Consider the following 57,671-nt stretch of genomic DNA (forward strand, 5'->3'; position numbering starts at 1 on the left):
ACATCCGCTGGTACAACCACGAGCGCATCAAACGGTCGCTTGGTTGGATGAGTCCTGTACAATACCGTCAAAGCCAGGGAATGGCTGCGTGACCATCTCCAAGAAAATGTCCGCAGCCCCCAATCGGATGCGGATACATCCAAGGATATTATTTCTACCCTCCACTGCCGGTGAAACGGATGGAAACGCTGTTGGCCGAGCGTGCCGACAGTCGGCACTATTGGGATATGCCGTGCGATTACCTGCATCGCGATCATGTGACCGTTAACGGCCGGGTGCTGTTGGGCGCCTCCGCGTTGGTGGCCGACGCCTTTGAAATCCTGGCTGATGGTCTGGCGGAAATATCCCGGTTGAATGTGGCGACAGGCGAATACCGTGCCATCAAACGAGATGGGGTGATTCCCGATCCGGAAGTCGACGAATTCGGCGCCTACATGCGTGCGGTGGCCACCAACCGGGTGGTGCATCCTGACGATGCCGGACGGTTCTTCGACGATCTGAATCTGCCTTCACTCCGGGAACGGCTATACAGGCAGGAAACCATGCTGGGGATATACCGTAGCGAGGTATTGGCCAAAACCGGCGTAGTCACATTCGCGGTGATTCCCACTCACGCATGCTCCCCATCCAACCCTTGGGCTGTGGTGCTGGTCGGACAGAATCTGCCCACCGGACTATTGGCATGCGGCGATGCCGATAATTACCGCAGGGACTCGCTTACGGGGCTGCTCAACCGCAATGCCTACGATGACGACTTGGAGTACATCCAGGCCACGCATGACCAGCCGTTGACGGTGGTGTACGTCGACATGATCGGACTGCATGAAATCAACAACCATTTGGGGCATGCCAAGGGCGATTCGGCGTTGTGCGGACTTGCGGATGCGATGCGTGCCTGCTTCGGTGACGACAGGATCTACCGCATCGGAGGCGATGAGTTCGTGATCGTCAGCTGCAACCATACGGTGAGCCAAAGTATGCGTCGGATGGCGCGTATGCGTCGGGATTTTCTGGAAGGTGATTGGGATATATCCGTAGGCATGGCCGAATCCGATGATGGAGGGGATCTTCCAGACCTCATCAATCAGGCGGAAATCCGTATGCGCCAGGACAAGAAACAGTATTACGTCAATGGTGGAGGCAAACGCCAGCTCCGCATGCTCAACAACCGGCTTGAGAATATTTTGGTGCGCAATGATGATATGAAAATGCTGCTTGAATATCTGAATGTACGTTATCCGGTGTTATTTATAGTCAATCTGAATACCGATACGCAGCGTTCGATCATGGTGCCCGATTTCTTTCAGCGTATGCTTGATGATCATGGCGGTTCCTTCCGCGAAGCATTACGTGAGTTTTGCGATGTGAGGATTGCTCCCGAATATCAAGAAGGTCTCCTGCGACTGCTTGACTACGATGTCGTCCGTAGCCGGCTCAAGTCGGAAGGTGCAGTGCAATGCGGTTACGTGAAGAACGACGGTGAGCGGTTCATGTTGACGATTCTCGCCGACAACAGATCCACGGACAAGACCATGTGGGTGTTCGAACGTAAGGACCTGCCGTACGGAAGGGCAGGTTATTCGATGGATGATGGCACCCCCCCCCTACCGATTCTTAGGATGACAGAGATTATAAAAACTTATAAAAGAATATAAAGGGCGATTGCCGCGTTTGCCTGCGTGCGGTCTGGCTTGTTTTGTGCTGATCTTGGCTGAGAGCGAACCCCTCAGTCAGCCTGCAACCGATAACTCCCCTCACCAAGGGGAGCTGTCGTTTTTTACTCTGCATATGTGGATATCGTTGGTCGTTCCACCATAACTAGTGCGGAACAAGGGTTCGACTCGCACATTTCTTGTACGTAAAATGTGTTTTACTCGCACATTTTCTGTAGGAGATTGGGATTGGTCATGGATCGTGCGGCTATGAAGCAGCTTGAGGCTTGGAAGACGTCTCGAAATAGAAAGCCGCTCATTATCCGAGGCGCCCGTCAGACGGGCAAAACGTGGCTGTCGGAGGAGTTCGGGCGTACACGATATGAGGCAGTGGCGCGTATCGACCTCATGAACAATGAGCGTGCGAGGAGTTTCTTTGACGGCGATCTAGATGTGAGCAGGATATTGCGTAACATCAGCCTCGAAACAGGTGTTCCTATCACGACAGATACCTTGGTGCTCCTTGATGAGATTCAAGAATGTCCGCGTGCATTGACTGCGCTGAAGTATTTCTGCGAAGGTGCTCGTGAATATCACGTTATTGCGACTGGCTCCTACATGGGTATTGCCCGACATGCAGGCACTTCGTACCCGGTCGGCAAAGTCGATACGTTGACATTGCGTCCAATGGATTTCATGGAGTACCTTCGCGCCATCGGCCAAGGAATGATGGCCGATGCTATAAGCGACGGCACAGGTATTGCAGATTTGGATTCTGCAAAAAGGGACCTCCGGCGCGAAGCGGGCACTACCTTATTGGATATGGCAGTAGGGGTGTCTCTTTGCCCCTTTCACCATCTTGCAATAATTCTTTCATGTAAGAACTCTCTGTTAACATGTAAGAATTATTGCAAGATGGTGAAAGGGGATGCTCATGTTGCCGGCTAAAGAAAGTTTGACAGTTGAGTTCAAGAGCGAGCAGAAGCGCCCTCAATCGCATGATGAAATTGTTGACAACGTAGTGGCTCTAGCCAATACCGAAGGCGGCACACTGTATCTCGGTATTGAAGACGATGGCACTGTGACCGGCGTATGTGACGAGCATCGCAATATCAATGGACTTGCGGCACTAATTTTCAATAAGACTGTTCCGCAGCTTCCCGCTCGCGTGGCGCTCTTGTATGAGAACGAGGTGCCGATAGTCAGTATTGAGGTGGGTAACAGTCAGCAAATCGTGTCTACTAGTCAGGGGAAGACACTACAGCGCCGGCTGAAAGCAGACGGCTCACCTGAGGTCGTTCCGCTGTTTGTTTCCCAATTCATTAGCCGTTTATCTCAGCAACGGTTCTACGATTTCAGTGCGCAACCTGCCCCAGAGGCTCGGTTGGACGATTTGAATCCAGACTCACGGAACAAGTTGAGAAGCCATATTCGCAGTGCCAATGCGCAAAACTCGTTGTTGTCTTTTACGGATGAGGATTTCGATCGGGCACTTGAGCTGGTTGTTGATGGCCCGTATGGATTGCAGCCATCTGTTGCTGGTCTGCTCACCATTGGTTCGGTTGATGCTATTCATCGATCGATTCCAGCCGCATCGGCTGTTTTTCAAGTGATGAAAGGCATGTCTCCAAAGGTCAATATGGATCCGTTCGTGTTGCCCTTGGTGGATATGTTTGATCGTGTAGGCGAGCTGATGGAGCCGTGGAATCCCAGCCACGAAGTCATGAGCGGCTTGATTCGTGTCGATCTGCCAGACTTCGATCGAGGGGCATTCCGTGAGGCAATGATTAACGCTTTCTGCCATCGCGATTATGCACGAATGGGTTCGGTGAGGTTCCTGGTTGATGATGATGGGTTGACCATAGCTAATCCCGGAGGATTCATAGAGGGTGTCTCCGAAGATAACCTGCTTACTGCACAACCGCGTTCCCGTAATCCGCAGCTTGCTCTGATTTTGAAAGCTGCCGGATATGTTGAACGTACCGGGCGAGGTGTGGATACCATCTATGCCGGGTCGATTGCGGCAGGCGGTTCTTTCCCGGATTACTCGCAGTCCAGTGCCGAAGAAGTCATTCTGTTCCTCCGCCGTGTGGTGCCTGACGAGGCATTCGTGACCATGATTGGAGATGAGGAGCGTCGACGAGGAGCACCGTTGCCAGTCTGGTCGCTGATTGTGCTCTCACTACTGCGCGAGCATCGTAGGCTTACTGTGGTCCAGTTGTGTGATTTCTCCCATTTGGAGCATCGACGCATCGTGTCTGCTGTTGAGAATTTGGTGGAAGCTGGTTTGGTAGAGGGGGTCGGCAGTGGGAGCTCTCGCTCGTATATGCTGAGTGCCCAAGTGTACAAACGTTCAGAGGGGTTGGCGTCTTACGTGCGTCAGCGTGACATCGATGCCACCCGGCGCAGTGGCCTTGTTCTGGAGTTCGCCGAAAAAAATGATGGTGTCGTCACTACGGCGGATGTCATGGATCTATTCGGCCTGAGCTATATCAGTGCATACCGGTTGTTGAAGAAGCTCGAAGATGTGGGCAAGTTGCGCCGCGAGGGGAATGGGCCGTCATCCCGATACGTGTTGGGATGATTGGCGCGCGTGAAAGTAAGTTCTTTCATCACCTTGCAATAATTCTTTCATGTAAGAACTCTCTGTTTACATGTAAGAATTATTGCAAGATGATGAAAGATGCACGCAAAAACGGGGAAGCCCCGCTCACATCGAGCGGGGCTTCCTCATATGCGCTGGTGTGTAGATCAGCCCGTGTTCTGCAGGCCGGCAGCAACGCCTGAAACGGTGCAGAGGATCAGATAGATGAATCCTGCCTGCTGGCTTTGCGAGAGCTCTTCCTTGTCCACCTTCTTGCGCAGCGACTTGAGCGCCAGCACCTGGGTGACGGACAGCGCGTCCACATACGGCGAACGAATGCGGATGGCCTGGCCGAGCACGTGGCGGTGCTGCAGCGGCCACTTGTCACCCACGATGTCCAGAACCCACTTGCGGGTGAGCTCCATCTCCTCGAGCACCTTCTTGTTGAGGTCCTCGCGGTCGCCGAGGGCGAGGTACATCTTGGCGATGCGCTCGTCCGTCTTGGCGATGGACATCTCGATGTTGTCGATGAACGTGGAGAACAGTGGCCATTCCTCGTAGGCCTGACGCATGGTCTCCAGATCGCCGAACTTCTCGCATGCGGTACCGAGGCCGTACCAAGCGGCCAGGTTGATGCGTGCCTGAGCCCAGGAGAAGATCCACGGAATCGTACGCAAATCGTCTAGGGACTTGGCGCCAAGGCCGCGCTTGGCCGGGCGGGAGCCAATCGGCAGCAGACCGATTTCGGTCAGCGGCGTGACGATCGAGAACCACGGGGCGAAGCCATCGGTGTTCAGCAGGTCGAGGAAGCGGTTGTGCGCGGCCTCGTCGAGCTGAGCAGCCATGTCGGCGTACTTCTTGGTCATGTCGGTGTTGCGCTTCTCCACGCTCGGCGCGGACTGCAGCAGGGTTGCCGCAGCCACGGACTCGACGTGGCGGATGGCCAGCACCGGGTTGCCGTAGCGGGCGAAGATGACCTCGCCCTGCTCGGTGAGCTTGAAGCGGCACTTGACGGAACCGACCGGCTGGGCAAGCACCGCACGGTTGGCAGGGCCGCCACCACGACCGACGGCACCACCGCGGCCGTGGAACAAGGTCAGATCGATGTCGTGCGATTCGGCCCACTTGGCGATGCGCTCCTGAGCGGAGTGCAGGGCCAGCGTGGCGGAAGTCGGGCCGGCGTCCTTCGAGGAATCGGAGTAGCCGAGCATGACCTCGAGCTTGTTGCCGGTGGCCTTCAGGCGAGCCTGAACCTCGGGGATCTTAATCATTTCTTCGAGCACATCCACCGAGTTCTGCAAATCCTCAAGCTGCTCGAACAGCGGGATCACGTCGATGGTGGGCACATCCTCCGGGTGGGAGAATGCCAAGCGGTTGAGCTCGTAGACATCCTTGATGTTCTGGGCGCTCTTGGTGAAGGAGATGATGTAGCGGCGGGCGGCCTTGAGGCCGTTGCGCTTCTGGATGGCACCGAGAGCACGGAAGGTATCGAGCACCTCGTGCGTCATCGGCTGCAGTTCGCCGCGCTCGCCGTGCAGACCATGCTCGCGGATATCCGCAAGGGCGCGGGCGTGCACCACGGAGTGCTGACGGAACTCCATCTCCACCATGTGGAAGCCGAAGGTCTCGGTCTGCCAAATCAGATCCTGCAGCGGGCCGTAAGCGGAGCGCTTGGCGCCGGCCTCGGCCAGCGAACGCTGCACCACCTTGAGATCGTTGAGGAAGTCGTCGCAGGAGTGGTACATGAGGTCGGCATCGCGCTCGATGGTGTAATGCAGACGATCGGCCATCACCAGCATGACCGCGCGGTGCATCTCCTTGGTGGAGATCAGGGCGGCCTTGTCGGTCAGGCGCTCGCTCATTTCCTTCTGATGGCTCCACAGGTTCTTGAGCTCGGCGCTCGGCGGCGTGGTCTCGGCCTCCATCGTGAGGTTGCGGCCCACTGTACGGGTGGCTTCCTCGAGAGCGGCGATCACGTGATCGGAGAACTTGCGGGCCACAGCGCGGCTCACCTTGGCGGTGACGTTCGGGTTACCGTCACGGTCGGAGCCAATCCAGCTGCCCGGGTGGAAGAACGCGGGGCAGGCAGGTTCGACGAGTCCGGCCTGGTCGCCCAGAATCCAGTCGTCGAAGCGACGGTAGACCTTGGGGATGGTGTGGAACAGCGTGTTGTCGAAGATGTCGAGAATCGTGTCCGCTTCCTCAACCGGGGTCGGCTTCTTCAGCGCAATCGGAGAGGTGCGGAACAGGGCGTCGATCTCGTTGTAGAGACGGCGCAGGCATTCCTTCTTGTCCGAGCCGCCGAGAATCTTGTATTCCCCGAGCAATTCGGAGATGCGGCGGATCTTGCCTTCCACTGCCTTGCGGCGTGCTTCAGTGGGGTGCGCGGTGAAGACGGGGTGGAACTCAAGCTGGTCGAGCAGCTCCTTGGCCTTGGCCGGGCCCATCTCGTTGATGAGCTGGTGGTAGGCGACGGTGAGCTCGTTGATCGGATCGACCGCCTGCTCGCCGGATACGTTGTTCTCGCGCTCATGGAGCACGGAAACGCGGTAGTTCTCCTCGGACAGGTTTGCCAGATGGAAGTACGTGGCGAATGCGCGGGCCAGCAGCTGGGCATCGTGTAGCGTCATGTTGTCGATGACGTTCACGGCCTCTTTCAGGCCATCCTGTGCGGGGTTCGGATCCTCCAACTCGGCGAAGTGTTCAGCGCTGGCTTCCACCGAGTAATTACGCACGGTGTCGAACGTGGAGAGCAGTTCGGGGTTGTATTCGCCCAGTACGTCACGCAGGATCTTCAAACACAGATCCATGTCGTCCTTGAGGCTTTGGGGAAGATCATGCTCCTCGGGGCCCTTGCGGCCAGTTCCGGTGGTGACGATGGCGGCGTCAGCAGGAGTGATCTGTTCTTCTGGTGTTGCCATATAACCTCCTTTGCCGAATATCAGGTTGCTCGGTCTGACGGTCGTCCGCGGCTCCTCCGCGGTTGTTGAGGCCGTCCGTTGCGAGCCCACAGCCTGTATTCAACGTGGTTGTTGTGTGAGTAACAGTGTATCCCCACGAAATCGCCACTTACGTTACGAAGTCCATATAGTGCGCAGCGGTGATGTTCATTTCGGGGGGCATTTGCCCGAATATTGGACAACATATGGGACGATGTCCGAAGCGCGGAAAAATCAGGCATCAGGCGATTGCCGCAGGGGTAGGCGGGGAGTAGTAATGGACAACGTGAGCGAACAGAAGAAAAAAAATGCGCCTGAGGCGAAAGGCGCATCGGCCGTACGAAAATTCCACACCCACTCTATTCCGCTGGACATGGAAGACATTGCGCGTGACTGGGATAAGCCGGTGGTGGATGCCGGTATCGCGGCCAAGGCGAGCGTTATTGTGCGCGTTGGCATGCTGGATTTGGGGGCCGGCACTGGATCGTTCCGCGTGCGTGAGATGATGCACCGCATCGCCTATCCATTGGGCGTGCATGTGCGCGCCGATGTGAACCTGACGGACATCGAAGCTACCTGCACCGATGGCCGCAGTCGCATCACCGAAGTCGTGGATTTGCCGACTACCGGCGTGAACACCGAACGAATCTGGCTGCTTGAGCATTTTGCCGACTGGTTCTCCGTGAACCTCGGTAAGGGATCGATGTATCACGTCGATTCGCAGTTGTCTGATGGAGTGGTCAAACATCTTGATGAGCGCGATGCCTCGCAGTATTCGGCTGATCTGTCCAAGCGGCTGCGTGAACGGGCCAAGGCTCGTGCCGCTGCGGCCGACGGCAGCGTTGATGATGCTTTGGATGTGGCGTTGAGGGCCAAGGTCACGGTTACCTCTGTGGCTAAATCCTTGGATGATGACAACGAGGAAGCGCACCGTCTGCTGGCGGACAGCGAGAAGGTCACCCCGATTGAAGACAAGGCGGCCGAGGAAAAAGCCTACGATGATGCCGAGGTGTTCGCCGGCGATTCCAACGAGGCGGTCGAGGCGGCCAGTTCTGCCGGGGCCGAGAGCCTGATGCGGCATGAGGCGGGAAATGCTCCGGACAATGACGAGAACGCTGCCGGCGAGCCGGCGCGTTCTGACGGTTCGGGCGTGCGTGCATCGGAAGGTGACGCTGCAGATGCCGCGACTGAGCCGAGTTCGGCCAAACGCAAGAGTCGCGTGCCCAAGGAATACGCCGAACATTTCAACGAGCGTTCCGATGAAGAGAAGGCCAAGGGCGGCATCACTGTGCGTCAGGCACACGAGCGGCTCGATCTCATCGAGCGCCGCAAGCCGTTGTACAAACCGTGGTTCTCCGGCTTAGCCTCCGCTTTGGCTTGTGCGGCCTTCGTGTTCCTGCTCGGTGGTGGCCCGTATGACATGATTGGTGCGTTCGTAGGAGCGGGCCTTGGCCAGTGGATGCGCCGGCGACTATTCGCGCATCATCTGAACCAGTTCTTTGTCACCTTTGTATGTGTGGCTGCGGCGGCGCTCGCCTGCACGGGCACTTTGCGACTCATCGGCATCTTCGACCCGGTCGCACTTTCGCATGATACGGCCTATATCGGTGCCATGCTGTTCGTGATTCCGGGCTTCCCGCTTATCACCGGCGGCCTCGATATGGCCAAGATTGACTTCCCCTCTGGCATTCAGCGCGTGGCCTACGTGCTGTGCATCATCCTGATGGCCACGCTCGCAGGCTGGGCTGTGGCCGTGATGGTGCACCTGCACCCGGAAGGTTTCGAGCCGTTGGGATTGAACCCGTGGGTCAACGGTTTGCTGCGGTTCGTGGCGGCGTTCGTCGGCGTGTGGGGCTTCTCCGTGCTGTTCAATTCGCCGCAACGTATGTGCCTGACGGCCGCGCTGATTGGTGCAATCACCGACACGTTGCGTTTGGAATTGCAGGACTTCAGCGTGGCACCCGAGATGGCGACCTTCATCGGCGCATTCCTGGCGGGTATTCTGGCCTCTGCATGGCGTTCATCCGTCAGGCGCGGCTGGCTGCCACCGCACCTTGGCTATCCGCGCATCTGCCTGACTGTGCCGTCTATCGTAATCATGGTGCCCGGCTTGTATATGTACCGCGCGATGTGGTACCTCGGCAGCTTCGACACTGTCAATGCTCTGGATTGGGCATTCCGCGCATTTATGGTGATTGTCTGTTTGCCGATCGGTTTGGCGATGGCTCGCGTGGTCACCGATAAATCCTGGAGATACGACATTTAGCCGTTGTGCTGGCTCCCCTCGGGTGAGGGGAGCCAGGCAACATAACATAGCGTCTCAGTATGGTGACACTGGAAGGCGCTTGAGACCTTGCATCCATTACCATCGGGCGAAGTGCGTTGCAGTCGTGTTCATGGTTGTGGCGGCCGGCACGGCGCTGGTTCAGCGCCCATCACACATCAACACAAACTCATGCCATGGCGATAGCCGCTTGGCGTCATGATCGAGGAGGGTCGTTGGCCAACGATTTCTGGATTCTGCTGGCCATGGTCATCTATTTTGCGGCCATGCTGTCCATCGGATTCATCTACTCCAAGCGCTCCAACTCCTCCTCCAAGGAATACTTCGCGGGTGGTCGCGGCGTGGGGCCGTGGCTCACGGCACTAAGCGCCGAAGCCTCCGACATGAGCGGCTGGCTGCTCATGGGCCTGCCGGGCTTGGCCTACTTCACTGGCGCGGCCGATCCGATGTGGACTGCCATCGGCCTGGCTCTCGGTACCTATCTCAACTGGAAACTTGTGGCCCGCCGCTTGCGTCGCTACTCGGTGGTGGCCGGTGACGCCATCACTATTCCTGATTTCTTCGCCAAGCGATTCCATGACGAGAAGGGCGTGATTTCCACTATTGCGGCCGTAATCATCTTGGTGTTCTTCAGCGTGTATGTGGGCAGCTGCTTCGTGACGGTGGGCAAGCTGTTTGCCACGCTGTTCGGCTTCGACTACCACATCATGATGATCATCGGCGCGGTGGTCGTGTTCGTCTACACCGTGGTGGGTGGCTATCTGTCTGTGGTGATGACCGACTTCATTCAGGGCATGCTCATGTTCTTTGCGCTCGCGGTGGTGTTCATCGGCACTGTGGCCAGTGCAGGCGGCATCGACAACACCGTGGAATTCCTGCGCTCCATCCCCGGCTATCTCTCCGGCACGCAGGTGGCCGCGCCCAAGCTGGACCCGGCCACCGGTCAGCAACTGGTCGAGGCGGGGAAGGCCGTGTTTGGTGCGCCCTCCGATTATGGCATTATCACCATTATTTCCATGCTGGCGTGGGGCCTGGGCTACTTTGGCATGCCGCAGGTATTGGTGCGCTTCCTTTCCATCCGCAGCGTGGAGGAAGTGCGTAAGTCCCAAATCATCGCCACCTCTTGGTGTGTGATTTCGCTGGGCTGCGCAGTGTGCATCGGCCTGGTGGGTCGTGCCATGATGCCCACCGAACTGTTGACCTCCACCGACGCGGAAACCATTTTCATCGTGCTGGCGCAGACCCTGCTGCCGAGCTTCATGTGCGGCGTGGTGGTCTCCGGCATCTTTGCCGCCTCGATGAGCTCCAGCTCCTCGTATCTGATTATTGGCGCTTCGGCCATGGGCGAGAACATTTTTCGTGGATTGCTGCATAAGAAGGCCACGGACCGGCAAGTCATGATTGTGGCTCGTGTGACGCTGGTGGTTATGTTTCTGTTCGGCATTGTGGTGGCGTCTGACCAGAACTCTTCGATTTTCCAGGTCGTCTCCTATGCGTGGGCTGGTCTCGGCGCATCGTTTGGGCCATTGATGTTGTGCTCGCTGTATTGGCGTCGTGCCAACAAGGCCGGTGCCGTGGCCGGCATGTTGTCTGGTACGGCGACCGTGCTGATTTGGCATAACCTCGTCAAGCCTTTGGGTGGTGTGTTTGCCATTTACGAGCTGCTGCCTGCGTTCGTCATTTCGTTGCTGTTCATCGTGGTGGTCTCGCTGTTAACCGCCAAGCCGAATGAACGCATGCTTTACGAATTCGACCACTACATGGATGATCCGCTGCCTGGCACCCTGCCGTCCGGCACCGTGCTCGTCGACGAACCCATGGAAGCCATGGAGGCCGAAGTCCGCAGCGGCAAGTGACGCGTACCCGCTGCGCGGTTGGCTTGGCGCTTTATCCTTTGGCCCCGCGAAGTCGCATGAATTTGCCGGCTTCGTGGGGTTTCTTCGATGGAAGGATACATTTAGCCCGCTCTGCAAGGTCATCGCATCCACTGATGCCTCTTTGTTGAGAGAACGTTGGCGTCCCGCCCTGACGTTGGACCTCTTACGCAGTGATTCACATGGCAGAAGTTGCTTTTTTGTGGTTTAGCGGGAACTCTTTGGGCCAAAATGAGCTTCGAGGGGCTGATTTGGTCTCCGCCGAAGGTCTATCTCCGTTTCGAGGGGCTGGTCATCCACTAAACCGCGTGTATCAATACCCTTGCCCTAATGCCATTCTGCCGTTTTAGAGCTGCGTCTACTTGGGCATCAGCCCCTCGAAACGGAGATGGACCTCCCCAGAACACCAAATCAGCCCCTCGAAATAGATTTTGAACACCGTGTTGAGGTGCGGCTGTCTCTATTGAGCTATTCACGCGGCGTTATCGGAATAATTGGAAGCAGCGGCTCGACATTCAAACGTTTGTACAGCGGAATACGGCGTAATTTTCGGGCATCGCTGACCTGTCGAATGGTCTGCCGCGTAGTGAGCTGAACCGTTTTGCCCGTGACCTCTTGTATCCTTTCGGCGACTCTTCGGGCAAGAGCCTCTTCTCCCGCTTCATCGCCAATGTCTAATTTGGTAACTTGAATGTACTTCCAACCGGCATCCTCTATCATTTGACGGCGTCGTGCGTCGTTCAGCCATTGTCCGGCGTGATGTGAGCCCTCGTATTCGATGCATATCTTGAATTCGGGGTACGCAAGGTCAAGATATATGGGTTTGGTGTTGTTCCCTACGAATATCGGGTAATTCACTAGTGGGCAATCCAAGCCATATTTCATGAGAGCCAGGCGGGTTCGTGTTTCCATGGAGGAATCCGTGCCGGCGCGTGCCAAAAGTAGAGCGTGGCGGCACTTCTTATATCCGCGGAACAGATACGAATTAGCGCCGCTCTCTTTAACGGCGCGTACTTGAGCCTCGACCTCGTCGAGATACAGAGACAAATTATCTGAGGTTGTTCTGCAGAGTCTTCGATCTCGGCGCATCATGGAATCTGCGAGAACGACAAGTTCCTCAAGTTCAAGATACGCGGCGAACATGGCCCATGTGCAAGCCGGCGAAGTACATGTGAACTGCCCGTCAACCATGACCGTGTCTAGTGGGAAAGGCCATACAACCACTTTGATTCCCACAACGTGTCGCTTGGCATTGGCGTGTGGAACCGCAACAATGGTTGCAGTTGCAAGGCCTCTGTGTTTGCTCAATATGCGGGGCGCCTCGATTGATAAAAGCTCCAACGCCGTTGTCAGGGCATAGGGCGGTCGCCAGCCGCTTCGCCGTTGCACATCTGCACACGTCTGCATTCGTTGATATTTCTGCATTGTCAGCTCTGTCAATGCGATTGAGCTGCCCATGATGATCACCCCCTCGTGATGTTCTGCTTTGTGTTTGAGAAGTGTAGGGGTTGACTGCCCGCTCTGTCTACCGCCTCAATTTTTCGGTGGATAGATGTGGATAAGTCAGTGGATAACTGGGGGTATTCGTTGAGGTCTGTCAGACCAGTGTGGCTCCGAATACATTGGATAAGTCATGCGGAGCCCTAAATGAGGCCTGCCCCTGCCCCTTGCGCACGCCCTCCTTACCGCTGGTTCTGGTTCACGTGGGGTGATGGGCGCGGGGAGGTGGAACCCGTGCCCTTTGTAGGTGAACCAGCGCGTTGGTCTAACAGTCCCATTCATGTTGGCTGCAGGACATCCGTGATTACAAGGAACGCAGGGATTTGCGGGTCCGATGGCGGGGCACCATCGACGGCATGATTAAGCTTGAACGAAATCCCCATGGCGTTCAAGCAAAGGTGGCATGATGGCGGGTATGAGTAGCTTGGTGCGTATTGTCAATGCCGGTGTTCCGGGGTCTCAGGACCGCGTGGACGTGGTTCTTCGCGATGGGGTTGTTGCGTCCGTCAATCCTGCCGGAACGGACCTAGCCTCGCATGGCGCAATGCCGGCTGGAGCGCATACGGCATTCTCGGCGCACACGTCGAACGCCGCTGACACCGGCAGCGCCCCGACTCCAACGCCAGCCGCCGCACCTGCTGACGAAACCACCATCAATGCGGATGGCCTGTGGATCATCCCCGGCCTGTGGGACTGCCATACGCACTTCACGCAATGGGCCAAGACGTTGGGCCGTCTGGATCTCATCAACACTCGCTCGGCTGCTGAGGCGATGGATATGCTGCACCGTCACTTGGACGAGCGCCGCGCCGCCGGCACGCTTGACCCGGATGCCTTCGTAGTGGGCATGCGATTCCGTCACTCGCTGTGGGCTGATGGTGAGCAGCCCACGTTAGCCGCCATCGACGCCGTGACCGGCGACCAGCCGGTGGCCCTCTCCAGCGCGGACATGCACTGCGGTTGGGTGAACTCTGCCGCGGCTCGCAGACTTGGCGTACATGTGGACGAATCCGGACTGGTCGGCGAGCTCGAATGGTTTAACGCCTACACCACCTTCGACAAAGCACCGGGCGCCGCCGAGGAGACCGATCGTCTGCTGCGCGAGGCCGAACAGGACGCCGCAAGCAAGGGCGTGGTCGGCATCCGCGATTATGAGATGGCCGAAAACATCGACACGTGGATTAATCGTTTCGCGGCTGGTATCAATGGCTTGCGTGTGGACGCCGGTGTATATCCCGAACGGCTACAAGTCGCCATCGATGCAGGGTGGCATACCGGCAAGGAATTGCCGGGCAGTGCCGGGCTTGGCCATGTAGGCGCCATGAAGCTCATCTCGGACGGCTCGCTCAACACCCGCTCTGCCTACTGTTCCACGTCGTATTCGGGCATCGAGCCGCCGACGTATGGCACCCTGAGCTACACGCCACAGCAAATTGAAGACTATATGCGCTTGGCCACCGAGCATGGCTTCGATATTGCCTGCCACGCCATTGGCGACGAAGCGAACACCATTGTGCTCAACGCAGCAGCTGCCACGCACGCACATGGATCGATCGAGCACGCGCAGATGCTCAAGCCCGTCGATATCCCACGCTTTGCCGAGTTGGGCCTTACGGCCAGCATCCAGCCGCAGCATGCCATGGATGACCGCGACGTCATTACCCGTTTCTGGGCCAATCCGGCTGGTATCCCCTATCCGTTCAAAGCCCTTCATGACGCAGGTGCCATGCTGCGCATGGGTTCCGACGCGCCTGTGGCCCCACTGGACCCGTGGCTGGCCATTTCCGCCGCCGTGTTCGGCACCGAAAGCTCCGATCGCGAGCCGTTCCAGCCCGAGCAGTGCCTCGATGTGCGCACCTCACTGGCGGCTTCGACCGCAATGGGTCGTGACCATCTCGCAGTCGGCGACCCGGCTGATGTGGTATTACTCGACACTGACCCGTACTTCGTGTCCGCTCCTGAAGCCATGCGTGCTATGTCGGAACATGTCGTAATGACGTTGTTGCGCGGGGAACGTATGTATTGATGCAATCCATCGCATGAAGTGACTAGATGCCTATTTCGGCGGTCGTGTTATACGAAGAGTGGCGTTGAATTTTCGAATTGAGAGCTACGAGCGTCTGATTTTCCGTTTCAAGGGGCGGATTTGAGTTTCTCCGGAGGTCTATTTCCGTTTCAAGGGGCTGCTCATTCGCTGAACCTTCAGTAGGAACCCATCTGTACTAACGTCATTCCGCCATTTTCATGCCGTGTCTACTTGGGCATCAGCCCCTTGAAACGGAGATAGACCTCCAGAAAACACGAAATCAGCCCCTCGAAACGGAGATAGGGCAGCAGAAACCGTCATGAAGCACGAATAAGGGTTTTTGGCGAGCAAGCTCTGTCATGTTTGCAATGGACTCTGTTCGGATCTCATGCTGTGAGGTAGGTTTGCGCGCCCATGCGCGCTATTTTGACTATACGATGGCGTGAAATCAGCGGCCTGCTGTGTCGCAATGCAAAAACGCCGTGTCGATCCCAGTTGAGGCGACACGGCGCTTGCTGCGAGTAACGGAAAAAATCAGTACTTCATGCCCATGGCCTCACGCACCTGGTCGAGGGTTTCCTCGGCGATGGCGTTGGCGCGCTTGTTGCCGTCGTGCAGGATGTCGCGGATGGAATCCATGTCCTTGGCCAGTTCAGCGCGGCGCTCGCGGTGCGGGGCCAGGAACTCGTTGACGGACTCGATGACGTACGCCTTCAGCGCGCCGGCACCGGAATCGCCGATCTCCTCGGCGATGTCCTTCGGGTCACGGCCGGTCACCAGACCGGCGGTGGTCAGCAGGGCGGAGACCTGCGGACGCGCAACCGGGTCGAAGGTGATGCGACGCTCGGAGTCGGTTGGGCTCTTCTTGATAAGCTTGGCGGTCTCCTCGGCTGTGGCGCCCAGCATGATGGAGTTGCCATATGACTTGCTCATCTTGCGTCCGTCAAGACCCGGAATCTCCGGCGCTTCGGACAGAATTGCGGCCGGCTCCGGGAACACCGGATTCTTCTTGGCGTAATGCTCGTTGAAGCGGCGCGCAATGGTACGGGTGATTTCCACGTGCGGCAGGTTGTCCTTGCCGATTGGCACGACATTGGCCTTGCAGAAGAGGATGTCGCACGCCTGATGCACCGGATAGGTGAGCAGCAGGCCGGTCAGCGCGTGGCCGGAAGCCTCCATCTCGGACTTCACGGTCGGGTTGCGGTGCAGCTCGGCCTCGGTGACCAGGGACAGGAACGGCAGCAGCAGCTGGTTCTCGGCCGGCACGGCGGAGTGGGTGAACATCATGGTCTTGTTCGGGTCAATGCCGGCGGCCATGTAGTCGAGCACCAGGTTCAGCACGTTGTCCTGAATGTGCTCGGTGGTGTCGCGGTCGGTGATCACCTGATAGTCGGCGATGATGATGTTCGTGTTCACGCCGCGCTCCTGCATGGCGACGCGCTCGCGAATCGAGCCAAAGTAGTGGCCCAAGTGCAGGCGGCCGGTCGGCCGGTCGCCGGTCAGCATGGTGAAGCTCGACGGCTTGGCCTCAAGCTTGGCAAGCGTTTCGTCCGAACGCTTCTTCGCCGCGAGGAAGCTCGCGCTCATCTCATTGCCTGCCGCTGTCAGTTGCTGCTCGTCGGTCATGCGAAATCCTTTGAATAGGCCTCAGATAAACGCTTTTTATGGTAAAAGTGTGAGCCGACAACGAACAAGCCAGTATTAGTGGTACTCTCTATTGTTGATGAATCGAACAGCACAGTAATTCGCAGGGGGTCAGATGGGCCGCGGACGTCAAAAAGCAAAACAGCAGAAAATTGCCCGAAAGCTCAAGTACCTGACCACCGATACCGATTACGATGAGCTGGCAAAAGAGCTAAGCGAGCAGGAGCCGGGAACGGGCTCTCCTGACCCGTTTGCCGACGTTGATGACCAGTATGCGGACAAGGATGTGGATTCCGCTGCTGACGCCGACGCCGCCAAGGTCTCGCCCGCCGCGCAGGCGGACGACCTCGACGAGTACGCCAAGTGGGCAGCCGAAGCCGCCGCAAAGGCGACCAGCGGCGAATTCCCGGCCTCCGCGCCGGCCGCGCCCAAGCCGAAGCCGGCCCCGCGCAAGCCGATTCCGATGCCCATGCCCTCAGCGCTGAAGCCGAAGAAGAGCTGAACTCCATTACTTATTAGCCGCGGACCGATTGACTTACGCGGCGATATTTGGGGTGCACTGAGGCGTGCTGAGACGTTCGCCGTATCGGGCTTGGAATTCTTGACGTGATAGCGCCTTTGTGCAGTTTGAATGCGCGAATGCCGTGCAATGACGTGCATAGGGGAGGGAACGTGCCTGATATCAGCGGGTGGGATGGATCGAAGCCCACCATGCTCATCATGGACAACGACCGCATGGCCTTGATGGCATTGCAGTCGATTCTGGCGAAGGCACTGCCCGACTTCGAGCTGCTGCCGCCGGTGAGCGAAGGCAGCAAAGCCATTCAGCTGTGCACGGCCACCAAACGCCCGCCTGCTGTGCTATTGGCCGATATCGCGATGAACGACATCAACGGCCCGGATGTGGTGCGTGCAATCCGCAGGGAAAACGCGACCACGGCGATACTGGCCATTACCGCCTCGATTGTGGGCCGACATGCCAAAGAGATGGCCCGGGCCGGCGCGCAAGGCATCATGAGCAAGAACGATGATGTGCGGTTGCAGGCCGTGGCGATTCGTCAGGTACAGGCCGGCAAAACATGGGGCGATGGTGGCGACGTGCGGTTCGAGACCGCGGCCGTTGCGTCCGCGCGCATCAAGGCCGAGAAGGACAACCGGCTGAGCGCGCGTGAGATGGAGGTTGCGGAACTGTGGTCCCGCGGCCGGACTATGCCGCAGATCGCCGCCGAACTGTCCATCACCGAAACCACCGTGCGCACGCATTTGATGCGTGCGGCCGACAAGCTCGGCGCCGGCAATCTCAAGGAACTTATCGGCGCATGGATTCGCATGAACCTGCACTGATGAAGGCGCCGATGGGTGTGTGGGGACACGGTAGAAGAAGCGCAAGGCGCATAAGGGGAGCGGCCCGGTGAAACGTCCGATTATCATTTCGCAGCATTCGTCATATTCGTATAGTCACGCCGACGGCAAGAAGCATCATCAGATTGATATCGATATAGAACTCAAGCATCCGCTGGCGATGTTCGGCCCGATCGGTGTGCTTGCGGTGGCAGCCATCGTCTATGCGGTGACCGGGTCGTGGCTGGTCACGGCGTCGGCGGCGCTGACGGCAAGCGTGCTGCTGGTATTACTGGGCATTGCGTTGCGCTGGCGCAAGCGCGTGGTGAATCAGGAGAACGAAAACGAGCAGATGGAATCGGCGCTGGCCGATCTGCGGCACGGCAACCAGCTCGCGATCGAACTGCACGACACGCTGTCCAATGATCTGACGTATATCTCGACCATCGCCCGGAATAATCTGGCCGCGCCAGCCGGCATCGATGGTGGCGACTGGCAGCGCGTGCTGGATCGCAGCCAACGTGCCTTTGCGGAGGTGCATGGCATCATCGATTTTCTGACCGAGCAGAGCGGAATGGACGCCGGCTTCCGGGACGAGTCCTTGCCGGTCGGCGGCACCGGGACATCTGAGGTGGCGACTGCAGAATCAGGGCAGGTTGATTCGCCGACGAAAGAATCCGCCCTGGCTCGTGACCCGGTAGGCGCCGGGAGCTGTCCAGCGATTGCGAATGAGGTGGTTGACAATGCCGTGCCCGAGAACGCCGGTGGCGATGACCGTACGCAATCCACAGCGGGCATGCCGCAGTCCTTCGTCACGCGTGTGAAGGCGCAGATCACCGATACCGAGGAGTTTCTGGAGGCGCAGGGCTATCGGGGGACGGCCGCGGTCAACGGCATCGCCATGGTCGTGGACCCCGAGGCGGCGGCCGAGGCGCTGTCGCTGATGACGGAGATCGGCACGAATATCCGCCGCCATGCACCGGCGGGAGATGATTCCTACCTGCTATTCGTCACCCTGTCTCCCGAATGGATTGAGATTCGCGAGACCAACGATATCCGTGACGATGCCGACGCGCAGAGTGGCCTGTCCGCGCAGGAGCGGTCGGGGCGTGGGCTGGCCATGCATCGCACCCGTGTGCAGGAGTTGGGCGGTGAATTGACCACCCGTTCGGATGATGGCACGTGGATGATTTACGTGCGTATCCCGTGCGTGCGGGGCTGATGGGGCAGAAGCTGCGATGTCCGGCGTCCGGCGCTGATTGTGCCCTGTCCTCACAAATGAGGACGACGACCGCAGCCATGTCCCCATAACCGAGGATTGCGGGTGTTCGGCTCGGCGGCGGCTCCCTATGGTGGCGTCCATAAGGACCAATCCCAGGGAGGGCAACGATGGCAAGTGATACGGAATTATGGCGGGGAACTGATTACGGATGGTGGCTGGCTGCGGACACGTCCGGTGCGGTCGGTGCCAGCCTGATCGCGTTCGCGGTGCCGCTGATGATGCTCGCCACGACAGGATCCTCTGCCGCCGCCACCACGACGGAAAGCATCTGCGTGGTGGTGCAGACGGTGCTGGGCCTTGCCGGCGGCGTGATTCAGGACCGGTATGATCGCCGTACGCTCATGCTGATCTGGGGTGCGTCCGGTGTGGTGCTCTCGGCGGTGGCGGCGGTGATGCTGTTCGGCAATGCGCCGAAGACGAGCGGCCATGGGGTTAACGGGGCAAACGCTCCGGCATTCGGCGGACCGTATGCCCACGTGCTTCCGATCGCGCTGCTGTGTATCGTCGTGCTGTTTTCGGTGCGCGATGGCCTGTTGGAGAATACGTCGAATGCCATGCTGCGTGGCGTGGTGCCGGATGAGCAGCTGCCGCACGCGATGGCGCTGAACGACGCCAGGGATTCGACGGTCACGCTGGCAGGCGGGCCGTTGGGCGGTCTGCTGATGACCGTGGGACATGCGGTGCCGTTTCTGACCAGCGCGGTGCTAAGTGTGCTGGGCATGGTGTCCGCATGGCGTATTCGCCGCTATTGGAAACGCGCAACTGTGGATGATAGCGGCCATTCAGGCAATGCCGATGATGCCGCCGATGATGCTATCGATGTTTCCGGTGCCATCACCGCTGCCCCACGCTGGCGCGACGCACTGGACGGCATGATCTGGCTGCTGCGCGACCGGTTCCAACGCCATCTCATCATCGCAGCGACCATGGTGACCGGTGCCAGCAATGCCTTCCTACTGCTGACCGCGCTGGACATCTCCCAAGGCGGCAGCCAGTTGATATCCGCCGGATTCATCAACGCCGCCTCCGCCGTTGGCATGTTGCTGGGCGCATTGATGGCCTCGCAACTGGTCAACCGTGTACCCGGCGGCGTACTGGTGGGTGTGATGTTCGCCCTGCTCGCCGCAGGATTCACCGGTGCCGCGTTGGTGCCCTCCATGGTTGGCAAGGCCATATTTGTGGCCTGCTCGGTACTGGCATTGCCCGCGGGCAACGCGGTGCTTGGAGGCCTCAGTAATACCCTGGTGGGCAAGGACAAGCTCGGCCGCGTTGGAGCGGGCAGCATGGTGTTGCAGTACGGTGCCTATGGCGTGGCCGTGGCACTCGCCGGCTGGGGTATGCAGACCATCGGCTACGGTCCGACCTGCCTGATTCTGGCCACTGTACTGGTAGCTGCCGCCGCTTACGCGCTGACGATGCGCAGCCTCATCACCCTACCCACGCCGGATCGCTGGGTCGAGCACATCCAGCGTTGGAGCATCGCACAGTTCTGATAAAGGGCATCCGATACCGGGCATCCGACGATTTACAGCGGTAGCAGATCACTCAGGTCGTCGCGCTCGCCGACCGCGCTGATGTGGCCGGCGTCCTTTTCCTCTGCCCACGTGGTGATGCCGCAGGCCAGTCGCAGCCAGACTTCCGGGTCCAGTTCGATGACGTCCGGCGGGGTCAGGTTATGCGGGTCCGATTCCGGGCCGTCCAGGATCTTGACCGCACCCCACGGCGCAACGCGCACCTCCACGCCGGGGCCGGGCGCGCGCCGCTCCAGCAGGAACAGCGAGTAGCGCACAGCCATCGCCCATACCGGGCGCGGCAGAACGGGGGAGGTGGTCAGGCGATGTGGTGTGTTGTCGGCCAGTTCCAGGGCTGCGGCACGCCATTGCGCCAGCGCGTCACGCCCGCGTTTCAAGTCCTTTTCCAGAATTACAGCCATGCGTTCTATCCTTGCACTGAGCCACGAAAGACGGCATTGTGCAAACGATGGCATACTGTGGGATGCGGAATGACGAGACATGTGATACTCTCTGACTGAGAACGTATGCAACAACTTTCTGCCAACGCTGTTACAGAGAGTTCATGCACACGTTTATGCGACGATACCAATCGCGCGGCATAATAAGCACGGGCACTTATCCCGGAAGGAAAGTCAGAATGACCGAAATTACCGCACCGAAGTCTCCCGTTACGGCGGAACAGTTCGCCGACGAGATTCGTGAACAACTGAAATACACCCAAAACGTCACCGCCGAGCAGGCCACTGCCGCCGACGTGTACGTCGCCGTCTCCAAGGCCGTGCGCAACCACCTCGCCGATTCTTGGTTCAAGACCCAGGCCGACACCGTCAACGGCAACACCAAGGCCGTCGGCTACCTGTCCGCCGAGTTCTTGATGGGCAAGCAGTTGGAGAACGCACTGCTGAACGCTGGCCTGACCGACCAGTTCGACAAGGCTGTGGAAGCCCTTGGCTTCAAGCCGAAGGACATCGTGGACGCCGAATACGAGCCGGGCCTTGGCAACGGTGGCCTTGGTCGTCTGGCCGCCTGCTTCATCGACTCTCTCGCCTCCCTCGGTGTGCCGGCCTTCGGTTATGGCATCCAGTACAAGTACGGCATCTTCAAGCAGAAGTTCGACGAGAACGGCAAGCAGGTTGAGACCCCGGATTACTGGCTGGCCAACGAAGAGCCGTGGGGTCACACCGACTACAACCGTGATCAGAAGGTCTCCTTCGGTGGCAAGGTCGTCGAAAACGCCGACGGCACCAAGACCTGGGAACCGGCCTGGTCCGTGCGCGCCGTGCCGGTGGACTACATGGTTCCCGGCTACAAGTCCCAGCGTGTGAACACCCTGCGCCTGTGGACCGCCAAGAGCTACGACGAGTTCGATCTGCTCGCCTTCAACCGTTCCGAGTACATGGACGCCGTGGCCCCGCAGGTCAAGGCCGAGAACATCTCCAAGATTCTCTACCCGGAAGACTCCACCAAGGTCGGTAAGGAACTGCGCCTCGAGCAGCAGTACTTCTTCGTCTCCGCATCCCTGCACGACGCCATCCGCGTCTTCTACCCGGGCCAGGACAAACCGGACCTGACGACCTTCCCGAACAAGATCGTCTTCCAGCTTAACGACACCCATCCGGTGATCGGCATCCCCGAGCTCATGCGCATCCTCATCGATGAGTACGGCTACGACTGGGATACCGCGTGGTCCATCACCACCAAGACCTTCAACTACACCTGCCACACCCTGCTGCCGGAGGCCCTTGAGGTCTGGCCGGCCAGCCTGATCGGCGAGCTGCTGCCGCGTCACCTCGAGATTATCGAGAAGATCAACGCGCAGTTCGAGGCTGAGCTCAAGGCCAAGGGCGTTGCCGCCGACACCATCAAGGACATGGCCATCTATACTGGCGACGCCGTGCGCATGGCTTACCTGGCCACCTACGGTGGCTCCCACGTCAACGGCGTGGCTGAGCTGCACTCCCAGCTGTTGAAGGACGTTACCCTGAAGAACTTCTCCGACGTCTACCCGGACAAGTTCACCAACGTGACCAACGGCGTGACCCCGCGTCGCTTCGTCAAGCTCGCCAACCCGCGCCTGTCCGACCTCATCACCGAGGGCCTGGGCACCGACAAGTGGGTCGCCGATCTGGAACTGCTCAAGGGCCTCGAACCGCTTGCCGCCGATGACGAGTTCGTCAAGAAGTTCGCCGCCGTCAAGAAGGCCAACAAGCACGCATTCGTGGGCTTCGCCAAGGACCACTACGGCATCGATATCGACGAGAACACCCTGTTCAACACCATGGTCAAGCGTCTGCACGAGTACAAGCGCCAGTCTCTGAAGATTCTCGCCGTAATCTCCACCTACGCCGACATCAAGTCCGGTAAGGTCAAGGCCGAGGACATCACTCCGCGCACCGTGTTCTTCGGTGCCAAGGCCGCTCCGGGCTACTACCTGGCCAAGATGACCATCGAGCTGATCAACAACGTTTCCCGCGTGATCAGCAGCGATTCGGCCGTCAAGGGCAAGCTCGCCGTCCACATGCTGCCGAACTACAACGTCGAGATGGCCCAGAACCTCATCCCGGCCACCGAGCTTGACGAGCAGATCTCCCAGGCCGGCAAGGAAGCTTCCGGTACCGGCAACATGAAGTTCGCTCTGAACGGCGCCCTGACCGTGGGTACGCTGGACGGCGCGAACGTCGAGATTCGTGAGCGCGTCGGCGCCGACAACTTCTTCCTGTTCGGCATGACCGTCGACGAGGTCGAGAAGAAGTACGCCGAGGGCTACAATCCCGCCTCCTACTACGAGGCCGATCCGCGCCTGAAGCAGGCCATCGATCTGGTGGCCGACGGCACCTTCTCCAACGGCGACCGCAACGCCTACTCCCCGCTCGTGGCCGACTGGCTGACCAAGGACTGGTTCATGACCCTGGCCGACTTCTCCGCCTACATGGGCATCCAGTCTGAGATCGAGGCCCTCTACGCCGATGAGCTCGAATGGAACCGCAAGGCCCTGCTCAACGTGGCCAACTCCGGCTACTTCAGCTCCGACCGCTCCATGGAGGATTACCTCGAGCGCATTTGGCACACCGCTCCGCTCGCGTGATTGCGGAGCGTCCTCGCGGCGTTGCTCCTCGGTCGACGTACCTTCGTACGCCTTTCCTCGGTGCGCCTTGAGGCCGCACGCGCAATCGCGCTCGCTCCGCTGGCTTGATACCTGGCTCCTGCTGGCGGGAGCTGGCTGGCAGAGCCAGACCGAGGGTGGTTTTTCTGTGACCACCCCCAGTCAGCTGTGCTGACAGCCCCCGCCAGCGGGGGCGAAGATCTAGCTAAACGCCAAAGGGCCCTGCAACCAACTTCATACGTTGGTTGCAGGGCCCTTCGTGTGTTGAAAGACTGTGTGGGCTATCAGGCCGCCTCAGCCGGAGCCTCAACTGCAGGCTGCTCGCCGTCGGCCTCGTCCTCGGCCTTGTTCAGGCCCAAGTCAACTGGCGAGGAGCTGTTCTCCCACGGCTCCTCCCACGGATCATAATCCGGGTTCTGCTGCTTGTAGATGTACAGGCCAACTACTGCTGCCAGTGCCGCGCCGAATAGCAGTGCGAAGAACTTCCAACCGTTAGAAGACTTGCTCTCCATGACGGCTCCTTTCTGTGAGGACATCTGGTCGGTATGCCCATTCAAACCGACTCTGCACCCCATTCTATGCCGTCGTTTGTGACGATTGGGTGGGGAACACCTATCGCATGTATTGCTCATGGCATAGTAGCTCCGAGCATCCGGCGCGTTGGATACAGTGGGCACATGCATATGCCTACCAAACAAGAAATCCGCTACCAATGGGAGCACGGCGGCCCGGTGATGACCTGGGCGCTGATTGCCGCATGCACAGCAGTATGGCTGGTGGAGGTACTGCTGGGTTTCTTGTCGCCGACGTTGCAGAACTGGCTGATCTACCGTGGCATGTTGGCACCAGCCACAATGTTGGCTGAACCGTGGGCCATCGTCACCTCGATGTTTCTCCATTCGCCCAACTCAATACTGCACATCCTGTTCAACATGATTGCGCTGTATTCGGTCGGCCCGGTGCTGGAACGGCTCATCGGTCACTGGCGATTCCTCGGGCTGTACATGATTTCCGGCCTTGGTGGCGCGCTGGGCGTGATGGTGTGGGCTGTCGTGGCCCCTGGCGGCCAAGGCTGGCAAACGGCCGCCTACGGGGCTTCAGGGGCGTTGTTCGGCTTGTTCGCCGCATTGCTGGTGGTATATCGCCGCATCGGGGCGGATATCCGTTCGATGCTGATATGGATGGCGGTGAACTTTGCGCTGCCGTTTGTGGTTGGCGGTGTGGCTTGGCAGGCGCATGTCGGTGGCTTTGTGGTGGGTGGCTTGCTGACATGGCTGCTGATCGGCGGCATCCGGCCTTGGCGAGGCAAAAGCCTTGCCTGGCGTATGCAGGTGTATGGCTGGTCGGTGACCGTGTTGGTCATCGCGCTTATCGTGGCGTGCAATTTTGCCAATCCATATGGCTGGATGTGGCGCTGATACCGTTGTGGATTCCTCCGGGGCAGTGTCCGATCATCTTGTCGACTTGTGCACAACTGTGCATGAGAGTGCATAAGACGGTGGATAACTTATGTGGATAAGTTGGCCATAATCCCGTAATTCAAGGGATATGTCTGTGGATAACTTAGGAAAGAGACGCGATGTTATCCAATGATTTCCCGCCTCGGCAACCGTTTGTGCACCGGTTATGCACCAAAAAGAGCCTGTTATCCACTAGTTATCCACTATGTTTTCCACATTCTGTGGAAAACTACACGCGTGTAATTCATCCACAGCAGGTGGATAACAATGTGGATAACTAGTGGATAACCGGTGGATAGTTGTGGGTAAGTGACTGCGCGAGGGCGAAGGAGGCCGGAGCGGCGGCAATTGCCATAATGGAACAACAATGTGCCGTACGCCGGATCTGCTGACAAAGGCGGCTCGGCACCCGTCGCAAGACAAAAACGCAAAAAGCCGGCCCTGCTCGCAAGCAGAACCGGCTTTCGTAATAAGACGATAGGCGAACTCAGCGCCAGCCCATAGTCATCAGGAAGCCAATCATAATCAGGGCGAAACCGATGGCAAGGTTCCAAGCGCCGATATTCGGAATCGGCCAGGAACCGGACGGGGAAAGGTAGTACACCACGCACCAAATCAGGCCAATGATCATCAATGCGCAGAATACCGGAACAAACCAACGCGGGTTGGACTTGGTGCCCTTGATGGTCTCCTCAACGCGCTTGGTGTTCTCCGCCTGACGGCTCATCATGCGCTGCATCTGCGGGGTCAGCGTGGCCTTGTCGGCAGTGGCGTTCAGGACAGCTTCGACCTTCTCCATGTCAACGCCGTAGTTCTCATCCTCTGCAGCGGTCTCGTCCGCAGCGTTCTCGGACTTGGCGGCATCGTCCGTGGCGGCCTCAGATGAGGTCTCGCCCTGCCAGTCCTTCTGGTCGTTCGAGTCGGTTTCGTGCAGCTCTTCGTCAGCCATCAGCATAGTCTCCATTCAGTAGGCTAAAAGTCATAATAGTGGCTACACTCGAAACCAGTAAACTCGCCGCGTATAAAGATGGGAAATCATGTCCAGGCACGTAGGCAAACACAGCACGAAGCGCTCTCTGCTGGGAGGCGTTGCGGTGTTCGTCGTCGTCGCTCTGACTGGTTTTCTGCTGAGCACCAACGTACGCGTGAACCGTACGGCGACCGTTACCAATGACACGGCAGATCTGGTGGAACAAGGCGTCAGCGAGGTCAACCAACTGCAGAATGACGTGAACGATTTGCAGCGGCAGGTGACCAATCTCACCGATGTGCTGGGTTCCGGCGACCGGAATGCCGGCGATCAAAGCAGCCAGGGAGACAGCAGCGACAACAGCCTTATGATGCCCGAGCTGGAGGGCGCTGGTGTTACCGTAACCCTCAACGATTCGCCGTTGTGGGAAACCGCAGTCAACAACAGCGGTTCGACCACCAACATCAACGATTACGTGATTCATCAGCAGGATGTGGAATCCGTGGTGAACGCGCTGTGGGCGGGCGGCGCCGAGGCGATGATGATTATGGATCAGCGCGTGCTGTTCAATTCGGCCGTAATCTGTTCCGGCAACGTGCTGTCCATACATGGTAAGAAATACGCGCCGCCATTCACCATCTCGGCCATCGGGGATCAGGCCTCCATGCGCAAGGCGCTGAACGATTCCGAAGCCATCACCATTCTTAAGCAATATGTGACCGCATTCGGCATCGGCTACAAAGTGGAGAACAAGGACGATCTTAATTTTCCGTCCACCGCGGCCTTGCTGCAGCAGCTGAAATATGCCACGGTGAATGAGACGCAGTCCAAGGACGAGGAGAACGCCCAACAATGAGGCACGGCAACCATAGCAGCGACGCCAGCATCGCGATGGATAATGTGCCTGCATACGCAGCGGGCGCAGGCAGTGCCGCATCAGTGCAGCCATCGCGCGGCGGTGACTCGCGTCGCAGGCCATCCGCTCCGAGGCGCGGCGCATTATGGCAGGTGCTGGGCATCATTGCGGAACTGTTGCTGACCGCCGCTGCGATATGCGCGCTCTATATCGTCTGGCAGATGTGGTGGACCGGCGTGGAAGCCGAACAAGTCCAGAATGAGACCACGCAATCCGTGAATTGGTCCGACCCCAGCAACAACGGCGGTGATGTCAAGGTGGCCGAGGCGCAGGAAGGCGATCCGCCGGTCCAGCCCGAAAAACCGGCGTATGGCGATCTGATCGCACAGGTGTACATCCCTCGTTTTGGTTCTCAGTGGCACCGCAACTTGGTGGAGGGCACCACGCTGGAGCAACTGAACCGGCACGGTCTGGGGCACTATCAAGACACCCAGATGCCTGGTCAGGTCGGCAACTTTGCCGTAGCTGGCCATCGTAATGGCTACGGACAGCCGCTTGGCGACGTGGACAAACTGCAGGAAGGCGACCCGATCATCATCCGTACCAAGGATTACTGGTACGTCTACCATTACACGCGCCATAAGATTGTGCCGCCCACCGACATATACGTGATTGCGCCCAACCCGGAGAACTCCAGCGTGGAGCCCACCAAACGCATGATCACCCTGACCACTTGCGAGCCGAAGTACAGCACTCCGACCCACCGATGGATCAGCTATGGCGAGCTCGCATATTGGGCCAAGGTGTCTGATGGCGTGCCCAAGGAACTGACCACCACCGATTCGTCCGGTGAGGTGCGTTTTGCCACCAAGGAGACCCCGTCCCTGGTTTCCAAGATCGGTTCTTTGGACAAGGTGGTGTATGGCGCACTGGGGGCATGGCTGATTCTGTTCATTGCCGCCGCCGTGGCCTGGCGCTGGCCGGTGCTCAAGGCGATTCGTCTGGGCGAACGCCGCCGCCCTGATGCCAGCATCTATGGCACGCTGCTGCGCTTGCAGCCAGGCGTGGCGCCAATCCGCTGGCTACTGCTGGCTGTGCTGCTGTTTGCCGGTGCCGCGGCCCTGTTCCAGTGGGTATTCCCCTGGGCGGCCGCCAACATCCCGTTCCTGCAGCAAATGTCGAACTTCGTGGTGTCCAACTAGACCGTGCGCATGTTCGGGTGCAAGCACGGCAAAGCGCTGTAGTATGGCTTGCAGCATAGGTTTTTCAAGGAGAGCAGTATGACCGATTCCGCACGCATCCTGGTGGTGGATAACTACGATTCCTTTGTATATACGATTGTCGGTTATCTGAAGACGCTTGGTGCCACGGTCGACGTGGTGCGCAATGATGCCATCGATCCCGCCGCGCCCGGTGTTCTGGACGGCTACGACGGCGTGCTGATTTCCCCCGGCCCTGGCGCTCCCGCCGAATCCGGTGCCAGCGAGGATATGATTCGTCTGTGCGCAGCCACCGGTGTGCCGATGTTCGGCGTGTGCCTGGGTCTGCAGGCGCTCGCTGAGGTCTATGGCTGCACAGTGGATCATGCGCCCACCATCATGCACGGCAAGACCAGCTTGGTGGAGCATATCGATGATGAGATTTTCGAGGGCGTGACCAACCCGATGACCGCCACCCGATACCATTCGCTGGCCGTTGAGCCCGATTCGGTGCCGGATACGCTGCAGGTCACGGCATGGACGCAGGATGACCACATCATCCAAGGCGTGAGGGTCAAGGACAAGCCGATGTATGCGGTGCAGTTCCACCCGGAATCCGTGATGACGCAGGATGGCTACCGTCTGCTGGCCAATTGGCTGAAGGTGTGCGGGCAGGATAACGCCGTGGCTAAATCCGCCGGATTGCAGCCCAAGGTCACGAAGTAACGAGTAATGATTGACCCCCGCTAGCAGGTATCGCTAGCGGGGGTCAATGCTCATCATCGGTCGCGAGACGGGCTATTGCCCGTTGTTGGTGTTGCCACCACTGCTGTTGTTGGTATTGCTACTGGCCCCAGCCTTGGTCGTGATGGTGACAGTCGAGCCTTCATCGACCTGCGAACCGCCAGCCGGATCGGTGCTGACCACCACTGCGTTGTTGTCGCTTGGTCCGCTGACCTGTACAGTGAACCCGGCTGCCTCCAGCGTGAGTTTTGCAGTCGCGTAGTTGGTGCCGGCGGCAATGGTCGGCACGGTGGCCTGCTTTTTGCCGGCGGATACCCAAATGGTGATGGTGCCGCCCTGTTCGATGGAGGAACCGGAGCCGGGCTCCACGCGGGTAATCGATCCGGCAGGCACCGAATCGGAATTCTCGGATTCCACGGTGAAGTTGAATTTGTCGTTGTACTGCTGCAGCACGGCATCCTTTGCCTGGCCCACCAGGTTGTTCGGCACCTTGGTCATGCCGGTGGACACCCACAGGGTGATCGACGAGCCCTTGGTGGCGGACTGCCCGTTGGCGGGATCGGTGCGGGTCACCAGATCCTTGGCCACGGAATCACTGTCTTCGGTCTTGACCACGGAGTTCACTTCAAAGCCGGCATCCTTGAGGATATTGCGGGCCTCATCCTGAGTGCGCTTGGAAACGTCCGGAATGGAGATGGACTGCGGTCCGGCCGAGAACCATACCTGCACCTTGGAACCCTTGGCCACCTTGGTGCCGGCCTTGGGGCTCATTCGCGTGCATGTACCTTCCGGCTCGGTGGAATCGGTGTCACGCTTCTCCACCATCGTCAATCCCGCCGCCTTGAGCTTGGCGTCCATGCCGTCCTTGGATGTGGATGCGGTGCATTCAGGTATGGCGATCAGCTCTTCGGTGGACGTATGCGACCCGTTCATGGCAAACGCTACGCCAACCACGATGGCGACAACCGCGATTAATGCCACAACCACACCAATAATGATGCGCTTGCGCTTCTTGGCCTTGGCCGCAGCCGCACGCTGCTCGGCACGCGACTTGACGTTTGCGGCATTGGTGCCATTGGTGGCCGAGATCTGCTCGAATTGGCCGGTTACCGGATTGAATGCCTGCGTAGGCTGCTGAGGCTGTCCCAGAGCTGCGGTCGGCAGGTCGCGCTCGGCATCCCTGCGGGCCTTCATGTTGGAGAGGTCGGTCAGGGGGTTGAACGCAGCTGCCACCGGAACGCCGCCGTTCATATAGGTCAAGACATCGTTCTTGAACTCGGAAGCAGTGGCATAACGGTTCTGGCGATCCTTGGCCATGGCCTTGGCGCAGATCGAATCCCACATCTTCGGCAGGCCCGGCACCACGGCGGAAGGCGGCGTGGCCACCTCGGAAACATGCTGGTATGCGATGGCCACGGCGGAATCGCCGGTGAACGGCGGGCGGCCGGTCAGCATCTCGTACAGCACACAGCCGGCGGAGTACAGGTCGGAACGCATGTCCACGGTCTCGCCGCGTGCCTGCTCGGGGCTCAGGTACTGTGCGGTGCCCACCACGCCCTGCGATTGGGTCATGGTGGCGGCCGAGTCGTCCAGTGCGCGGGCGATGCCGAAGTCCATGACCTTGACCACGCCCTGCTCGGAAATCATGATGTTGCCGGGTTTGATGTCGCGGTGGATGATGCCCATACGATGCGAGTAGTCGAGGGCGTTTAGCACGCCGAGCATTACCTGCTCGCAGTCGCGCTGGCTCAAGGCGCCGTTCACCTTGATGATGTCGCGCAGGGTCTGGCCCTTGACGTACTCCATCACGATGTACGGCAGATGCTCCACGTCGCCGTTATCGGCGGTGACCGTCTCCTCGCCGGAATCGTAGATGTTCACGATGTTCGGGTTGTTCATCTGCGCGACCGCGTGCGCCTCACGGCGGAAGCGGGCCAGAAATATGTCGTCGTTGGCCAGATCCGCGCGCATGATCTTGATGGCGACGGTGCGCCCCAAGCGGGTGTCGAGAGCGACATGGACTTCAGCCATGCCGCCGCGGCCAATGAGCTGGCCGAGCTGGTATCGGCCATCGGCCAGTGCAGTAGGCATATTGCTGCTCATTGCTTATTCCCTCCCAATAATGAGGCCGGAGCCTCCATAACGATGCGCGGTGTGCTCGACACCCTACGGGGCAGACGGCTACCGGACGTGATCATGGTGCTGTCGGTCATTTCGGTCTGCTGGTCAAGCAGACGACGTTCGATGCGGGCCAGTGTGCGGGACACCACCAGAGCGTCCTTAGGACGGTCCAGCGGATCTTTGGCCAGCATGGACATCACGAATTCACGCAGCTGGATATCCACAGAATCGGGCAGCGGAGGCACGGCATTGTTCACGTGTGCGGCCGCGATATCCACCGCAGTGGCACCGGTGAACGGACGGTGGCCGGCGAGCCCTTCGTAGGCCACCACGCCCAGAGAATAGATGTCGGATTGCGGCGTGGCCTGCTGGCCCTGCGCCTGCTCAGGCGAAATGTACTGCGCGGTGCCCACCACCATGCCGTCTTGGGTGATCTGACCCTGGCCGGTGGAATAGCTGACGCCGAAATCGGTGATTTTCACCTCGCCGCTATCGGAGACCATGATGTTGGCCGGCTTGACATCGCGGTGAATCACGCCGTGCGAGTGTGCGATGAACAGGCCGCGCGCGGTCTGGATGAGAATGGGCAGCAGTTCGATGGGATCCATCGCGCCCTTCTCGTGGAACAAATCGGCCAACGACTTCGAGGGCACGTATTCCATAATGAGGAATCCGATGCCATCATGCTCATAGTATTCGAACAAGGCGGCGATGTTCGGATGCGCCAGGTTGGCGGAGTTGTGGGCCTCGGCACGCAGACGGCGAAGCTTGGCCTCAGCATTGGTCATGTCCGAACGCAAAGCCTTGATGGCCACCTCGCGTCCGAGCTGGATGTCGTAGCCTTTCCAGACCTCGCCCATGCCGCCCTGCGCAAGGCGCGCGTCAAGGCGGTATCGGCGGTGAATGAGCTGTCCTTCGATGAGTTTCATTGCTGCAGCGCCTCCTGAATCATCGCGCGCATAATCGGGCCTGCGGCGAACGAACCGTACAAATCTGTGTTATGCACCAGCACTGCGACGGCAATCTGCGGATTGTCTGCCGGCGCGAAGCCGATAACCCAGCCGTCGATGCTGCTGTTATCGATGCCGATTTGTGCAGTACCGGTTTTTGCGGCCACAGATATGCCATTGATGGCAAGCGTCGGGTTGGCCTTGGTAACCACGCTTTCCATCATGGTGGTGAGCTTGTCTGCAGTATCCTTGCTAAACGCCTCGGCCATGACCTGCGACTTGGTTTCGGAAAGCACGGTCAGATCGGAGGCGCGTACGCGATCCACCAGGGTGGGACGCATCAGCTTACCGTCATTGGCGATGGCCTGGGCGACCATTGCCATCTGCAACGGCGTGGCCGTGTTGTCGCCTTGGCCGATGGAGGCCAATGCCAGTTTGTCGGCGGTGGAACTGGACGGGAACGTCGATGCGGTGGCTGTCATCGGGGTGCCGGTGTTCTCGGTGCCGTCAATGGTAATGGTGCTGCCGAAGCCAAGCTTGGTGGCCATATCGCTGACCTTGTCTTGTCCCAGAGCCACGCCAAGCTGGGCGAAAGCGGTGTTCGAGGACCAGGTAATCGCGTCCTGCAGCGAAATCTTTCCGTCAGTGCCGTTGGCTTGGTACACGGAGTTCGGCAGCTGGGTGTTGGTGCCGGGAAGCGTGTATGAGCTGCCTGCCGGAATCTGCGTATCCGTCTGGTAATCGCCGGTTTCCAGCGCGGCGGATGCCACGATGGTCTTGAACGGGGAGCCGGGCGGGTACAGCTGTGAGGTGGCGCGGTTGATCAGGGGGCTATCGCCGCCTGCCGCAAGCTCGTTGTACGTCTTGGCGGCGGCAGCGGAATCATGGGTGGCCAGCTGGTTCGGATCGTAGCTGGGGGTGCTCACCATGGCAAGGATGCGGCCGGTTTTCACCTCGATGGCCACGGCGGCGCCGTCCCTGGTGCCGAGCTGGTCGTACGCGACCTGCTGGATCTTGGGGTTGATTGACGTCTCGATGGACGCGCCTTGATTGGCGCTGCCGGTCAGCATGGCCTTGGCGCGCTGCCAGATCAGCGAGTCGGCCTCGCCGCTAAGCAACATGCTGCGCGAGGCTTCCAGGCCGCGATCCGCAGTCTGGTTGATGGAGAAGAATCCGGTGACCGGTGCGTACAGCGGTCCATTCGAATAGGTGCGCTGGTACTTGAATGCGTCATTTACCGGCTCCGATTGAGCCATTACCGTGCCGTCGGAGGCCAAAATGGCGCCACGATAAGCGCCAAGCTGATGGTAGAGGGCACGGGCGTTGCGAGAGTCGTTGTTCAGCGTGCTGGAGCTGATGGCCATGATGATGGTAGATGACAGGCCGAGTACCACGAACAGAGCGATGACGGCGGTAAACAGCTGGCGCAGGTATTTGTTCATGCGCGTTCACCTCCGTTGGATGTGTCGATGGGGAAGTTCGTCTGGATCTGCGGCACCGGTGGGGCAGGAGGCATGGATGGCACCTGGGGCACCGAGGGAAGGACCCCGGTACGGACCGTGTACTCGGGTTCCTCAGCGGTGTTTGGAATCTGCGGGTCGTTTGCTTCCTCAGACACGTCGTGCGGCGTGGCCGAGGCTACACGCGGGCGGACAATGGGCTCGGTGGCGCGTGCGCGGGCCTTAAGCTCCTTGTTGCGCAACGCCGCAAGCGCTTCATGCTGGAAGGTATCTGAAGTCAGCTCAGGCTCCGGCTGGTTCGCCGAATTGGAAATGACGATAAGCAACGCCGCAAGAATGTAGTTGGCGATAAGACTGGAACCGCCGGCTGCCATATATGGCAGGGTCAGGCCGGTAAGCGGAATGACGAGCGTGATGCCGCCGACCACGGTGAATACCTGGAAAGCCATGGTGAACACCAGTCCGGAAGCAAGCAGCTTGCCGAAACCGTCCTTGATTTTCATAGCGACGATGAAGCCGGAAGCGATGATGATCAGGTAGAGCATCAGAATAGCCATGACGCCCACCAGGCCGAGCTCCTCGCCGAGGGAGGCGTAGATGAAATCGGAGTTGGCGAAGGTGACCAGAGATGGATGTCCCTGGCCCAGACCGGTACCGATCATGCCGCCAGATGCCAGGCCGAAAATGCCGGTGACCAGCTGCCAAGAGCCGCCGGGGGACTTGGTGTACTGTTCATTGCTGAACGGGTGCAGCCATGCATCGACTCTCGAACCCACATGGCTGAACATGCTTGCGGCCAGCATCGCGCCTGCGGCAAAGGTGATCAGACCGATGACGATCCAGCTTTTGCGGCCTGTGGACGTGTACAGCATGGCCACGAACATGGCGAAGAACATGAGCGAGGTACCCAGATCGTGTTGCACGACGAGCACTCCCATCGAGGCGATCCACACCACGATGATAGGGCCTAAGTCCTTGATGCGGGGCAGCTGCAATCCCAGCACCTTTTTGCCGCCGACAGCCAGCTGATCGCGATGATCGAAGAGATAGGCGGCAAAAAAGAACGCGAGAAAAAGTTTGGCGAATTCACCGGGCTGGAAGCTGCCGAGGCCTGGAATGCGCACCCAGATACGAGCGCCGTTGATCTCTGTGCCGATAACCGGCAGCATGGGGGAAAGCAGCAGTATCAGACCCACCACCATCGACACGTAGGAAAAGCGCCTGAGAACGCGGTAATCTCGCAGGAAGACGATGATCAGCGTCGAAAGCACCAAAGCAACGTACAGCCATATGATCTGGCGCTTGGCGATATCCCATCCCTCGCTCTGGTCGATGCGGGCGATCATCGTGATGCCGGTGGCGGTGAGCAGCAGTACGCACGGCATGATGGATTGGCTGGCATACGGCTGGAAGCGGGCGGTCAGCCCACAGAACACGAGGAACAGTGCGGCCGCCGCGCACAACATGATGGCGTATTGCACGGGGAATGCGCCGGTGGTGCGCTGGAACATCTGGATGAACGCCAGCGCGCTGATAGCCACGGCAAGCAGGAGCAGCGCAATTTGGCGGAAACGGGTAGCGATCATTGCGATCCTCCCGTGGTGGCGTCGTCGGCTGCCCCAATGCCGGACTCGGACTTGTTGGTATTGCCGGAAGTGGACGAGTTGGATGAGCCTGACGAGTTGCTGGATGTGGACTTCTTGGCCTGCTCGCTCTCCTGCTGCTTCTTGAACTTGTTCATTTCGCTACGAATAATGCCCACATGCGATTGGGCCTCGTCCAAGGAGCCCACCGAAATACCCCGATTGAGCTGATCGCGCCAAGTCTGCGGCAGATTCGACACGGTAATCGAGGTGCTGGAAACCTCATGAGACAGCGCCAAGCCGAACAGATTAGTAGGTACGCCTTGGTAAATAGCCACTTTGCCGTTGCTGTTGCCGACGTAATACCGGGTCTGGCTCCACATGTACGTGCCGGTGCCGGCACCGAACAGCACCGCCACAGCCAGAAGAATGGTGATGACTATGGCCAATCGGTTCCGCTGATGCTTGGCACGTGTGGCTTTCTTCTGCTCCACGTGCTCGTCCCTGATGGCCTTGGCCACCTCGGGATCGTTCGGGTCCGCGGAAAGACGGCCGTCAGGCTTTTGCACTACCGGAATTTCGCCAGTATCCGGGTTATCGCGCTCGCCGGTCTCCTCGCGGACGGCGGAGGGCTGCACCACACGGGTGGTGGATGGCTCCGCGCTGGCTGGCGCTGCATCGTTATGTTGCGTGTCCGCTGGCTGCATCAGTGCCGCAGCGCGTTTGGCGGGCGAATGATCGTCCCTCAGCGCAGGGGCGGTGGCCACCGGTTCGTTGACGATATCGGCAATCGGCTCCAGGCTGCGGCTGGCTGCGCCGCCCACCAGCGGGGTCTGATGTGGCAGATCGAAGGCGTCGGCATCCAAAGCCAGCGTGGCGTCCGCAATCACGGCGGTGACGTTGTCGGTGCTGCCGGCGCGTAGGGCCATCTGCACCAAGCGTTGCGCGCATTCGCCTTGATCGGCCAATGCGGTCATCGTCTCTTTGATGGTGGAGTCTTCCAGTACGCCGCACAGGCCGTCGGAGCACAGCAGCCAGCGATCCACGGGGTGGGCCTTGCGAATGGAGATGTCCGGGTGCGGGTCGATGTCGAAATCACCGAGCACGCGCATAACGACATTGCGTTGCGGATGGTTCTTGGCCTCCGCAGGTGTGATGCGGTCGGTGTCGATCAGGTGCTGAACATAGCTGTGATCGCAGGTAATGCGGCTCAGGTGGCCGTCGCGCAGCAGGTATGCGCGGGAATCGCCGATATGCGCCACTACCCAGTAGCCGGCGACCAATGCCACTGCAGTGACGGTGGTGCCCATGCCGGCGAGCTTGCGTTCGCGCTTGGCTTTGCCGACGATGGCGTCATGCGCGGCCATAACGGAGGTTTCCATCATGCGGGAGATGACCTCGACATCACCGCCGGTATCGTCCTGCTCAATATGAGCCAGAGACCGGATGGCGATGGAAGATGCCGTGTCGCCGCCGGCATGACCGCCCATACCATCGCAAATGGCGATCAGATGCTCGCCGGCGAAGGAGGAATCCTGATTGTTCGCACGCACGGTGCCCACGTCGGACACAGTGGTGGAATACAGGAACAGCGGTTGTGAAGCGGCGGAATTAGGCATGCGGCTACCTCAGTTCAAAGGTTGTGGCGCCGATGCGCACGGGGACGCGAGCGGGCAGAATGGTGGGCTGGCTGATGCGCTGCTGATTGACCACGGTGCCGTTGGTGGAGTTCAGATCTTCAATAGCCCACTGGCCGGAACTGGGATCGCGATAGACGCGGGCGTGGTGGGAAGACACGAATTCGTCGTCTAAGACCACGGTATTTGACGCGGCGCGGCCCAAGCCGATTTCGGCTCCGGTGAGTGGCACGGAACTGCCGGCCAGCGGGCCGTCAATAATCACCAGCAAAGTGGGGTTGACGTTTCCGGAGGCAACCGGCGCGCTGGACGAAGTGGCACGGGAGACCGGTGCTTGTGGCGCCTCGGCCTTCTCCTTGTGCATCTCTCGTTCGCGGCGACGGCGAGAACGAGAGATGCGCGGGCTGAACGTCTCGATGTCTTTGTGCAACGAACGTACCGCCAGCCATATGAAAACCCACAGTAGGATGAGGAATCCATACTTGAGCAGGGCGAATGTCAGTTCGGTCATAGATAGATGACTTTCGGGCGGGGCGCTCGACTACTCCTGCGCTTGCGCGGAGGCCCAGTACAGGATGCGCGTGCGGCCGATGGTGATGGTGTTGCCGTCGAGCAGCGTGGCGGCGGGAACCTGATGGCCTTCCACGTATGTGCCGTTGGTGGAACCAAGATCGCGCGCGATTACGCCGTTGTCCGTGATGTCGATTTCCAGATGCTTGCGGGAGATGCCCGGATCATCGATGACGATGTCGCAGCCGGAGCCGCGGCCGATCATCGTCTTGTCTTTGGTGAGCAGGTACTGGTTGCCGTTGACCTCGAGCACGGGGCTGTCTTCGGTCTGGGTGTCTGTGGTGACAGGCACGGCGTTGCCCTGCACGGATTCGGAGGCGAGGTTGAAATTGCCCTTGGACAGATCCAGGTCTTCTTCAAAGATCACTACGACCGGGCCCACGAAGGCATAATGCTGGCTCTTGGCGTACTCGGTGAGGTTGTCGGCAAGCTCGTTGGCCAAAGTTTCGCTGCCCCATGCTTCGATGCGGTCGAAGTCCGGAGTGCTCAGCTTAAAACGGTATTCATTCGGGGCCACCGTGCGGTCACGGCCCACAGGCATGGCTTCGGCATCAATTTCACGCTCCAGCGCACTGGAGAGGTCGACAGGCTGCAGGTCTTTGGAGCCGAATTTGGCGAATACTCCGTTGACTGCACCCTCCACGCTTTTTTCAAAACGGTCGAGAACGCTCATAGTCCTCCCTTTCTAATCTTCACCTATCCTACGCGGCTGTAGGAATATGGGGGGTAAAAACAGGCCCGTTTGCCGGCGATGAGTGCAAAATTTCCAAAAAATAGACAGGAAAAGAGGGCGTGATGTGTCGTTTGGCACATCTCAGTGGGGTGGAACAGCCAGTTTGTGGCGGGTGCGCCCCACTACTGGCCTCTCAGCGGTGCAAAATATCCAGATGCTGGCGGTTTTGCCCTGCTGGGGAGCTGCCAGTGGGGCAAAACCACCAGTTCGTGGTGTATTGGCTTCGCTGAAAGCGTCTCAGTGGGGCAAATCTTCCAGTATCTGGTAAGACGTCTCCACTGAGGGCTTGCTGGTGGGGTCAACTTGCCATGTACTGGCAGAATCGCCCCACTGAGTATGTTTCAGTGGGGCGGAACAGCCAGTTCATGGCGGTTTTGCCCCACTGGAGGGGATTAGGACAGCGCCTCGCGTAGGAAGTCGCGCTGGAGTGTGAGCAGATTCTCGGCCACCGTTTCGTCGTTGGTCATATGGGTGATGCCCGTCAGCGGCAGGAAGGTATGCGGACGGCCTGCTGCCATCAAGGCTTGCGAGAGACGCAGGCTGTGGGCGATGGTGACGTTGTCGTCGGCAAAGCCGTGGATGAGCATCAGTGGGCGTGTGAGCTTCGGCGCGTCCTGAACGATGCCGTTGCGGTAATACACGTCCGGGTCGAGGCCCAGATAACGCTCGGTGTAGTGCGTGTCGTACAGCGTCCAGTCGGTGGGCGGGGCACCGGCGCAGGCGGCCTTGAACACGTCGGGTGCGTCCAGCACGGCCAACGCGGAGAGGAATCCTCCGTAGGACCAGCCGATCATGCACACCTTATCGAGGTCGGGCATAGGAATTGCCTCCCGCTTGCGGGAGGTGGCGCAAGGCGCCGATGGACGGTTCTCAGCCTTGGCTAAATCGCCCTCGGTCAACTGCGTCGAGAGTCCCCGGTCGGCGTTCAGCTTGGCGATGGCCTCGGGCAGAGCGTTGACGGCCTCGACCTGATCGGCCAACGTCACGTCCTTCATGTTTTCGAAGATTTCGCGATCCCAAGCCGGGCCGCGACCGGTGGTGCCGCGATTGTCTGCGGTAACCACCAGGAAGCCTTGATCGGCCCACCACTGGCTTTCCCAGTAGAACAACTGCGAGGCGATGACCTGCTGGAATCCTGGGCCGCCGTACGGCTTCATCAGCACCGGCAGCTTATCGGCGTGCGCGTAAGGGCTTTCGGGGCTTGGCGCGATAATCGCCGTGTACATCTGGTGCTCGCCGAGGCGTGTAAAGGTGACGTTCGGCGTGAATCCGGGTTCGGCAGCGGTGCTGGCGATAGTGGCTTCTGCTGGTCCTTCTCCCTGGGAGGAACTGTCGGCCGTAGGGAGATTGAGCGGAGTCTCGGTCGTCACCGGTGCGCTCCCCTCAGTCCGCTTCGCGGCCAGCTCCCCTCGGAGAGGGGAGCCAAGGATGTGGAACATCTGAGCATTGGCATGGGTCATGTCGCGACCGGAAACGACCATGCCGCGCTCGGCGCGCGAGGCGGTCCACTGGCCAGGCACAGTGGTCACGGGTGTGATATCGCCGCTGTAATCGATGCTCACCACGTCGAAGCTTCGAGCATCATGCCCACCAATCATGGACGCGATGGACTCGTCGGATGCGCCGGCACCGTTGGTGGTGCCGTCGTCATCGCTGGACTCGGCCCATGCGGGCGGCACCTCGGGGGCGATCTCCGGCGCGCGCTGCACTACAGCCAGCACGTCGGTATCAGTCACATCGAGCACAGTGCGCACATTCCAGCCGGCGGGCGTGAACGGCCGGCCATCCACGGTCAGACGGTTGGTATCGGTGCCCATGTCGTTCAACGAGCACACCAGACGGCCATCTGTCGTGTAGGCGGGCGTGCCATGAATCAGATCGATCCATTGCTCATTCGCATGCTCCTCAAGTACGCGGGTGGCGCCGAGCGTCGGGGCGGACGATGCAAATGAAGAGGTCTCGCCGATTTCGTTGTCGCCGCCGAACTCCACGACATCAGTTTCCACAATCCTCTCGCTCTGATCGGCACTGGCTGCCTGAGCCCAAGTGGCGGCAACGTCATCGCTCAGCGCCTCCGGCTCTTCGGCGGTCTCAACCGCCACCTCGAGCACCTGATCGCGGGTCTGGCGGCGGTTCTGCACCAGCACCAGAGGATCATGGCCGCGCTGCCAATTCACGGCAGCCACATATTCGTAGGCTTCGCGATCCCATGTCACATCAGCATTGCCGGTGATGCCGGCGTATCGGTGGTTCTCATCGAACGCAAGGCTGATTACGGTCAGATACACATCGGCATTGCGGGTCAGCGCGCGCGGGTAGCGGCGACCGGTGGCAGCGGTCTCGGGATTGGCCGGATCGCTGATGTACCAGGTCGGTTCATCGGCGGTATCAAAGGACTCGAATAGCACATGCTGCGAATCCGGCGACCACCAGAAACCGTCATAGCGATCCATCTCTTCGCCGGCCACAAACTCGGCCAAACCAATCTTCCAGGTGTTTTCAGCTGGGTTGCCGTCCTCGTCCTCCACACTTACGCCGTAGATGGCGGTGATACGGTCGGTGAGCGGCTGGTCGCCGTCCTCCTCATCGCCGTACAGGCCCTCACTCAGCGCGGATTCCTCGGCATCTGCCTCTACTTCAAAGCCGTTGTCCAGCTCACCTTCGGGCACTTCGAACGGTTCACCCTCAGCCGGCCAATCGCCAATGTCGACCAGCATCAAGTAGGTGCCGGTGGTGTACAGCACATGCTCGCCGTCTGGGGCGATGCACGGGTTGAGCACCGGCGTATACATTGCCGGATCCTCGTCCAGCCATTCGCCGGCCAGCTCGCGGGTGCGACTGGTCGGCGCGCCAGTTGCAGCATCGTTGCCAATCTCCGTCAGAAACAGCCGACCATTGATGGTGAACACCACGCGATCACCATCGGCGTCAACGGAATAGCTCACGATGCCAGTGCCGCCTTCACGGGCACGTTCGCGGCGTGCTTTCTCCTCGGCCGGCACATTTTCGCTATCAGCGGTAGCGCCCAGTAGCTCACGCGGATCGGTCAGCTTGGTTTCGTGATGCTCGCTCGAGTCATCAAACCAACTCAGCCACAATGCGGTGACGAGATCCTCGGGGCCGTCGGAGCGCAGGAACAGCGCTCGCGAACCGTCGCCTATGGTTTGCGCGGAACGCGGGGCTCCGCAGGTGAAGCGCAGCGTACGTGCCCTGCGACGAGGCAGATTGGCGATTGCATCGGTAACATCATTGGTTTCGCTCATGCTTCCAACCTACGCGCTTGTACGGTCAGGGGGAGTTGCTGCCGGCAACGAAGCAATACATCGGTTCGTTCACAATTTTGCCTTGCTGGCGGCTTCTCAGTGAGGCATTTTGTCGGCTGGTCCGAGGTTTTGCCTTGCTGGCGGCTTCTCAGTGAGGCATTTTGTCGGCTGGTCCGAGGTTTTGCCTTGCTGGCGGCTTCTCAGTGAGGCATTTTGTCGGCTGGTTCGAGGTTTTGCCTTGTTGGCGGCTTCTCAGTGAGGCATTTTGTCGGCTGGTTCGAGGTTTTGCCTTGTTGGCGGCTTCTCAGTGAGGCATTTTGTCGACTAGCTCGAGGTTTTACCTCGCTAACGGCCTCTCAGTGAGGCAAATCATCGACTGGTCCGAGGTTTTGCCCACCGCAACAGGTGGTGGGCGATAAGAATCCGCTCCGGCAGGCTTGCTGGCCGTAAGATAGTGGATATGCAGGTGACGATGATCGACGAAAACAAGTACGCCGAAACGATGACGGACGTGGTGCTGCCCGCCCTCGAGCAATGCCGAGATGAAGGCTGGTACGATCCGTCCGCTGCCGAGCGATCGGCTGGTATTGAGCCGCTTTCCGGCATTATGGATACAGGCGGACGCTCTGGTCAACTGCACTACTTGTGCTACGACTCGGCCAAGTTCGACGCAATTCGCGAGCAAGGCGCCACCGCCACCTTCCGCGGGGCCATCGTCATCAGCCACGGGTTCACCGAGTTCGCGGAAAAATATGACGAGCTGGTCTGGTACTTCCTGCTTGCCGGCTATTCGGTATGTGTGCTCGAGCATCGTGGGCACGGCAAATCTTCCCGCGACGTCGAGAACCCATGCATGGTGTGGATCGATGATTGGCGCCGATATGTGGCCGATTTGGCCGGCTTCGCCGAAACCATCGGCCAGCAGTACGCGGCCGGCATGCCGCTGAACCTGTTTTGCCACTCGATGGGCGGCGGCATCGGCGCACTGGTGCTTGAGCAGTATCCGACCTTGTTCGACAAGGCGGTGCTCTCCGCCCCGATGATCGCCCCCGCCACTGGTATGCCGTTGGGCGTGGCCCGTGTGCTGGTCGGCGCGCTGTGCGGTCTGGGGTTCGGCAAAAAGCGCGTGTTCGGACAGTCCGACTTCACCCCGGAATTCTCCATGGAAGGCAACGAGGGCGCCTCCGAGGCGCGTGAACGCTGGTATTTCAAACTGCGTTGCGAGAACCGTGAGTATCAGACCTATTGTGCGGCCTTCGAATGGGTGCGGCAAGCGCTGAAGATGAACCGGGCTGTGCTCAGCCCCACCGCCTGCGCCGAAGTGGAGACGCCAGTGCTGCTGTTCCAGTCCGGGCGCGATATCTGGGTGCTCAACAATCCGCAGAACCGTTTCGTCCAACTGGTCAAGGACGGCGGCGGCGAGGCGGACATGGTGCGTTACCCTGAATCGCTGCATGAGATTTTCTCGATGCCGAACGCCATCTACAAGCCGTACCTCGAGAGAATCCTGAGCTTCTACGACGATCCGATGATTGCCAGCGCCACGTACTGATTGAGTGGAATATATCAGAATTTCACTGTGGGTAAAACTCCGGAATGATTGCCGCGCTCTGGAATTGGGTGAAGTGAAGGTCAAAGGTTGAGAGCCCGGGAGGGTTCCGGAACCGGCCACGATAACCGTTGCCAGCCCGTGATACGGGTTGACGGCTGGTAGCCAAGCCGATTCTCTCCTAATCGAGGAGTACCGATTATGGCAATGTTTCCGGCTTTGATGAATGACACTATGTTCTCGGATCTGTTCGATGACCCGTTCTTTGAGGGCTGGCGCAACACGGACAACGCGATGAGCGCTGCGATGCCTGCCAACATGATGACCACCGATGTGCGCGAGACCGATAAGGGCTACGACGTCGACATCGATATGCCTGGTTTCAAGAAGGACGACATCAACCTTGAGTTGAACAACGGCTATCTGACCGTGTCCGCGTCTCGCAGCAGCGAGCATGAAGACAAGGATCCGGCTGCTGAAGGTAAGGACTCGGATGAGCAGTGCGCTTGCGCGTCCGATTCCGGCAAGTGGCTGCGCCGCGAACGCTACATGGGTTCGTGCTCTCGTAGCTTCTATGTCGGCGATGACGTGAAGGAATCCGACATCCACGCCAGCTACCAGAACGGCACGCTGTGCGTCCAGGTGCCGAAGATGCAGGCTCAGCCGCAGGTTGAGGCCAAGCATCGGATCGCAATTGAGGGCTGATTGAGATTGTTGCGCTCAGTCTCTCTTGAAGCTTAGCTTCGTAGTGTGCTTGCCCGGTGTCCAGCATCGGGCTTGTTGCCCCCTCTGACGAGGAGGCTGTCAGCGAAGCTGACTGGGGGAGAGATTAGCGCAATCGATTGCAAACTAGACTCTGTTCCCTGCGCTGTCTGTCCCACGCTTTCAACGCCGACTATTGTGACAGACGGCGGGAAACATAGCCAATGCAAATGTCGGACAGGGTGTATACCCTGCCCGGCATTTTGCTGTTTTGAGCACCCTGTTTTGCCATGTTCTTATTCCGGTCGCGTGCCGTTCCGCCGCTGTACATATCCGGTGGGTAGAGTGACTTCGAAACGAGGCAAGAGAGGACATGCATATGGCAGACGACGCGCGCAACGCAAGCGGCACACCGGCACCGATGGCAAGTCATGCCGGCCATTCCGGCGGCCATGTTGTTTCCTCCCGTGCCACTGCGGCCGGCCTGATGGCAATTGTGCTGTGGAGCTTCATGGCCGGCACTGTGCGCATCGTGTCTGAAAGCTTCGGTGCCACGCTCGGATCGGCCCTGATATATACGGTTGGCGGCATCCTGCTGTTGGTGTTCCGTCGTCCGGCACCGATCCGCGCGTTCCCCAAGAAGTATCTGATTATCGGCGGCCTGCTGTTTGTGTTTTATGAATCGTCTATTTCGCTTTCGCTCGGTTTGGCCTCCATGGCCGCTTCGTCGGTGGAGGTGAGTCTGGTCAACTACCTATGGCCCACGATGATGGTGCTTCTGGCGGCGGCCGTATCCCGTCGCAGGCATGCGGTGTGGAAGGTGCTGCCGGGCGCGATTGTGGCCACGGTTGGCGTCGCGCTGGCGGTTGGTGGTAATTCCGGGCTTGACTGGCAGGCAGCCGCTGGACACATAGCTGATAATCCGCTGCCGTATGTGTTGGCTTTTGCGGGCGCGCTCGCATGGTCGGTGTATGCGGTGTTCACACCGTCCTGGTCACATGGAGTGGATGGCACTTCGGTGTTCTTCCCGTGTGTAGCCGTGGCATTGTGGATTATCCATTTTGCTTCCGGGCAGGGCTGGCCTGCAGAGCCGCCGAGTCTGGTCGCATGGCTGTTCGTCTTCATTGCGGCTGCCGCAATCGGCGGCGGCTATGCCTGCTGGGGTTACGGCATTCTGCACGGCTCGATGGAGCGGCTGGCCATCGCCTCCTATGCCACGCCGGTGCTCTCCACTGGGGCCAGTGCGGTGCTATTGGGATTGGCGTTATCGTTGCCGTTCTGGTGCGGTGCGTTGCTGGTGGCCGCTGGTTCGGTGCTGAACTATCTGGTCAGCGCGCGTCGCTCAGACCCCACCACGTAGTGAAATCTCCACCACGATGTGAATTGCCCACCACGAGGCGTCTCAAAACGGCTTAATTCCGCGAATCATCAAATCCCGCTTACCGCGTGGTGGGCTTTTTACTACGCGGTGGGAGGTTCACCGCGTAGTGGAAAACCATAATCACTTGCCCCGGCGCTCGGACGGGCGGCGGATCGGGTCAAGCAGGGCGTCCGGATTGGAAATGCCGAACATGCTGCGTCCGCTGGTGGATTCAGGGTGCTTGGCGAGGATGGCCAGAGAAATCGCACCCGGAACCAGAATGATCACGGACAGGGCGGCCAATCCCCAGTTCACAAAAAAATCCGAGGCACAGCACGATAATCACTAGAACCGCCACGGTGCCGATGATGGTCAACCATGCCTGATGCGGGTTGGAGACGCGGGTCTAGTAAGCGTTTTTGGCCGCAGCGGAGCTGGCCTTGGAGGGCTTGCTGGCGGAAGCCGGGCGTTGTTCGTTCGCGTTCGTTATACCTGCCAGCATATGCCCTGACGTCTGATGATGCGTTCCGGACAGAGTCTGAATAAAGGTTGAGAACTCTCGGGATGTTCTGTGAAATCCGACACTCTTCCCTGAATTGCGCGATAGGCTTACATGAGCTCTTGGGAAGCGTGGGGGTGAAGGTATGAGGAACTCCGTCTGGAAGACGTTGATGGAGCTGTCGCTGATTCGGGGAATCGTTCCTCAGACCATATTCGGCGTGACCGCAGTGGCGGCACTCGTATTGCTGATCGGATTGGTTGTGGGCAAGCGGAACCGTGCGCATCGCATGCACCCGCTAATCGTGTCATTGATCGTCGCCGTGGCCGCCGGTGCTGTAGGCCTGTTGGCGGCATGGTTGGTATCCGACGTGTTCATGGCATTCGAGGTCTCGCTCGGCTGGCCGGTGATCTTTACCATCGCCGGCGGCATCGCGGCGGTCGGCTTCGTAATTGCCTCAGCCGTGATCGTCCAAGGACTGCGTCGCGTCGTCGCCATCATTCTGGTGCCGTTGATACTGGTCTCCACGGCACTCGGCGTGGATTCGATCTATGGCGAATACCAGACCATTGGCAACCTCGTCGGCTATTCGCCATATGCTTCGCTGAGCTCGGTCAAAGTGCACGAATCCGCGATGAGCGTGGACCAATGGCGTAAGCGTGCCCAGCGCAACGATTTGCCCGACATGCCGCAAACCGGCAAGGTGCTTACTGTCACCATTCCCAATACGAAATCGAACTTCGCCGCGCGCCCGGCAATGATCTATCTGCCGCCCGCCGCGCTTAGCGAGATGCCTCCGACGTTGCCGGTTATGGAACTGATGGCCGGGCAGCCGGGCAGCCCGAGCCGCCTTATCGACGCGGGCAACATCGCGGCAATGATGGACTCGTATGCGGCCAAGCATGACGGTCTGGCGCCAATCGTGATTGCGCCCGACCAGAATGGTGAGGCGTCGCATAACAGCCTGTGTGCCGACACTACCCAAGGCAATGCCGAGACCTATCTCACCAAGGATGTGGTCGTGTGGGCCAAGAGGAATCTGCCTGTGGCCAAGTCGGCGAAGATGTGGGCGATTGGCGGCTTCTCGCAGGGTGGCACCTGCACCACGCAGCTCGGCCCGCGTCATCCTGAGTTGTACGGCGCGATGCTGCCGGTGGACGGTGAGCTCAAGCCGACGAATGGTACGGTCGCCAAGATGGTCAAGGAGTATTTCGCCGGTGACCAGTCCGCTTATGACGCACAGGTGCCGGTCAATGTGATTGCCGCCACCGGCTCATCGGACCAGGCGCTGTTCTCCGGCGCGGGCGAACGGGATAAAGAGTCGATACATAATATGCGTCTGATTGCCCAAGCCGCACGCAAAGTCGGCATGGACGTCACCGAACTGGTCGTGCCGGATACCGGACATGACTGGCATGCGGTGCAAGCCGTCTGGCGGGCCGGGCTTGACTGGTTCGGCGAACGAACCGGATTGGGTGAGATGCCGCAACCGTTGAAGGACTACAACCAAGTGGAGGTGTTGCAATGAGCGACGAACAGCAGCATGAGGGCGGCAGGAAGCCGCAGACCTCGCATGCGTCCAAGTCTCATGCGCCGAAATCCGGCCATGTTGCGGACAGCTGGCGTGAACTGGCCGAGGACGCGCGGCAGTGGGTGGATGGACATAGGCTGGCCGTTGTGGCCACGACGGTGCTGGTCGTGCTGAACTTGGTGGTATGGCTGGTGGCCGCCATGGCCGGATTCGCGTTCCCATTGCGCCTAGACACCAGTATGGCCGAGTTCGATCTCGGCAAACTGGTGTGCTCGTTGTTCCTGGCGCGCGGCGTGATCCAGCTCATCATTGATGCCGTGCTGTGGCTCGTCATGTTCTCCATCGCCGAGCCATGGCTGGGTCGCACCCGCACCGTTGCTGCTGCGCTCGCCTGCGCTGCTGCAGGCGCGATTATCGGCCTTGGCCTGTGCGCGGCGGCCGGTTGGCTGTTCCAGGATTCCCAGTTCGTCTCCCGCATGCGGTTTGCCCTGAGCCCGCTGGTGCTGCCGGTCGGCGCATTGATGGCGGCCAGCGCCTTTTGCGGCCACCTGTGGCGGCGGCGTATCCGGCTCATCGGATATGTGGCGATTCTGGTCGCGCTGCTCTACAGCGGCAACCCCGGCGACTACTGCATTCTCGCCGCCGCATTGCTCGGTCACATCGCCGGCCGTGTGATGGCCGGTCCACCCGCGCACGCCGAAACCGGCTGGCACTGGCTGCGTAGCACCTCATTCGAAGCACGTCGCATGTTCGCCGCCATCGCCGTGGTGCTGGCGCTGGGGCCGGTCATTTCCATCACCTCGCATAACCATGCCGGGCCGTTGAGCACGGTCGGCCTACTGATGAGCCCGGCTTCCGTCGACAACGGCACCTTGGCCAAATGCTTGGCCGGAGCCACGCACAGCGGTTGCTTCCTGCAATTCGACCTGTTGCGTGCTTCGATGCCTGGCGCGGTTCTGCGCTCGCTGCTGCCCACAGCCGTGACCTTGGTGCTGGCATGGGGCCTGTATCGCGGTCGCCGGTTTGCGGCCATCTGCGCTGTGGCCATCAACCTGTTCACTGCGGGCGTCGCCATTGCCTATTATCTGGTCGTGCCGCTGAGCTTTGCACCGAACGGTATGACGTCCTTGCTGCAGCATGGCGCGATTACCGCTTGCGTGGCGAATGCTCTGCCACCGTTGATTTTTGCCGTCGCCTTGGCTGCGATGCTGAAGCATTTCCCGATTCGTGTCGGCTGGCGCCGGCTGATCGGCGGCGTCGGTGTAATCGTGCTGGCCTTACTGGCCTGCGCCGCCGTGTACCTTATGTACGGCATCGCCCAGCCGGACGCGTTTGCGCCTCGGGCCACGGCGTCGTCGCTGTTGGCCGAACTGCCGGGACGGTTCCTGCCCATCGGGTTCCTGAGCCATATGAAGTTGTCGTTCGTGCCGCGTACGCCATTGGCGTCTGTGGTGTATCAGGGCGTTGGCTTGGTGTTCTGGATCGTGGTGCTGGCCGTGGTGATGCGTTGGATGAGCGACGTCAGCGAGTCGAATGAACGGGCGCAGGCCCGTGCCGAACGGCTGGTTGAGACCGGCGGCGAATCGATGAGCTTCATGACCACGTGGGAAGGCAACGACTATTGGCTGTCGCCCACGGGCAAATCGGCCGTGGCATACCGTGTACTCAACGGTATTGCGTTGACCTGCACTGGGCCATTTGGCGATCCGGCGGAGTGGATGGACGATCTGACCGGATTCACGCAGTATTGCGTGGAACGGTCGTGGTCGCCGGTGTTCTACAGTGTGCATCGCGAGCAGCGTGATGCGCTGCTGGCTGAGGGATGGAACTCGATTGAGGTCGGTAGTGAAATGGTTGTGGACCCGCGTGTGTGGAAGACCACCGGCAAGAAATGGCAGGACGTGCGTACCGCCATCAACAAAGCCAAGCGCGACGGCATCACCGATGTGCAGTCCACGTTCCTGGAATCGCCACTGGAAGTGCGTGAGCAGATTGAGGACATCTCCGAGGAATGGGCACAGCTCAAGGCTTTGCCGGAGATGAAGTTTACGTTGGGCGGTGTCGAGGAACTGCGTGACCCGCGCGTGCGTCTTCTGTATGCCGTCGATGCGGATGGGCGTGTGCTGGGCGTCACCAGCTGGCTGCCCACATGGCGTGATGGGCGCGTGATCGGTTGGACACTGGACTTCATGCGGCATCGTACCGACAGTCCTAACGGCATCATGGAGTTCCTGATTGCGCGTATGGCCGAGCGTCTGCGTGATGAGGGGGCTGCGGATCCGGAGCGTGCCGCAGAATTCATGAGTTTGTCCGCGGCTCCGTTGGCCGGTATGAACCCCGAGCGGGACAATGCCGGCGAAGGTGGTGCGCCGGCCGGGGAAGGCACACAGGTGCTCCAGCATGCGCTGCAGATCGTGGCCGATTGGATGGAGCCGGCGTACGGCTTCCATTCGTTGTTCAACTTCAAGCGCAAGTTCCAGCCCACCGAGGCACCGGTCTACGTGTGCTACCCGGACCCGGCGGCATTGCCCCAGATCGGGCTGGCCGTGGTGCGCGCCTACGTGCCCAGCGTGACGCCCGCCGAAGTGGCCGGCATGCTCAGCACGCTGCGGTCGTAGGGTGTGGGGCGTACGGACCCCGACAATCGTGTTCGCGGTTGAGGCTCTAGGCCGTTTGCCTGTTCGTTTACGTACGGACCGGAGACTGGCCGATTCGAGCCCAAGATGGGGCTATCTGCTTTCAAAGAGGTACCTTCAGCTTCTTGCGGATAGCTAACTGCCTTCGGAGGGGTACCTGAACCCTGAAATCCCAAGTATGAGCGTTGCAATGACGGCGTTTGTACTCGGAATTTCCCATATTCGGTACCCCTTTGGACGGAGATAGCATTCCGCGGAAGCCCGAATATACCTCTTTGAACGGAGAAACCCCAGCGAGGAGGGCATAGAAGTCGCTATCTCCGTTTCAAGGGGCTGATTCGGCCTGCTCCGGAGGTCTACTCTCGTTTCAAGGGGCTGATGCCGAAGTATTCACGCTCCGAAACTGGCGGAATGGCGTTGGCGTAGATGGGTTTCTACATGCGTTCTAGTGGATGACTAGCCCCTTGAAACGAAAGTAGACCTCCGGAGCAGGCCGAATCAGCCCCTCGAAAGCGTTTTTGCCGTTGCGGAGATTTTCCAGCCGTACCGTGAACCATCTCAACGGTGTAACGTGGGACGCATGAGCGAACTTACCGAACATAATGACGGCAACACGCAGGTCGCATACTTCGCCGGCGGCTGCTTCTGGGGGCTGGAGCGCTACTTCCAGAACGTCGACGGTGTCACGGACACCACGGTTGGCTACGCGCAATCCACGGTCGAATCGCCGACCTACGAGCAGGTGTGCGCGGGCGGCACGGATGCAGCCGAAACCGTGCAGGTTACTTTCGACCCAGCACGGGTAAGCCTGCGGACACTGGCATTGCTGTTCTTGGAAGTCATCGACCCGTTCTCGGTGGATCAGCAGGGCGAGGACCGCGGCCGGCAATACCGCACCGGCATGTTCTACACGGACGAGACGCAGCGTGCCGTGTACGTGGCGGCCTTGGAGCAGCTGGTCGACCGTCAGCCGCAGCGCCCGGCCGTGTTGGTCGAGCCGCTACGCAATTTCTACCCGGCCGAGGCCCATCATCAGGATTATCTGATCAACAATCCCGGCGGCTACTGCCATGTGCCGATTGCGGCGATTGCGAACGTGAAGCGCCGCCAGAAGTACGTGGAGCGTATCTGGGACCTGACGCTCGAGCAGTTCGCGGTCACGCAGAACGCCGCTACCGAGCGCCCGTTCGTCAACGAGTATGACGAGGAGTTCGAGCCCGGCATTTACGTGGATATCGTCAGCGGCGAGCCGTTGTTCTCTTCGCGGGACAAGTTCGATTCCGGCTGCGGCTGGCCCGCGTTTTCCCGGCCGATTAAGGGTGACTTGCTGACTGAGCACGAGGATCATCGCATTCCGGGGCGTGATCGTATTGAGGTGCGCACTTCCGACACGCAGATTCATCTGGGCCACGTGTTCGCCGATGGTCCGGCCGATCGCGGCGGCCTGCGCTACTGTATGAATTCCGCCGCGCTGCGATTCGTGCCGCGCTCGCGCATGGCCGAGGAGGGCTACGGCGACTGGATTCCGGCCGTGGACGGGGAAGCTGACGGTCCGGTCGGGAAGACCGATCAGCCTGGGGCAGCTCACGAACGGTAAGCCGCGACTGCACGAGCTGCATGAGATGTGGTATTTTGCTGAATATAAGCGCCGAAAGGACCGGACAGCAACATGAGCATGGAGAACATTGCGGGCGCTCGCAAACCTGCCAAGCGTGAGGATGACCGGACGGTTGCCGGCGAGCATCGTATGATGCGTCGCGCGGACCGTGAGGTGACCGACCCCGAGCAGATCGCTGCGATTATCGCCGCTTGCGACATCGTCGAAGTGGCATATGCGGATGCTGAGGGCCTGGCCATCGTGCCGTTGAATTTCGGATTTGATTATGAGTATGACGAGGCCGATGGTGTTGCCGCAACAGTCTTGGTGAACGGTGCTGAGACGGTCGGCAGCACGGGAGTCGTGGCAGCCGATGAGGTGGGGTGCCCCGGCAAACTGACGCTCTGGTTCCATTCCGCGCCGCACGGCCGCAAGCTCGACGCGATTCGTGCCGCAGCCGGCGGGCGTCTGCCCGTGGCATTCACCATGCAGGCCGACTGCGAGGTGGTGGCGGGTCGCACCACGTGCAATTGGGGCGAGGCGTTCAAGTCGATTGTCGGCAATGGCGAGGCCTCGCTGGTCAAGGATTTGGATGAATGCCGCCACGGCTTGCAGGCGCTGATGGCGCAGCAGGCGCACATGCCGCACGTCGAATTCACCGACGCGCAGGTGCGCAGCGTCACAGTGTGGAAGATTGAGGTCGATTACTTCACCACCAAGGTCCGTGCCAAGCCCGCGCCCGCGCACATGCATCAGCGCCCTGCCGTGCCGCGCGCAGGTGTGATCGGTGCCCGATAACATCATTGCAGCAAGGATGGGATGTCGGTTGTGGTGCGGCTCAACGGTTCTTAACGTACCGGGTGCCGCGGCCGGCGCCCAGTTTGGTGATGGTGCCGTTGTCAAGCAGTGTCTTCAGTGTACGTTCAACAGTGCTGGCGCTGATATCGGGCAATTGTTGAAGTATGTCCGCTTTTGAGAGCGGCGATAATGTGCGGTCAAATAGATTGCCGATACGCTGCTCCTTGGTGGGTTTTCTATTGCTGCCCCAGCCGGACACTTCCCCAATCCGTTCGTCGAACTCTTTACAGGCAGTGAGGATGACGCCGAGTAAGTAGTTCACAAATGGTGCATAGTCGTTGACGTTGTCGTTCCAGCCGTATGTGCTCGCGGCAAGTGCCTCGTAATAGGTGTCTTTGGTCCGCTCGATAAGGTGTTCAATGCTGATGTATTTACCTACTTGGTAACCATTGCGGTAGAGCAGTAGCAAGGTCAGCAGCCGGCTCATTCGACCATTGCCGTCATTGAATGGGTGGATGCAGGTGAAGTCGAAGGTGAACATTGCTGTGGCGAGCAATGGATCGATATGTCCGTCTTGGATGGCTTCTGTATAGGCGGCGCAGGCGCGCTCGACGAGCTCCGGTGTGATGAGTGCGTTTGGGGGCGTGAAACGAATGATTTGTTTTCCGGTGGCGTCGCGCTCGATGATGACATTGTCGCTGTCTTTGAAATGTCCGCCGAAAGCGAGGCCAGTGTATCGGAACAGATCGCGATGCAGTTGGAGGATTGTATTTGGGGTCGGTGGAATGTAGTCGTGGCTTTCGTGGATGGTGGCGAGTACGTCGCGATAGCCGGCGATTTCCTCCTCGGCACGATTGCGTGGCGTGGTTTTTTCTGCAACCAGTGCGTTGAGTCGCTTGTCGCTGGTAGAGATACCTTCAATACGATTGGATGCGTTGGTGCTTTGAATGCGTGCAACCGTGATGAGTGTGTTCAGCAAATCAGGCCTGGTTGCAGCCTGTACGCTTTGACGACCTTTGGCTTCGTGGATGGCGGATAGCAGTGTTGTGGTTTGTGGGGTGAGCAGTTCCTTGGCGGCGGTGATGTAGTCGAAGTGCTTCATTGTGAATCTCTTTCTGCATCATCGAATAGTTTTCTGCATCATATTCTATCAATATGATGCAGAAAAGTGGATTGTTATTCCCTTGATGATGGTGTTGCTCAAATCTCACCTTCCGCTGGCGGGAGGTGGCTCGCAGCGCCGGTGGGTGGTTTGCTCTCGAACCCGATAGACTTGCCGCATGGCAGCAGTGACAGTGGTAATTACCAGTTGCAATCAGGGTCCGTTGATTCGCGAAGCAGTCGAGTCGGCATTGTCCCAGACGGTTCGCCCGGAACGCATCATCATCGTGGATGATGGGTCTGATGATCAAGCGTCCGTCAATGTGTTGAGTGCAATTCTCGACGATTGCCGGCATGGAGTGCCGGATACGGGCGGTGTCGCCGTCGATCTTATCGGGCAGGTGAATGCCGGTCCTTCCGCCGCGCGCAATCGTGGTGTCGCCGCTGCCGAGGCGCCGTTCGTGGTGGTGCTGGATGGCGATGACCGTTTGATGCCGACCTTCATTGAGCGTACGTTGCCGTTGCTGGCTGCTGATGATTCGATGGTTGCGTCCTCTGGTTGGCTGCGTACGTTCGGGGTTCTGGACTCAGTGGTCCAACCGACCGGTGGCGACGCGGGAGCGTTCGTGTCACATAACTGCTGCCCGGCCACATGCATGATTCGCCGCTCGGCGTGGGAGCGTTGCGGTGGCTACGACGAGTCGATGCGCAGTGGCTTTGAGGATTGGGATTTCTTCTTGTCGTTGCTGGAGAGTGGGTTGGCTGCGAAAGCGGAAGATGGTATCGACGGTATTGGGGATGCCGGCGGTATCGATGATACCGATGGTGTCGAGGATGCTGGTAGTGCAGGCGGTGCTGTGGATATTGGCGGTACTAAGGATGCCGGGAACATTGAGGCTGTCGGGGATGCCGGTAACACCAAGAATCCCAAGGAGGGCACGGCTCACATCGGCATTGTTCCCGAGCCCCTAATCGAATACCGCACGGCCCCGGCCTCCTCAAACGTGACCAGCATGACCAAGCGCCTCGATCTCATGCGCTTCCTGATCACCAAGCATCGCGATCTCTACGCCGCGCACATCGCCAACGCCATCCTCGGCGTTGAAGCCATCTCCATGAGCCGCTTAACCATGTGGGAATCGTTGATGCGCGGCGACACCACCGCCAGCCAAGCCTTCATGACCCACCCCACCTATGGCGACGGTGGAATGGCCGCCGCCATACGCTTGCGGAGTTGAGAGGCATCAGCTGACCAAATGCCGATAGAGCTCCGGATCGATTGGCCGGGCCAACCGCAGGATCGACAGCGTGACCTTCACGCTGCCTTGTCCGCTTGCGTCAGGTTTGGTGGTGAGCTGAGGGTTGTCAAACGCGGCAACGTGGCCAACGTAGTAGTACTTGCCCTCGGCCTCTTCCGCCTTGCGCATAACGAATAACGGGACGAAATGCGTCTGGCCCCAATTCGGGCCAATGCCGTTAAGCGCCCATCGGAATTCGGGAGACTGCGGAGTTCGTCCATTCTTGCTGAAGTATTTCATTTCCTGTGTGCTCAGGAATTCATCTTCGTATTGACTTGCCGCGTATTTCACGAAGATGGGCATGGTATTGGTTTCCTTGTCGAGGAGGTAACCACCCACGTTTTGCGGAGTATTCTCCTTCTTCCATCCGCACAGTCGCATGACGTCTGCCATGGAATATTTGCGTTCGTACAAGAACATGTGATCAAAGACCTGTTGCCTGGCGGCGGCCTCACGGAATATATCTCGGCAATTGGCCATACCGGTGCGCAGAGTGTCCGCAAAGAAGATACGGAACGTTCTGTTCGTGGCAAGCATATCGGCGAATCTGCTGTTCAATCGATATGCGGTACCGTTTTCTGTGCCGGTGCTGTTCACGGCTTCGACTAATGGCTGATTGCCGAAACGATTGCAGTTTGGGCCGGTGAAATATGAGTAATCGAGCACGCTGATCGCAGAGTCGAATTGCGTGTCTGAACCATCGGACTGCGGGAATTCAGTACGAATCGCATCGAGCAATTCGCTGCGGCCGATTGGCGAGCCCGCACTCCAATGCTGCGGTACGTCGTCGTCGAGCCGTTCGCTGACGAAATGGCATAGCTGAGCAAGAATGACCAATTCGTGCGGTCGCAATCCGGGCAGCAGCAGCTCCGCTGCCATCTTGAGTATCGCGTCTTCAACGTCGGTCACCGGCTCCAACTGATCCTCAAATGTCGCTTCATGATGTTTGCCTTTGCCCAGGCTTTTTTCACGGGAGCGCACGAAATCAAGATAGTTGCTGCGCTTCGATGCGATGGTATACGGCAGTGAGGGGTCGTAGTTATAGATGTCCGTAAGCATGGGGATGCGGCCCAGCTCGTAACGGACTTGGCGATACTGTTCGGACAGCTTTTTCATGTCGGACCAGTCGGCGGTGTCCAAAGACTTAAGGATGCGCTCCTTGGCGATCGGGTCGAAACTGATGGACGACAGGCCGATTGACTTTCTCTGCAGGTTCTTGCGAGCTCTGTCGCGGTCGCCGGTGTTGCCGTATAACGCCACCGGAATCAGATAGTTGTTGTTGTAATTGCCAATGAAATCGATAACCACAACGCTTTCTTTGTGCGGGAATTTGCGCAGTCCGCGCCCGAGCTGCTGCGTGAAGATAATGCTGGATTCGGTGCTGCGCAACATGACGATTTGGTTGACGGCGGGAATATCAACTCCCTCATTGAACATATCGACAGTGAAGAGATAGTCGAGTTCGCCTTCAATGAGCTTGCAGACGTATTCGTCTCGCTGCGTTTGGGACACGGGCCTGCCGTCATCGTCCGTGCTGGTAACGGCAGCGGTGCGATAGGGGCGTTCAGCTTGTTGATTCCACTGTTGGTTAAACAGCTGGGATAGCTTATGGGCTTCCTCCTGTCGGCTGCAGAACACGAGTCCGGTGACCGGAATGTTGAACTGCCCATATTCCTGCAACTTGTCAATGATGTAGCGGACTCGCTTTTCGGTGGCAAGTTGCTCGATCTCGTACTTGAGCTGTTTCGAGTCCTTCTCATCAAGGCCCTTGGAGACATCGAGACGATGGGCGATTCCATTCGGATCGTCGTTGGAGCCAAGGTATTCCGCAACACCGTAGTAGTGGAATGGACAGAGCATGTTCTCGTCCAACGCCTTCTGCAAGCGAATTTCGTACGCGATGTTATGCCCGAATAGCTCGAAGATGTTGATGCCGTCGGTGCGCTCTGGCGTGGCGGTCATGCCGAGCATGAAGTCGGCATCTTTGAAATGATTGATGACGCGCTGATATCCTTCGGCTCCAGCGTGATGAACTTCGTCAACCAGAACGTAGTCGAATTCATCGGATTTGAATTGCGCCAAAACCTCCGGCTGCCGCATCGTCTGTACCGTGGCGAATACGTAGCGGCGGTCCTGTTGCTTGCTGGTGCCTGAATACAATCCCAATTCGGATTCATCGCAGCCGAGCACCTTTTGGTAAGACTTCATTGCAGTTTGAAGAATCATCTGCTGCTGGGCGATGTACAGCATGCGCTTCGGCTGGCATTCGCGTACGTCGAATGCGGAAAGGTGCGTCTTTCCGGTGCCGGTGGCCGACACGATAATTGCGCGGTGCTCGCCTTGTTCACGAATCTTCTTGAGATTCGCCAACGCCTCCTGTTGCATGGCGTTTGGCTGAATATCATGCCCCTCAAGCGACTGCAGAATCTCATGACGCGGTGGGGCGTATTTCTTGAAATCTTCCTCATACTGTTTGATCCATTCTTCGGTCAGCGGAACGGAATCAGCCACCTGTGAGTCGATTTCATCCTGGAACTGCCCGACCAGCTCTCCATCCGCCAGCGATGAGACTTTGAGATTCCATTCGCGTTGCGTGGTCAATGCGGCTCCAGTGAGATTGGAACTGCCAACGTACAGGTCGTAATAGGGTGTGCCGTCTTTCATGCGGCGAGAAAAGATATATCCCTTGGGATGGAATGGTTGTCCTTGAGCCATTGCGGAAACTGAGGTATTACGGGAACCTTCCCACACGCGAACGTCAACACCAGTGGTGTTCTGAAGATGCAGCAGCTCCCAGAATGCCCTGGGATCGTTGAAATGATTTTTCGTTGAGGTAATCAGTGTGCCCGCTCGGGTCGCTGTTTCATGGTGACTTCTGAAGTCTTCAAATAAGCTGAGCACGGCCTCAGCCGAGACGAATGCGACAGAAATGTCGAAGGAATCGCTAGTAGCCAAGGAATTGCCGATTTCCTCGCGCATGGTCAATCCACCGGGGCGATTTGCGATGAGGGTCGGCTTATATTCGCCGGGAGCATCTGAGCGCGGCTCGATCAGACCTGAGATGACATCTTCGAGGATCGAGGGGGTTGGATCAGAATCGTGATGTTGCGTGTTGGCTGGAGAGTCTGAGGTGCTGACCAGATTTATAGACATGTTGCCCTGTTCCCTTGCGATTCGGATCGTTTGATGAATGCCTGACTGCGCTGTGGCGCGTTCATCGGAGCGTCAGTTGTTTGTTCGCGATAATCGCGACTGCTTCGCGATCTACCGGAGCCCAGTTCAATGTCGGCATATCAGCAGGATTCAGCCAT

The 57,671-nt window shown here is 59.1% G+C and carries 40 protein-coding genes and 3 pseudogenes (1 of these 43 running past the window's edge); 24 read left to right on the top strand and 19 right to left on the bottom strand.

Going from position 1 to position 57,671, the window contains the following annotated elements:
* Positions 1-2: 2 nt before the first annotated feature.
* The 4 genes and pseudogenes from NBH12_RS08860 (at position 3) to NBH12_RS08875 (ending at position 4,236) form a co-directional block, all read left to right on the top strand.
* On the top strand, positions 3-92 hold the full coding sequence (locus NBH12_RS08860) for an IS3 family transposase (RefSeq protein WP_502801743.1): 90 nt from the start codon (positions 3-5) through the stop codon (positions 90-92).
* A 30-nt stretch (positions 93-122) separates the two neighbouring features.
* Positions 123-1,655, top strand: a pseudogene (locus NBH12_RS08865) (GGDEF domain-containing protein); the annotation flags it as partial.
* Positions 1,656-1,922: 267 nt separating this feature from the next.
* Positions 1,923-2,600, top strand: coding sequence for an AAA family ATPase (locus NBH12_RS08870; protein ID WP_230578529.1), 678 nt, complete (start codon positions 1,923-1,925; stop codon positions 2,598-2,600).
* Positions 2,581-4,236, top strand: a complete 1,656-nt coding sequence (locus NBH12_RS08875) for an RNA-binding domain-containing protein (protein WP_250819378.1) — start codon at positions 2,581-2,583, stop codon at positions 4,234-4,236. Before NBH12_RS08870 ends, NBH12_RS08875 begins: the two co-directional genes overlap by 20 nt.
* 167 nt (positions 4,237-4,403) lie before the next feature.
* On the opposite strand, the gene NBH12_RS08880 is transcribed toward NBH12_RS08875, so the two are convergent.
* The gene (locus tag NBH12_RS08880; protein ID WP_021648903.1) at positions 4,404-7,157 is read right to left on the bottom strand and encodes a phosphoenolpyruvate carboxylase; all 2,754 of its coding nucleotides are present in this window, start codon (positions 7,155-7,157) and stop codon (positions 4,404-4,406) included.
* A gap of 295 nt (positions 7,158-7,452) precedes the next feature.
* On the opposite strand from NBH12_RS08880, the gene NBH12_RS08885 reads away from it, so the two are divergent.
* On the top strand, positions 7,453-9,441 hold the full coding sequence (locus NBH12_RS08885; RefSeq protein WP_025341485.1) for a threonine/serine exporter family protein: 1,989 nt from the start codon (positions 7,453-7,455) through the stop codon (positions 9,439-9,441).
* A gap of 233 nt (positions 9,442-9,674) precedes the next feature.
* On the top strand, positions 9,675-11,315 hold the full coding sequence (locus tag NBH12_RS08890; protein WP_025300922.1) for a sodium/proline symporter: 1,641 nt from the start codon (positions 9,675-9,677) through the stop codon (positions 11,313-11,315).
* Positions 11,316-11,801: 486 nt separating this feature from the next.
* Here the strand turns inward: NBH12_RS08890 and NBH12_RS08895 are convergent, their stop codons facing one another.
* Positions 11,802-12,791, bottom strand: coding sequence for a putative endonuclease domain-containing protein (locus NBH12_RS08895; protein ID WP_003827909.1), 990 nt, complete (start codon positions 12,789-12,791; stop codon positions 11,802-11,804).
* A 448-nt stretch (positions 12,792-13,239) separates the two neighbouring features.
* Between NBH12_RS08895 and NBH12_RS08900 the strand changes: the two genes are divergently transcribed.
* Positions 13,240-14,859 carry an amidohydrolase gene (locus NBH12_RS08900; RefSeq protein ID WP_250819416.1) on the top strand — a complete coding sequence of 540 codons (1,620 nt, stop codon included), beginning with the start codon at positions 13,240-13,242 and terminating at the stop codon, positions 14,857-14,859.
* A gap of 534 nt (positions 14,860-15,393) precedes the next feature.
* Here the strand turns inward: NBH12_RS08900 and trpS are convergent.
* On the bottom strand, positions 15,394-16,485 hold the full coding sequence (gene trpS, locus NBH12_RS08905) for a tryptophan--tRNA ligase (protein ID WP_025299443.1): 1,092 nt from the start codon (positions 16,483-16,485) through the stop codon (positions 15,394-15,396).
* A 133-nt stretch (positions 16,486-16,618) separates the two neighbouring features.
* Here trpS and NBH12_RS08910 point away from each other — a divergent pair, with 133 nt between their 5' ends.
* The 4 genes from NBH12_RS08910 to NBH12_RS08925 all read left to right on the top strand — a co-directional run bounded on the left by NBH12_RS08910 (position 16,619) and on the right by NBH12_RS08925 (position 20,619).
* Positions 16,619-17,005 carry a DUF3073 domain-containing protein gene (locus NBH12_RS08910; protein ID WP_003827912.1) on the top strand — a complete coding sequence of 129 codons (387 nt, stop codon included), beginning with the start codon at positions 16,619-16,621 and terminating at the stop codon, positions 17,003-17,005.
* A gap of 170 nt (positions 17,006-17,175) precedes the next feature.
* A complete protein-coding gene (locus tag NBH12_RS08915; protein WP_250819379.1) occupies positions 17,176-17,847 on the top strand; it encodes a response regulator in 672 nt (223 codons plus the stop codon).
* 67 nt (positions 17,848-17,914) lie between these two features.
* A complete protein-coding gene (locus tag NBH12_RS08920; RefSeq protein ID WP_052828697.1) occupies positions 17,915-19,066 on the top strand; it encodes a sensor histidine kinase in 1,152 nt (383 codons plus the stop codon).
* 167 nt (positions 19,067-19,233) lie between these two features.
* A complete protein-coding gene (locus NBH12_RS08925) occupies positions 19,234-20,619 on the top strand; it encodes an MFS transporter (protein WP_080783923.1) in 1,386 nt (461 codons plus the stop codon).
* A gap of 32 nt (positions 20,620-20,651) precedes the next feature.
* Here NBH12_RS08925 and NBH12_RS08930 read toward each other — a convergent pair whose 3' ends face one another.
* Positions 20,652-21,059 (bottom strand): sterol carrier family protein, encoded by a 408-nt coding sequence (locus NBH12_RS08930; protein WP_025220969.1) that lies wholly within the window; start codon positions 21,057-21,059, stop codon positions 20,652-20,654.
* Positions 21,060-21,277: 218 nt separating this feature from the next.
* Between NBH12_RS08930 and NBH12_RS08935 the strand changes: the two genes are divergently transcribed.
* Positions 21,278-23,725: a glycogen/starch/alpha-glucan phosphorylase gene (locus NBH12_RS08935; protein ID WP_250819380.1), complete on the top strand. Its 2,448-nt coding sequence runs from the start codon at positions 21,278-21,280 to the stop codon at positions 23,723-23,725.
* A 302-nt stretch (positions 23,726-24,027) separates the two neighbouring features.
* Here NBH12_RS08935 and NBH12_RS08940 read toward each other — a convergent pair whose 3' ends face one another.
* Positions 24,028-24,255, bottom strand: a complete 228-nt coding sequence (locus tag NBH12_RS08940; RefSeq protein ID WP_015438212.1) for a hypothetical protein — start codon at positions 24,253-24,255, stop codon at positions 24,028-24,030.
* A gap of 165 nt (positions 24,256-24,420) precedes the next feature.
* Between NBH12_RS08940 and NBH12_RS08945 the strand changes: the two genes are divergently transcribed.
* Positions 24,421-25,161: a rhomboid family intramembrane serine protease gene (locus NBH12_RS08945; RefSeq protein WP_250819381.1), complete on the top strand. Its 741-nt coding sequence runs from the start codon at positions 24,421-24,423 to the stop codon at positions 25,159-25,161.
* A gap of 529 nt (positions 25,162-25,690) precedes the next feature.
* On the opposite strand, the gene crgA is transcribed toward NBH12_RS08945, so the two are convergent.
* Complete coding sequence (gene crgA / locus NBH12_RS08950) at positions 25,691-26,158, bottom strand: cell division protein CrgA (protein WP_025262649.1); 468 nt, start codon at positions 26,156-26,158, stop codon at positions 25,691-25,693.
* A gap of 82 nt (positions 26,159-26,240) precedes the next feature.
* Between crgA and NBH12_RS08955 the strand changes: the two genes are divergently transcribed.
* From NBH12_RS08955 to NBH12_RS08965, 3 genes are all read left to right on the top strand, one after another.
* Positions 26,241-27,029, top strand: coding sequence for a DUF881 domain-containing protein (locus NBH12_RS08955; protein WP_052792190.1), 789 nt, complete (start codon positions 26,241-26,243; stop codon positions 27,027-27,029).
* Entirely contained in the window at positions 27,026-28,231 is a 1,206-nt protein-coding gene (locus NBH12_RS08960; RefSeq protein WP_250819382.1) for a class E sortase, read from the top strand. Before NBH12_RS08955 ends, NBH12_RS08960 begins: the two co-directional genes overlap by 4 nt.
* A gap of 78 nt (positions 28,232-28,309) precedes the next feature.
* Positions 28,310-28,954 (top strand): anthranilate synthase component II, encoded by a 645-nt coding sequence (locus NBH12_RS08965; RefSeq protein WP_052822194.1) that lies wholly within the window; start codon positions 28,310-28,312, stop codon positions 28,952-28,954.
* Positions 28,955-29,026: 72 nt separating this feature from the next.
* Here the strand turns inward: NBH12_RS08965 and pknB are convergent, their stop codons facing one another.
* The 9 genes and pseudogenes from pknB to NBH12_RS11025 all read right to left on the bottom strand — a co-directional run.
* Positions 29,027-31,075 carry a Stk1 family PASTA domain-containing Ser/Thr kinase gene (gene pknB, locus NBH12_RS08970; protein ID WP_250819383.1) on the bottom strand — a complete coding sequence of 683 codons (2,049 nt, stop codon included), beginning with the start codon at positions 31,073-31,075 and terminating at the stop codon, positions 29,027-29,029.
* Positions 31,072-32,022: a serine/threonine-protein kinase gene (locus tag NBH12_RS08975; RefSeq protein ID WP_025299450.1), complete on the bottom strand. Its 951-nt coding sequence runs from the start codon at positions 32,020-32,022 to the stop codon at positions 31,072-31,074. The genes pknB and NBH12_RS08975 overlap by 4 nt, the downstream gene beginning before the upstream one ends.
* Complete coding sequence (locus NBH12_RS08980; protein ID WP_250819384.1) at positions 32,019-33,485, bottom strand: peptidoglycan D,D-transpeptidase FtsI family protein; 1,467 nt, start codon at positions 33,483-33,485, stop codon at positions 32,019-32,021. The genes NBH12_RS08975 and NBH12_RS08980 overlap by 4 nt, the downstream gene beginning before the upstream one ends.
* On the bottom strand, positions 33,482-35,089 hold the full coding sequence (locus NBH12_RS08985) for an FtsW/RodA/SpoVE family cell cycle protein (RefSeq protein WP_003832543.1): 1,608 nt from the start codon (positions 35,087-35,089) through the stop codon (positions 33,482-33,484). The genes NBH12_RS08980 and NBH12_RS08985 overlap by 4 nt, the downstream gene beginning before the upstream one ends.
* Complete coding sequence (locus NBH12_RS08990; RefSeq protein ID WP_250819385.1) at positions 35,086-36,705, bottom strand: PP2C family protein-serine/threonine phosphatase; 1,620 nt, start codon at positions 36,703-36,705, stop codon at positions 35,086-35,088. The genes NBH12_RS08985 and NBH12_RS08990 overlap by 4 nt, the downstream gene beginning before the upstream one ends.
* A gap of 4 nt (positions 36,706-36,709) precedes the next feature.
* On the bottom strand, positions 36,710-37,234 hold the full coding sequence (locus NBH12_RS08995) for an FHA domain-containing protein FhaB/FipA (RefSeq protein ID WP_025299452.1): 525 nt from the start codon (positions 37,232-37,234) through the stop codon (positions 36,710-36,712).
* 30 nt (positions 37,235-37,264) lie between these two features.
* Positions 37,265-37,966, bottom strand: coding sequence for an FHA domain-containing protein (locus NBH12_RS09000; RefSeq protein WP_003827932.1), 702 nt, complete (start codon positions 37,964-37,966; stop codon positions 37,265-37,267).
* A 452-nt stretch (positions 37,967-38,418) separates the two neighbouring features.
* A pseudogene (locus tag NBH12_RS11165) lies at positions 38,419-39,957 on the bottom strand (prolyl oligopeptidase family serine peptidase); the annotation flags it as partial.
* A 117-nt stretch (positions 39,958-40,074) separates the two neighbouring features.
* Positions 40,075-41,289 (bottom strand): annotated as a pseudogene (locus NBH12_RS11025) (DPP IV N-terminal domain-containing protein); the annotation flags it as partial.
* Between the two features lie 460 nt (positions 41,290-41,749).
* Here NBH12_RS11025 and NBH12_RS09010 point away from each other — a divergent pair.
* The 3 genes from NBH12_RS09010 to yddG all read left to right on the top strand — a co-directional run bounded on the left by NBH12_RS09010 (position 41,750) and on the right by yddG (position 44,900).
* Entirely contained in the window at positions 41,750-42,841 is a 1,092-nt protein-coding gene (locus NBH12_RS09010) for an alpha/beta fold hydrolase (protein WP_003832535.1), read from the top strand.
* Between the two features lie 198 nt (positions 42,842-43,039).
* Positions 43,040-43,543 (top strand): Hsp20/alpha crystallin family protein, encoded by a 504-nt coding sequence (locus NBH12_RS09015; protein ID WP_003827936.1) that lies wholly within the window; start codon positions 43,040-43,042, stop codon positions 43,541-43,543.
* A gap of 376 nt (positions 43,544-43,919) precedes the next feature.
* On the top strand, positions 43,920-44,900 hold the full coding sequence (yddG, locus tag NBH12_RS09020; RefSeq protein WP_250819388.1) for an aromatic amino acid DMT transporter YddG: 981 nt from the start codon (positions 43,920-43,922) through the stop codon (positions 44,898-44,900).
* A 141-nt stretch (positions 44,901-45,041) separates the two neighbouring features.
* Here the strand turns inward: yddG and NBH12_RS09025 are convergent, their stop codons facing one another.
* Positions 45,042-45,215: a hypothetical protein gene (locus NBH12_RS09025; RefSeq protein ID WP_224743711.1), complete on the bottom strand. Its 174-nt coding sequence runs from the start codon at positions 45,213-45,215 to the stop codon at positions 45,042-45,044.
* Between the two features lie 329 nt (positions 45,216-45,544).
* On the opposite strand from NBH12_RS09025, the gene NBH12_RS09030 reads away from it, so the two are divergent.
* From NBH12_RS09030 to NBH12_RS09045, 4 genes are all read left to right on the top strand, one after another.
* Positions 45,545-46,927, top strand: a complete 1,383-nt coding sequence (locus tag NBH12_RS09030; protein WP_250819389.1) for an alpha/beta hydrolase — start codon at positions 45,545-45,547, stop codon at positions 46,925-46,927.
* A complete protein-coding gene (locus NBH12_RS09035; protein ID WP_052828706.1) occupies positions 46,924-49,548 on the top strand; it encodes a bifunctional lysylphosphatidylglycerol flippase/synthetase MprF in 2,625 nt (874 codons plus the stop codon). Before NBH12_RS09030 ends, NBH12_RS09035 begins: the two co-directional genes overlap by 4 nt.
* A gap of 598 nt (positions 49,549-50,146) precedes the next feature.
* Positions 50,147-51,163, top strand: coding sequence for a peptide-methionine (R)-S-oxide reductase MsrB (gene msrB, locus NBH12_RS09040; RefSeq protein ID WP_250819392.1), 1,017 nt, complete (start codon positions 50,147-50,149; stop codon positions 51,161-51,163).
* A 72-nt stretch (positions 51,164-51,235) separates the two neighbouring features.
* Positions 51,236-51,961 carry a pyridoxamine 5'-phosphate oxidase family protein gene (locus tag NBH12_RS09045; RefSeq protein WP_250819397.1) on the top strand — a complete coding sequence of 242 codons (726 nt, stop codon included), beginning with the start codon at positions 51,236-51,238 and terminating at the stop codon, positions 51,959-51,961.
* A 40-nt stretch (positions 51,962-52,001) separates the two neighbouring features.
* Here the strand turns inward: NBH12_RS09045 and NBH12_RS09050 are convergent, their stop codons facing one another.
* On the bottom strand, positions 52,002-53,063 hold the full coding sequence (locus NBH12_RS09050) for a Fic family protein (RefSeq protein WP_054321830.1): 1,062 nt from the start codon (positions 53,061-53,063) through the stop codon (positions 52,002-52,004).
* Between the two features lie 178 nt (positions 53,064-53,241).
* Here NBH12_RS09050 and NBH12_RS09055 point away from each other — a divergent pair, with 178 nt between their 5' ends.
* Positions 53,242-54,300 carry a glycosyltransferase family A protein gene (locus NBH12_RS09055; RefSeq protein WP_250819398.1) on the top strand — a complete coding sequence of 353 codons (1,059 nt, stop codon included), beginning with the start codon at positions 53,242-53,244 and terminating at the stop codon, positions 54,298-54,300.
* 6 nt (positions 54,301-54,306) lie between these two features.
* Here the strand turns inward: NBH12_RS09055 and NBH12_RS09060 are convergent, their stop codons facing one another.
* Positions 54,307-57,513, bottom strand: a complete 3,207-nt coding sequence (locus tag NBH12_RS09060) for a DEAD/DEAH box helicase (RefSeq protein ID WP_025220991.1) — start codon at positions 57,511-57,513, stop codon at positions 54,307-54,309.
* 61 nt (positions 57,514-57,574) lie between these two features.
* Positions 57,575-57,671, bottom strand: the final stretch of a protein-coding gene (locus tag NBH12_RS09065) for a (deoxy)nucleoside triphosphate pyrophosphohydrolase (protein WP_021649998.1). It continues 317 nt past the right edge of the window; 97 of the gene's 414 nt are visible here — the last part of the coding sequence; its start codon lies beyond the right edge, outside the window — the gene reads right to left on this strand; the stop codon is at positions 57,575-57,577.

The organism is Bifidobacterium sp. M3-N-101 (assembly GCF_023656805.1).
Classification (GTDB): Bacteria; Actinomycetota; Actinomycetes; order Actinomycetales; family Bifidobacteriaceae; genus Bifidobacterium; species Bifidobacterium breve.

Coding starts and splice junctions, on each gene's coding strand:
- NBH12_RS08870 (WP_230578529.1), top strand. CDS start 1,923: ATGAAGCAGCTTGAGGCTTGGAAGACGTCTCGAAATAGAAAGCCGCTC.
- NBH12_RS08875 (WP_250819378.1), top strand. CDS start 2,581: ATGCTCATGTTGCCGGCTAAAGAAAGTTTGACAGTTGAGTTCAAGAGC.
- NBH12_RS08880 (WP_021648903.1), bottom strand. CDS start 7,157: ATGGCAACACCAGAAGAACAGATCACTCCTGCTGACGCCGCCATCGTC.
- NBH12_RS08885 (WP_025341485.1), top strand. CDS start 7,453: ATGGACAACGTGAGCGAACAGAAGAAAAAAAATGCGCCTGAGGCGAAA.
- NBH12_RS08895 (WP_003827909.1), bottom strand. CDS start 12,791: ATGGGCAGCTCAATCGCATTGACAGAGCTGACAATGCAGAAATATCAA.
- NBH12_RS08900 (WP_250819416.1), top strand. CDS start 13,240: ATGGCGGGTATGAGTAGCTTGGTGCGTATTGTCAATGCCGGTGTTCCG.
- trpS (WP_025299443.1), bottom strand. CDS start 16,485: ATGACCGACGAGCAGCAACTGACAGCGGCAGGCAATGAGATGAGCGCG.
- NBH12_RS08910 (WP_003827912.1), top strand. CDS start 16,619: ATGGGCCGCGGACGTCAAAAAGCAAAACAGCAGAAAATTGCCCGAAAG.
- NBH12_RS08925 (WP_080783923.1), top strand. CDS start 19,234: ATGGCAAGTGATACGGAATTATGGCGGGGAACTGATTACGGATGGTGG.
- NBH12_RS08930 (WP_025220969.1), bottom strand. CDS start 21,059: ATGGCTGTAATTCTGGAAAAGGACTTGAAACGCGGGCGTGACGCGCTG.
- NBH12_RS08935 (WP_250819380.1), top strand. CDS start 21,278: ATGACCGAAATTACCGCACCGAAGTCTCCCGTTACGGCGGAACAGTTC.
- NBH12_RS08940 (WP_015438212.1), bottom strand. CDS start 24,255: ATGGAGAGCAAGTCTTCTAACGGTTGGAAGTTCTTCGCACTGCTATTC.
- NBH12_RS08945 (WP_250819381.1), top strand. CDS start 24,421: ATGCATATGCCTACCAAACAAGAAATCCGCTACCAATGGGAGCACGGC.
- crgA (WP_025262649.1), bottom strand. CDS start 26,158: ATGCTGATGGCTGACGAAGAGCTGCACGAAACCGACTCGAACGACCAG.
- NBH12_RS08955 (WP_052792190.1), top strand. CDS start 26,241: ATGTCCAGGCACGTAGGCAAACACAGCACGAAGCGCTCTCTGCTGGGA.
- NBH12_RS08960 (WP_250819382.1), top strand. CDS start 27,026: ATGAGGCACGGCAACCATAGCAGCGACGCCAGCATCGCGATGGATAAT.
- NBH12_RS08965 (WP_052822194.1), top strand. CDS start 28,310: ATGACCGATTCCGCACGCATCCTGGTGGTGGATAACTACGATTCCTTT.
- pknB (WP_250819383.1), bottom strand. CDS start 31,075: ATGAGCAGCAATATGCCTACTGCACTGGCCGATGGCCGATACCAGCTC.
- NBH12_RS08975 (WP_025299450.1), bottom strand. CDS start 32,022: ATGAAACTCATCGAAGGACAGCTCATTCACCGCCGATACCGCCTTGAC.
- NBH12_RS08980 (WP_250819384.1), bottom strand. CDS start 33,485: ATGAACAAATACCTGCGCCAGCTGTTTACCGCCGTCATCGCTCTGTTC.
- NBH12_RS08985 (WP_003832543.1), bottom strand. CDS start 35,089: ATGATCGCTACCCGTTTCCGCCAAATTGCGCTGCTCCTGCTTGCCGTG.
- NBH12_RS08990 (WP_250819385.1), bottom strand. CDS start 36,705: ATGCCTAATTCCGCCGCTTCACAACCGCTGTTCCTGTATTCCACCACT.
- NBH12_RS08995 (WP_025299452.1), bottom strand. CDS start 37,234: ATGACCGAACTGACATTCGCCCTGCTCAAGTATGGATTCCTCATCCTA.
- NBH12_RS09000 (WP_003827932.1), bottom strand. CDS start 37,966: ATGAGCGTTCTCGACCGTTTTGAAAAAAGCGTGGAGGGTGCAGTCAAC.
- NBH12_RS09010 (WP_003832535.1), top strand. CDS start 41,750: ATGCAGGTGACGATGATCGACGAAAACAAGTACGCCGAAACGATGACG.
- NBH12_RS09015 (WP_003827936.1), top strand. CDS start 43,040: ATGGCAATGTTTCCGGCTTTGATGAATGACACTATGTTCTCGGATCTG.
- yddG (WP_250819388.1), top strand. CDS start 43,920: ATGGCAGACGACGCGCGCAACGCAAGCGGCACACCGGCACCGATGGCA.
- NBH12_RS09030 (WP_250819389.1), top strand. CDS start 45,545: ATGAGGAACTCCGTCTGGAAGACGTTGATGGAGCTGTCGCTGATTCGG.
- NBH12_RS09035 (WP_052828706.1), top strand. CDS start 46,924: ATGAGCGACGAACAGCAGCATGAGGGCGGCAGGAAGCCGCAGACCTCG.
- msrB (WP_250819392.1), top strand. CDS start 50,147: ATGAGCGAACTTACCGAACATAATGACGGCAACACGCAGGTCGCATAC.
- NBH12_RS09045 (WP_250819397.1), top strand. CDS start 51,236: ATGAGCATGGAGAACATTGCGGGCGCTCGCAAACCTGCCAAGCGTGAG.
- NBH12_RS09050 (WP_054321830.1), bottom strand. CDS start 53,063: ATGAAGCACTTCGACTACATCACCGCCGCCAAGGAACTGCTCACCCCA.
- NBH12_RS09055 (WP_250819398.1), top strand. CDS start 53,242: ATGGCAGCAGTGACAGTGGTAATTACCAGTTGCAATCAGGGTCCGTTG.
- NBH12_RS09060 (WP_025220991.1), bottom strand. CDS start 57,513: ATGTCTATAAATCTGGTCAGCACCTCAGACTCTCCAGCCAACACGCAA.